Genomic DNA, 56,520 nt, shown 5'->3' with positions numbered 1-56,520 from the left:
GACAAACGCCGCTCCAGCGGCACCCATTCCGGTCCACACCGCATACGCCGTCCCGACCGGCAAGGTCTTCAAGGTCCAGCCCACCATGGCAAAGCTGACCACCGACACGCCCAGCCCGGCAAGCGCATAACCCCAGCGGGTATAGCCTTCCGACTGCTTGAACAGGATAACCCAGACAATTTCGAGCAAACCGGCGATAAACAGAACAGTCCAGGCCAAGTCGAATCCCCCTGCCGTAGCGATGAATTGATCCGCGCGCGTCAGACGAAAGACACGGTCAGTCCCGGCAAGCTAACGCCGGAAAATGCCGAAGTCCAGGTTTCGCCTGGTTTGATCGGGCACACGTCGGTCCAGGTGCCAGTGGTAATGATTTCACCCGCCGACAAGGGCGGAAACTGCGGCTGCGTCCTGAGCACCCCATGCAAGTGCCACAAGGCGTGCAGCGGACTGCCGAGCACATCGCTGCCGAATCCGGCCGAACGCAGCTCGTCACCACATGACAACGACAGGCTGGCATGGGCGAGGACATTGCCGAGGTTGCGCCGGCTGGCGGCGGACAAGACCTTCGGCTCGCCGATGATCAGGGATCCGTGCAGGCCGAATGCGGCGATCGAATCCACCATTTCAAACTTCCAGCCAGGGAAAGGACACACCACGATTTCGAAGGCATGCGCCATCCATTCGATGCATTCCGCCAGTTCCTCGATGGTTGCCTCGGCTGCCGGCGTTTTCCCGAGCCGGAAGACCAGCTCCGGTCCGATGCGCGGCTGCAAGGCGCCCTGCAAACTCTGGATGCCGCGGTTGTCTTCCGTGTAACGGACCGTCGAATCGAATACCGGGGTCCAGATCGGCGCGTTGACGCCGTATTTTGACCAGATCTTGCGATTGGTAAAACCGATCTTGCGGCCAATCATGGTTTCGCCCTGAGCGGTACGGATATCGATCAGGCTCTTGACGATGTCGTAGCTATCGCCCAGCGACAGCGTACTGGTGGTCGAGAGCGGCGGAATCAGCTGTGCCTTGGCACGCGCGTTGAGCAGTTGGTGCGCAAAGCGGTTGGCTTGGGTGGACATCAGCATGGCGGGACTCGATCGGAAATGAAGTGTGCGCAGGGGATCACTTGCTCTGCGCTTTCAGCGCTGCCCTCGACACTTTACGCGGCTACCATTCCGCAGGATTGCGTTTGGTCAAGCAAAAAAGTGCGCCCGTGCGAAAACGAACATTATAGGGGCATCTTTGCAGTTTGCTTAAGAAGTCGGATTCACTACCGTATTTCTACGGATGTCAGGCAGACAACTAGGGAAAAAGGTTCCCGCAAAATCCGCTGCACTCGCGGACAGCCTAATGCTGCTCCCACAAATCGCCGTTCTGGGCACGCGGCGCGGTTACGCCGAAGTGGGTATACGCCGTCGGTGTTGCAATTCTGCCGCGCGGAGTGCGCTGTAAATAACCTTGCTGAATCAGGTAGGGTTCCAGCACATCCTCGATGGTGTCGCGCTCTTCGCCGATTGCGGCCGCCAGATTGTCCAGCCCCACGGGACCGCCATTGAACTTGAACAACACCGCTTCCAGCAGCTTGCGGTCCATCACGTCGAAACCGACCGGATCGACATCCAGCATCTTCAGCGCTGCATCGGCCATCGCCTTGGTAATCTCGCCGTTGCCCTTCACCTCCGCGTAGTCGCGCACACGGCGCAGCAAGCGGTTGGCGATACGCGGCGTGCCGCGGCTGCGCTTGGCGATTTCCAATGCCCCCTCATCCACGATCATCGCGTTGAGCAGGGACGCGCTGCGCGTCACGATCTTCGCAAGTTCCGCCGGCGTATAGAACTCCAGCCGTGCGACGATGCCGAAGCGGTCGCGCAAGGGATTGGTCAGCATGCCGGCCCGCGTGGTCGCGCCCACCAGCGTGAAAGGCTGCAGGTCCAGGCGCACCGAGCGAGCCGCCGGCCCCTCGCCGATCATGATGTCGATCTGATAATCTTCCAGCGCCGGATACAGGATTTCCTCGACCACCGGCGACAGACGATGAATTTCGTCGATGAACAACACGTCATTCGGCTCGAGGTTGGTCAGCAAGGCAGCCAGGTCGCCGGCGCGTTCCAGTACCGGGCCGGAAGTCTGGCGCAGATTGACACCCATCTCGCGCGCGATGATGTGCGCCAGCGTGGTCTTGCCGAGCCCAGGCGGGCCGAACAGCAAGGTATGATCCAGCGCTTCGCGGCGCTGCCGCGCCGCGGTGATGAAAATCTCCAGTTGCGCGTGAATCTTTTCCTGCCCCACATACTCGTCCAGCTGTTTCGGACGCAACGCACGCTCGATCGCCTCCTCGTTGCTCGAGGCCGGCGTGGCGGAAATGATCCGCTGTTCGGTGAAATTGTCAGTCTGGATACTCATAAAGCCATTCCTTCATCATGCCTTGGACAGTGCCTTCAGCGCGAGCTTGATGCCCTCCGAAACGCCGGTTCCCGCCGGCACCTGCTTCAAGGCCAGCATTGCTTCCTTGTCCGAATAGCCAAGCGCGATCAACGCATTGAGGACGTCCGAGGCCGCGTCGTGCTGCATGACGCCGCTCACTGCCCCAAGGTCGGCGCCGAGTTTGCCCTTGAGTTCCAGCAGCAGTCGCTCGGCGGTCTTCTTGCCGATGCCCGGGATCCTGGTCAACCGCCCGGCCTCCTGCAGCGTGATTGCCTGCGACAGATCGGCCACCGACATGCCTGACAGGATCGACAAGGCTGTACGCGCGCCCACACCGGAAATCTTGATCAGTTGCTTGAACACGTTGCGTTCTTCCGCGGTGCCGAAACCGTACAACAGATGCGCATCCTCGCGCACCGCCATATGCGTCAGCAACACCACCTTTTCACCCATCGCCGGCAAGTTGTAAAAGGTACTCATCGGCACATCGATTTCATAGCCGACGCCACCGCAGTCAACCAGCAATTGGGGCGGATTTTTCTCAAGCAGAGTTCCGGAAATGCGTCCTATCATGGCAAATAGCGTAGTGAAAAATTGGCAGCTTGTTGGCAATTGCGGAGGATCCGAGACCCTCGCCGCGGCACATTGCAGACGAGAGTTTCTTCAAGACCCTGTCAGATGAATCATACAGGACATTGATCGCTGTCCCACATCACCCACGGCGTATTTCCCCTTGGACCGGGACTATTCGCGAGGCAAGGATTTTTTTCCATGGAAAAGGCTCCAACCGACATTGCAGAATCCGCGACATCGTCTTTCGTCTTCAAGCGCAGGGCGACGCTCGCGGGCGATTTGAGGCGATTCTTGAAACGACAGATGCGCTTGCGGCTACAACGCCTGCTTCACAGTCATCCGCTCAGACTTCCCCTGTTCTGGGCAGCGACGGTGCTCGGCATGATCTGGGCCGCACCGCTGACCTTGTTCGGGCTGTTGGTCGGCCTGCCGGTGGTCCTGTTTCGCGGTCATCTTCAACTGGTACGCGGCCACACCATCACGCTGCTGGCACGTGGCCCGATCGCCGACTGGATTCTCAACCGCCATCCGTTCGGCCCTATGAACGCGATGGCGCTCGGCCACGTCGTGATCGCGGAACGCCGGGGTTTGTCATCGCGCGTACTCGTCCACAAGCTCACGCATGTCCGGCAAGCCTCGCGCTGGGGGCCGTTTTTTCCGTTTGCCTATCTGGCGTCCAGCATCTGGGCATTCATGCGTGGACGCGATGCATACTGGCACAACCGGTTTGAAATCGCCGCGCGCAAAGCGGAAAAACATTTTTAGCCAACCAGACGCCCGCGCCGCACGCGCAATCCCTTCTTCGCGAGCGCCGGTGCCAGGCCGCCAAGCGTGGACAAGGCCTCGCCGCTGTGCGCGTGGCAGATGGCCACGCCCAATGCGTCCGCCGCGTCGGTGCTGGGCATGCCGGACAACATCAGCAGACGTTGCACCATATCCTGCACCTGCTGCTTCTGCGCCTTGCCATGGCCGACGACTGCCTGCTTGATTTGCAAAGCCGTATATTCCGCTACTGCCAGGTCCGCGCTCACCAGCGCACAAATCGCCGCGCCGCGCGCCTGGCCGAGCAATAGTGTCGATTGCGGATTGACGTTGACGAACACCTTTTCAATCGCCGCACAATCGGGGGCGTAGGTGCGAATGATTTCCGAAACGCCGCTGAGGATGGTCTTCAGTCGCTGCGGCAGGTCCGCATCGGGCGTCTTGATGGTGCCGGAAGCAATATAGCCGAGCTTGCTGCCCTGCTTGCTGATCACGCCGAAACCGGTGGTGCGCAGGCCGGGGTCGATGCCGAGGATTTTCATGCATTAGCCATTCCCGCTTGCGCGGGAACGGCTCTCAAAGAGTTCAATGACGGAAATGACGCGTCCCGGTGAACAGCATCACCACGCCGCGCTCGTCGGCTGCGTCGATCACTTCCTGATCGCGCATCGAACCACCCGGATGAATCACGCTGGTTGCGCCGGCATCGACCACCACGTCGAGACCGTCGCGGAACGGGAAGAAGGCGTCCGAAGCCACGGCGGAACCGCTCAAGGACAAGCCGGCATTCTGCGCCTTGATCGACGCGATGCGCGCGGAATCGACACGGCTCATCTGGCCTGCACCCACGCCCAGCGTCATGCCATTACCGCAGAATACAATGGCATTCGACTTCACGAACTTGGCAACGCGCCACGCGAACATCAGGTCCTGCATCTGCTGCGGCGTCGGCTGCTTCTTGGTCACCACTTTCAGCTCAGCGACGACAACGTTCTTGGCATCGGGCGACTGGATCAGCAAGCCGCCGCCGACGCGCTTGCAGTCGTAGGTATTGACGACGCGGTCAAGCGGAATTTCAAGCAGGCGCACGTTCTGCTTCGGCGCGAAAATCTGCCTCGCTTCCGCAGTGAACGACGGCGCGATCAGCACTTCGACAAACTGCTTGGAGACTGCCTCGGCGGCCTTGCCGTCGAGTTCGCGGTTGAAGGCGATGATGCCGCCGAAGGCCGAGGTCGGATCGGTCTGGAATGCCTTGGTATAGGCTTCCAGCGGATCGGCGCCGATCGCGACGCCGCAGGGATTGGCGTGCTTGACGATCACGCATGCCGCGCTGTTGCCGGATGCCTCGAAGGTCTTCACGCATTCCCATGCCGCATCCGCGTCGGCGATGTTGTTGTAGGACAGTTCCTTGCCCTGCAACTGCTTGTAGTTCGCGAGCGCACCGGCCACAGGTGCAATGTCGCGGTAAAACGCCGCGGACTGATGCGGGTTCTCGCCGTAACGCATTTCCTGCACTTTTTCGAAATGCAAGTTGAGCGTTTGCGGATAGGCGCTGCGCGTCGCGTGCTGCTTGTCTTCGCCCAACGCAGTCAGGTAATTGGTAATCGCGCCATCGTACTGCGCGGTGTGCGCGAACACTTTTTTCGCCAGGGCGAATTTGGTGTCGTAACCGACTTCGCCCTTGTTCGCCTTCATCTCGTCCAGCACGCGGCCGTAGTCGGCCGGATCGCAGACCACCACGACGTCCTTGTGATTCTTGGCCGACGAGCGCAGCATGGTCGGGCCGCCGATATCGATGTTTTCAATGGCATCTTCCAGCGTGCACTGGTCCTTGGCGACCGTTTGCTGGAACGGATACAGGTTCACTACCACCATGTCGATGGTCGGAATGCCATGCTTCTGCAACGCCGCCACGTGCTCCGGCAGATCGCGACGCGCCAGGATGCCGCCATGCACTTTGGGATGCAGCGTCTTCACGCGGCCATCGAGCATTTCGGGAAAGCCGGTGTAATCCGCAACCTCGGTCACCTTCACGCCGTTATCGGCCAGCAGTTTCGCCGTGCCGCCGGTGGACAGGATGTTCACGCCCATGGCAGACAATGCCTTCGCAAAGTCGAGGACGCCGGTCTTGTCGGAGACCGAAATAAGAGCTTGTTTGATCATGATGAACGCGCAGGAAGTGATTGATAACGTAAAAACGGTGCCGCCGGCCTGCGCCGACTGACTGCCTTTACGTTATGGATCACAGCAATCCGTGTTGCTGCAGTTTCTTTCGCAATGTATTGCGATTAATGCCCAGCATTTCGGCGGCCAGCGATTGATTGCCGTCAGCACGCTCCATCACCGCTTCGAGAATCGGCTTTTCCACGGTAAAGACCACCATTTCATAGACATTTGACGGCTGCTGTTCGCCCAGATCCTTGAAGTATTTCTCAAGACTTTTCTTGACGACGTCCTGGATGTTGTCTTTGCTCATGGAAGTAAAGTATTGTAATTTTTATATTTTTATGCGGCCAGCTTTTGCTCGGCAAGGCCGTATTGTAACCGGTCGCCGAAGGCCGCCTGGGATTCGAAAAATGCATCAACGGCTGCGAGTTGTTCTTCGCAGCTTTCGAGCCGGTTCATCTGCTGCCGGAACGCTTCGCCGCCAGACAAATCGCGCACATACCAACCGATATGCTTGCGCGCGGTGCGCAAGCCCATGTACTCGCCATAAAACGCGTAATGCGCCTGCAAATGCTCATTCATCAATGCGCGCACTTCCGCAACCAGTGGAGGCGGCAGGTATTGTCCGGTACGCAGGAAGTGATCGATCTCGCGGAAAATCCAAGGCCGCCCTTGCGCGGCGCGGCCGATCATCACCGCATCGGCCCCCGTCACATTCAGCACATGGCGGGCTTTCTCCGGTGAGGTGATATCGCCATTGGCCACCACCGGAATCGATACCGCGGCCTTCACCGCTGCAATCGTTTCATACTCCGCCTCGCCGCCGTAACCGTCAGCGCGTGTCCGGCCATGCAGGGTCAGCATCGCGATGCCGCTTTCCTGCGCCATGCGCGCGATGGTCAACGCATTCTTGTTCTGACGATTCCAGCCGGTGCGGAATTTCAGCGTGACAGGCACGTCGACGGCCGCCACCACCGCATCGAGAATCTCGCCGACCAGCTTCTCGTTCTGCAACAGGGCGGATCCGCACCAGCTGCTGCACACTTTCTTGACCGGGCAGCCCATGTTGATGTCGATGATTTGCGCCCCACGATCGACATTGAACCTGGCGCAGGTCGCGAGTACAACCGGATCGGCACCGGCAATCTGCACTGCTTTCGGCTCCATCTCGCCATCGTGATTCGTGCGACGCGCGGTCTTCTCGCTGTCCCACAGGCGCGGATCCGACGCCGCCATTTCCGACACCGCGTAGCCGGCGCCCAGCTGCTTGCACAGCTGACGGAAAGGCCGATCCGTCACTCCAGCCATGGGAGCGACGAAAACATTGTTTCGGAGGAAGTGAGGACCGATATTCACGGAATTGAGAGGTGGGTGCAGATGCCAGCCGCTATTTTAGCCGCTCCGCAGCATCCATCAAATTGGCAATACCAATGATTGAGCGCAACATATAGGTGAGAGCGACGCTGTCGCTCGAATTGCTTATTCCCGATCAATTTCATCCAGCGACTGTTGCGTCTCGAGATGACTTACGTCGCCCCAGCGCAAAAGTTGCAGCTTTTTCCCGTCCCAAACGAAACGATTGATACTCGCATTGAAGATATCGAAGTCGCGTGCATGCTCGAATCCCACGTCCTGGGCGGCGCGATACGCGCATTCGAGCACGCCGCCGTGGGCAACCAGAGCAATCCTGCGATACTGGCCCTGAGACGCAATGCGGATGATGGTGCCAACCGCGCGCTGCGAAAACTCGCGCAAGGTCTCCGCCTCATGCACGCCTTTCGGAAAACGCGCGTCGATGTCGCGCGACTGCCAGGCGGTATACGCTTCCGGATAGCGCGCTCCGATTTCGGCATACAACATGCCCTCGAACGCGCCATAGCACCGCTCGCGCAGACCGGGATCCAGCGCGACCGTCATGCCGCGCGGCGCAGCGATCGCTTTTGCAGTCTGCCGTGCCCGTTGCAGGTCGCTGGAGAAGATGGCATCCAGCGGTTCACTCATCAGCGCATAGCCAAGCGCCGCCGCCTGCAGTTCACCTTCCGCATTGAGCGGAATATCGAGATGGCCCTGCAGGCGTTTCCTGGCGTTCCACGCGGTTTCTCCGTGGCGTATCAACAAGATTTCTGTCACAAAAACTCCGGATTCCTCTACTGAGCCTAACCGGCCTTCGCCAGTTTCGGGTTGAGCGTATAAGTGCCCGCTATTTTAGCTTCACCAAGAATATGACCGCGCATCGCGTCGCGTACCTGCGGGCCGCTGAACTTGCCCTCGACCGGCAAGCGCTCGACGTCCAGCGCATACAAGGTGAAGACATAGTGGTGCATGATCGAATCGTTCCATGGCGGGCAAGGGCCGTCATAGCCGAAATAATCGCCTGCCATATCCTTGTCGCCGGCAAACCAGCCGGTGTAATCGTTGATGCCGTGACGACCAGGGCGCCCGCCACCGATCTCCGGCCCGGGCTTTCCGCGCGGCGTCACTTCATTGCTGTACTGCCCCGCCGCGATGGACGACACGCTCGCCGGCAGATCGATCAAGACCCAATGAAAAAAATCGACACGCGGCAGATCGGCCGGCACCGTCTTGCCTTCCTGGTTTACGTCGTCGCCACGCGACGGGACGTCATAGTCGTGGCAGATCAGCGCCAGCGATCTGGTGCCTGCCGGAAGATCGCTCCAGGCCAGGTGTGGATTCCTGTTGGCCGACAGGGTCACATGCGTTGCCGGATCAATGACGCCAAACGCGAATTCGCCGGGAATAGCGGCGCCATCCTTGAATGATTCGCTCCAGAGTTTCATCTTGACCTCCTGTGATTATTGGTTGACGGATAGTGTGTGATGCTGCTGGAACTCATTGATGAAATGAGTTTTTCCTATTGTCCCTTATGACACCGCCGGCGGTTTGATCTGCAGCCAGAATGTCACCGGACCATCGTTGGTCAAAGACACCTGCATGTGCGCGCCGAACCGACCTGTTTCGACGCAGGGATGCTTGGCACGCGCCCGTTCTGCAAAAAAATCGAACAGGCGCCGGCCTTCATCCGGTGTCGCGGCCGGCGTGAACGAGGGCCGCGTTCCCGATTGCGTATCGGCCGCCAGCGTGAATTGCGGCACCAGCAGCAATCCGCCTTGCGTGTCCACCACGCTGCGATTCATCTTGCCCGCATCGTCCGCAAATACCCGGTAAGACAGCAGCTTGGCCAGCAGGGCATCGGCCTCCCTTTCGCTGTCGTTGCGCTCGGCGCAGACCAGCACCATCAAGCCCTTGCCGATTGCGCCGACGGTCTCGCCTTGCACCGTGACTTTTGCCTCGAGAACCCGCTGCAGCAGTGCAATCATGCCGTTCTACGCCAGCGTGACGCGAGCAAACTTGCGCTTCCCGACCTGAAGCACGAAGGTTCCCGCCTCGACCTTCAACCCCTTGTCGCTGATCGTCGCGCCGTCGATGCGCACGCCGCCCTGCTCTACCATGCGCAAGGCCTCCGAGGCCGACGGACAGAGATTGGCCTGCTTCAGCAATTGCCCGATGCCAAGCGGCGCACCCGACAAGCTGACTTCGGGAATGTCATCGGGGATGCCGCCGCGCGCACGGTTGTTGAAGTCCGCCAACGCGTCTTCTGCTGCTTTCGCCGAATGAAAGCGCGCGACGATTTCCTGAGCGAACAAGACCTTGAGATCGCGAGGATTGCGGCCGCCTTCGACTTCCTTCTTGAACTGCTCGATTTCCGCTGTCGAGCGGAAAGACAACAGCTCGTAATAACGCCACATCATCGTGTCCGAAATGCTCATCAGCTTGCCGAACATCGTATTTGCCGGTTCGGTAATGCCGACATAGTTGCCTTTCGACTTCGACATTTTCTCGACGCCGTCGAGCCCTTCGAGCAAGGGCATGGTCAGAATGCACTGTGGCTCCTGCCCGTAATGCTTTTGCAGTTCGCGGCCCACCAGCAAATTGAATTTCTGATCCGTGCCGCCGAGCTCCAGATCGGACTTGAGCGCCACCGAATCGTAGCCTTGCATCAACGGGTACAGCAGTTCATGCACGGAAATCGGCGTGCCGGCTTTGAAACGCTTTGTAAAATCTTCGCGTTCGAGAATACGCGCCACGGTATATTTTGCAGCGAGCTGGATCATGCCGCGCGCGCCAAGCGGATCCGACCACTCGGAGTTGTAGCGGATCTCGGTGCGCGCCGGATCAAGCACCAGGCTCGCCTGAGCGAAGTAGGTTTTGGCGTTTTCTTCAATCTGCTCGCGGGTCAGCGGCGGACGTGTGACATTGCGGCCGGACGGGTCGCCGATCATCGACGTGAAATCGCCGATTAGAAAAATCACCGTATGGCCCAGGTTTTGCAATTGCCGCATCTTGTTGAGCACGACCGTATGTCCAAGATGCAAATCGGGCGCGGTCGGATCGAGACCGAGCTTGATGCGCAAAGGTGTTCCGGTCTTTTCGGAGCGCGCAAGCTTTTGCGCAAATTCGGTTTCGATCAACAATTCATCGACACCGCGCTTGGCGACGGCCAAGGCTTCCTGAACGGAATCCGACATTGGCAGTGCGTCAGGCGCGGCATTATTGTTTTGCAAGTTCTGGGAGACGTCCATGAGCTGAGAAAAATTAAAAATCCACCGTGAAAAATCCATACCATGGCTTGGTATAATCGCCGCTTATTTTCAACCTTGCAATGCAACAATAAAAGCAGGATGAAAATCGAGGCTTGTGAAGCGCACATGCGAAGCACTGTCTCACTCTCGGTGACGGAACGCAGGTGCAGCGAGGCGATTGCCTCAGCATGCGCGCCCTTCCGGAACTATCCGCGCCGTTGCTTCACTCACAAGCACTTCAGTAAAACAGCAAATTTTAACTTATTGCATGCTCCCTACAGACAAATTCCTGAAACTGGGCTCGAGCAGCAAGCTTTTTTTCGGTTCATCACGCAAGACGCGCATCATCTCCGCGTCCGCCTTGTTCCTCGCCGCATGCGCATTCGGTGCCGCCGGTGTCGCACCGATGGCGCCGGACGCCGCTGATCTGCCGGTCAAGTCGATTACCGAAGAGCTTGCCATTCCCAGTTTGTCCGAGCAGATCGCGAAGCTGCAATCGGACGATCAGTTGTACATTCGCGAAGAAAGAGTCCGCTCCGGCGACAACCTGGCAAGCTTGCTGAACCGCCTGGGTGTGCACGACGATGCTGCCGCCGCCTTCATCAAGGCGGACCACGTCGCGCACAGCGTGCTGAATCTCAAGGCGGGGCGACGCGTGCAGGTGCAAACCAGCAAGGATGGCCAGCTGCTGCGCCTGTTGGCGACGCTGTCCGAAGGCAGCAATCAGCCGATCCGCAATATCGTGATTTCGCGCGACGGCAATCAGTTCACAGCCTCTGAATCGGCTGCGGCGATGGAGCGGCGCATTGAAATGCACACGGCTGAAATCAAGTCGTCACTGTTCGCCGCCACCGACACAGCCCAGATCCCCGATAGCATCGCGACCCAGATCGTCGACATGTTTTCGACCAATATCGACTTCGCATCCGATCTGCGCCGAGGCGACCGTTTCAATGTCGTCTACGAAACCTTCTGGCAAAACGGCGAGTATGTACGCTCCGGCCGCGTACTGGCGGCCGAGTTCAACAACGCGGGCAACAAGTATCAGTCGGTCTGGTTCGACGAGCCGGGCAGCAAGCAAGGCGGCGGCTATTACACCTTCGACGGCAAGGCACTCAAGAAAGCATTCCTGAAGTCGCCGCTCGAGTTCAGCCGTGTTTCCTCCGGTTTCTCGATGCGCCTCCATCCGATTCTCGGCCAATGGAAGCAGCACAAGGGCGTCGACTTCGCCGCGCCATCCGGCACACCTATTCGCGCCGCCGGCGACGGCACGGTGGACTTTGTGGGCACCCAGGGCGGCTATGGCAACGTGGTCGTCCTCAAGCATTGGAATAGTTATTCAACGGCCTACGCGCACATGAGCCGTTTTGCCGGCGGCCTCAAGCGTGGCATGAAGGTCAGCCAGGGCGAGGTGATCGGCTACGTCGGATCCACCGGCTGGGCCACCGGTCCTCATCTGCACTACGAATTCCGCGTCAACAATCAGCCACGCGACCCCTTGTCAGTGGACATTCCCAATGCGCAGCCACTGGCCGGCGCCGAACTGCAGCGCTTCCGCAGCGTTGCCGGCGAGATGCGCCATCGCTTCGCATTGCTCAATCCGCAAGACGAGAACGTCAAACTGGCATCCAAGTAATTTGACATGAACAAACCGTTCAAGCGCCTGTAAAATCAGAGCACTTGAACGGTTTTTTTATGTCCGGCACACCATCTCATCTATTTATCGGCCTGATGTCCGGCACCAGTCTTGACGGTGTCGATGGCGTTCTCGCCGCATTTCCCGTCGACGACGCGACCTGTCGATTCGAGACGCTTTCCACAGCCTACCTTCCCTTTCCTGCGGCGCTGCGCTCAGAGTTGATGACTTTGCAGGCACCCTGCGAAAATGAACTGCATCGGGAAGCATTGGCGGCCAACGACTTGGCCGGAGTGTATGCGGAATGCGTTGCACAATTGCTCGCCGCTGCAGGCAAGCATGCCAGCCATGTCACGGCGATCGGGGCGCATGGCCAGACGATTCGTCATCGGCCGGAGCTCGGCTTTACCCGTCAGACCAACAACCCCGCTTTGCTGACGGAGCTGACCGGCATAGACGTCATTGCCGACTTTCGCAGCCGGGACATTGCGGCGGGCGGCCAAGGCGCGCCGCTGGTGCCGGCATTCCACCAAGCGATCTTTGGCAGCAGCGACGAGATTCGCGTAGTCGCCAATATCGGCGGGATCAGCAACATCAGCGTTCTGGAACCTGGCCAGAAAGTAATCGGCTTCGATACCGGGCCCGGGAATGTCTTGATGGATGCCTGGATTGCTCGCCATCAAGGCAGGAGCTACGACGCGGATGGCGCATGGGGGGCGACCGGACAAGTCATGCAAGACTTGCTGGATATCCTGCTCGCCGAACCCTACCTCGCATTACCACCGCCGAAGAGCACCGGTCGCGACTTGTTCCACGCTGAATGGCTCGAAAACCGGATGAAAGGGTTCGGCAACGCGAATGCGGTCGATGTGCAGGCAACTTTGACCGCATTCACGGCGTCCACCCTCGCTAATGCCATTGCCACGCATGCCCGCAAGGCGAAAGCAGTCTATGTGTGCGGAGGCGGAGCGTACAACCTGCATTTGATGCGAACTTTGCAACGCATGCTCGATGATCGTCGGCTTGCTGCACGCGTATCCTCGACCGAAGCCTTGGGAGTGTCGCCGAACCACGTGGAAGCATTGGCATTCGCCTGGCTCGCCCAACGCCATGTTGAGGGCATGGCCGGAAACTTGCCGACCGTGACCGGCGCGCAAGGATTTCGCATCCTCGGGGCGCGTTATCCGAGGTGAAACGCCTGCGACAAGCGTAAAAAAGCGCAGGACTTGCCTGCGCTTTTTTGGGAAATGCAGACCGGAATTACGAGAACGACGATCCGCAGCCGCAAGTGGTCGTTGCATTCGGATTCTTGATCACGAACTGCGCACCGTCCAAATCATCCTTGTAGTCGATCTCGGCACCGACCAGATACTGATAGCTCATCGAATCAATCAGCAGATGCACGCCGTTCTTGGTCATCGTGGTGTCGTCTTCATTGACGATTTCGTCAAAAGTGAAGCCGTACTGGAAGCCCGAGCAGCCCCCTCCCTGTACGAAAACACGCAACTTCAGGTCGGGATTGCCCTCTTCCTCGATCAATTGTGCAACTTTTGCCGCTGCACTGTCGGAAAAGATGATCGGTTCGGGCATTTCGGTAACTGCATTCATTTCAGGCTCCTGCAAATATCAATGGATTCATTATAGACGCTTGGCGACTTTCAGGTATTCGACAGCGCCAGCTTCAGGACCGGCTCGCCGACCTGGTCATGCGTGAGCTTGCCGGAGACCAGCGCGCCGCCATGCATTTCCAGCGCCTTGTAGTACACATCTCCAGTTATGCGGGCTCTTGGCTGTAATTCAAGCAGTTCCGAGGAATGTACCGGCCCGAGAATCTCGCCATTGACAACCAGATGCGCGACACGCACTTCGCCCTCGACTCGCGCGTGCTCGGAAATCACGAGCATGCTTGGATCGTCGCCGGTCGCAATGACGTTTCCCTTTACCTGTCCGTCGATGCGCAAGCCGCCCTGAAAATGGACATTACCCTCGATCTTGGTCGAAATGCCGATCAGGCTGTCAATTGTGCCCTTGTTTTTGCGGCCTAACATGATGGCTCTCCTTTACAAATTCGCGGATGCTTGCGCCCGAATCTGGCCTCGTTCGAGCACGCGTGCCTGGACCAATTTGGTCGACGCGCCTTCCGGCAGGGTGAGCACCCCTTCGACACGCTGGTAATGTTTGAAGCCGAGTTTGAATTTTTCCTGCTCGGCAGAATTCGCACCAGGAAAGATCATCATAGCATTTTTGCCGCCCTGAAGAGTGCTCACCGCGAGTTGCAGATTACCAACGAACTGTTGATCTCCCTTGCCGCCTTGCATGATTAGCAAACGATACCGGATTTGATTCGGGCCAACCTGATCTATCTTAAGGCGACGAATGCTAACGCCCTGCGGACCGGTGGCATTCGGCAATAAACTTTCAAAGAAAGCAAGATCTTCCTTCAGTCGGATGTTATCGGCCTCGAGCGTCTTGATCTGCACGGCAAGTTGTTTTTGTGCCGCGCGCTCCATGTTTAGCTGGCTTTCGGCGGCATTGGCGGTTGTCGAGAGCTTGTCGCGCTCGGCGGTCATCTGCTCAAGCCGCTCTTTATAGCTGGCGAGCTGCTCGCGAGTGTTGTCCGCATGTCCGCCAGGATTGAGGCGCCCGGTATCCCAGGACCACATCAAGATGGCCCCGAGCGCGCCGCTGAGGATAAAGAAAAGAATCCGCATCGGCCATGGCAACTGCGATCTGATGGTCATCTTCGGCGACGACACGGACATGCGCCGCCGCCAAAGCTTGAACTTCATCGAACTGAAGGGAGAACCGGGATTTGCCATGCGATGAGATTGTATGCCTACGGCAATACTGGAATGTGCATCAATCCCGCCGTTTCATCAAGGCCGAACATCAAGTTCATGCACTGCACGCCCTGCCCTGCAGCGCCCTTCACCAGATTGTCCTCTACCACGAGAATGACAAGCAGATCCCCGCCGCCCGGACGATGCACCGCGATACGGAGCTTGTTCGAAGCACGTACCGAGCGCGTTTCCGGATGGCTCCCGGCGGGCATCACATCGACGAATTTCTCGCCTTCGAAGTGGCGCTCATACAACGCCTGAAAATCAGTGTCGCGCGCTTCGGGCAGAATGTGTGCGTACAAGGTGGAGTGAATACCGCGAATCATCGGGACCAGATGCGGCACGAAGGTCAGCCCGATCTTGCGACCGGCAATCGCCTGCAGTCCTTGCACTGTCTCCGGCAAATGACGATGACCCTTTACGCCATAGGCTTTGAAGTTGTCGGACGCTTCCGCCAGCAGCGCGTGCACTTCCGCCTTTCGGCCGGCACCCGATACGCCCGACTTGCAATCGGCAATCAGCATCGACTCATTCACAAGCTGCTTGCCTTGCGCGAGCAAGGGAGCGAAGCCGAGCTGCATCGAGGTCGGATAACAACCGGGCAAGCCGATCAGGCGGGCTTTGACAATCGCTTCGCGGTTAACCTCGGGGAGTCCGTACACCGCTTCAGCCAGCAAGTCCGGGCAGGAATGGGGCATGCCGTACCATTTTTCAAATTCGGCAGTATCCTGCAGTCGGAAATCAGCGGCAAGATCAATGATCTTGACTCCGGCGGCCAACAGTTCGCGTGCCTGCGCCATCGCCACGCCATGAGGCGTTGCAAAGAACACCAGGTCGCATTCGGTCAGCTTCGCTTTTTCCGGGCTGGAGAAAGCGAGAGCCACATGTCCGCGCAGCGAGGGAAACATGTCGGCAACCGGCATCCCATCTTCCTTGCGCGACGTAATTGCAGTCAACTGCACGCCCGGATGCGCCGCCAGAAGGCGCAGCAGTTCCACGCCCGTATATCCTGTGCCGCCTACGATACCGACTTTGATCATTTCTTTTCCTTGCTGAAGACGTTGACACTCACATTCTTGAATTCTAACTTGCCGTCCGAAGCACCATCCGCTCAGCGATGTGCATTTCTTTTAGGACGACTGTAAAACGCAAAAAGCCGCCAGGCACCAACCCAGCGGCTTTTCGATGTTCTGAAAACGCAGATTAGCGCTTGGAGAACTGCTTTGCTCGGCGTGCTTTACGCAGACCGACTTTCTTACGTTCGACTTCACGTGCATCTCGCGTGACAAAGCCGGCTTTCGACAGCTCGGGCTTCAGGCCTGCGTCGTAGTCGATCAATGCACGGGTAATGCCGTGACGCACCGCGCCGGCTTGGCCGGACTCGCCGCCGCCATGAACGTTGACGAGGATGTCAAAGCGTTCGAGGTTGCCGGTCAATTCCAGCGGCTGACGGATGACCATCAGACCGGTTTCGCGCGAAAAATATTCTGCTGCCGGCTTGCCATTGACAACAATGTTGCCGCTGCCGGATTTGATGAAAACGCGAGCCACTGCACTCTTGCGGCGGCCGGTTCCGTAATTGTAGTTACCGATCATGTCCGCTCCTTAGATTTCGAGTACTTTGGGTTGCTGAGCGGAGTGCGGATGGGTGCCATCGGCATACACTTTCAGCTTCTTGATCATTGCGTAGCCAAGCGGGCCCTTGGGAAGCATGCCCTTGACCGCTTTTTCCAGCGCACGACCCGGAAAACGCTGTTGCATTTTCAGGAAGTTCGTTTCATAGATGCCGCCCGGATAGGTCGAGTGACGGTAATAGGTCTTGTCCAGCGCCTTATTGCCGGTCACGCGCAGTTTGCCTGCGTTGATGACGACGATGAAATCGCCCGTGTCGACGTGCGGGGTGAACTCGGGTTTGTGCTTGCCGCGCAGTCGGAGTGCCACTTCGCTGGCGACACGTCCGAGGACTTTGTCCGTTGCGTCAATCACGAACCACTCACGCTGAACCTCATGGGTTTTCGCGGAAAAGGTCTTCATGATGATGTCCTAAATAAATAAACGCTCAAATTGGCGGTCCCGCCCCTGAAAACCGGCGGGCTCTTCCTTGTTGTCTTTTCCTGAGCGAACGGAAAGCCTGAAAGTATAACCTTTTCAATGACTTGGCGTCAAACTTAATTGGAAGTATCGGCTTGGTAAAAACACCGCGTGCTGCTCAGCGAACCTCACCGGACCTGGCGATGCGCCAGAGTGCTTGAACAAAAAAAACCCGAAGCGGTAAGGCTTCGGGTTTAAATCCACACCAAAGGAGGAGGGTGGAGGAGACAATCGGTTGGCTGAAGCAATCAAATCCGCATTAACAACCAGCAATCAAATTCTACCGAAATTTATTGTGCAATGCAAGAAAAAAGCATGATTTCCCGCTCGTTTTCCTGAATATTCTTCTTTTTATTATTTGTATTCATGCACTTACACAAGTTACACAGCTTACCACAATGTGGTTTTCCCATCCACTTTATGGATTTTCTGAAATAATAACCTGTTTCTCGATGATTTTCCGGGTGATTTGTTACAAGAAGTGTATCCATCAGTCTTTCCGGCGCGCGTCGCCGCTGGCGCGAAAAATAACACCCTCTGCCCGGCTTTGCGGCTTGCCGATGTATCAATTCCAAACCCGCTACAATTACTTCCTCAGAACTCAAGAGAGGCAATGATGGAATGCACCGTACGCTGGACAGGATTGTCCGGAATGACTTTTTTGGCAGAAACCGGATCCGGCCATGTCGTCGCCATGGACGGCGCACCGGAAGGTGGCGGACGTAACCTGGCACCGCGTCCGATGGAATTGGTGTTGGCGGGGACCGGCGGTTGTACGGCTTACGATGTTGTCCTGATCCTGCGAAAAAGTCACCAGGATGTACGTGGTTGCGACGTGACGCTGAAGTCCGAGCGCGCGGAAAAAGAACCCAAGGTGTTTACCAAGATCCACTTCCATTTCACAGTACGCGGCCGAAATCTGAAACAGAATCTGGTTGAGCGCGCGATCAAGCTATCACACGAAAAATATTGCTCCGCCTCGATCATGCTGGAAAAAACCGCCGAGATCACCCATTCCTTCGAGATCGTGGATGACCTCGCGGAATCAGCGGAGGCGCCGGCCTGACCCCCAATGGTCCGGGCCGGCGCTCCGGCTCATCGGGCCAGTGCCATGTTAAATATAGTAAGCGGTTGCCGTCATTACCTTAGCCATCGCGCGCATCACGCCGCGAATCGGCAACGGAAGCTCGGCGGCACCCAGCGATTGCGCGCTGGCGCCATGCGCGATCTCGTCGACGCGCATCTGTTCGACGATTGCACGCGATTTTTCGTCTTGCTGCGGCAAGCGGTTCAGATGGCTGGCCAAATGCGCCTCGACCTGACGCTCCGTCTCGACGACAAAGCCCAGGCTGTTGGCATCCCCCATTCGCGCGGCCACGGTACCGATTGCGTACGCTCCCGCATACCACAACGGGTTGAGCAAACTGGTATGCGAACCGAGCTCCTGCAATCGCTGTGACGTCCAGGCGAGGTGGTCCTCCTCTTCGCGTCCGGCCTGCGCAAATTGCTGCCGCAGCGTGGCATTGCCTGCAGCTCGTCCCTGCGACTCATAGAGCGCTTGCGCGCACACCTCCCCGACGTGATTCACACGCATCAAGCCCGCGCTATGGCGGCGCTCCTTGTCATCCATTGTCGACTCCACCACTTTGGCGGCAGGGTTCGGACGCGATGCAGTGACTACGCCAGACACCGCGCGCAGCACTTTATCGAGTCCGGTAATCAGCTCATCGACGTTTCGCATTCTCAAGGGACTCCTACTGAAACATGAATGGGATAGCGGTTTGCGTTTATGACTTATGACTTCGCACATTTTCCCGCAAATGCGCTGAATCTTATTTTGGCAGGGACAAGAATGCTTCGCATTTAATTCACCTCGACACAAAGGCCACCGAAAAGATTCAAGAACAACAACAAACACCTATGCCATCGAGCTGATTTATTGCTGGAAAGTTATTTATAACAAGATTGCTGTTGTTAAGAAGCCACATAAATACCGGCCCGCCGGCCGGAAAACCAAATTCTCTTTGCCCAAACCAGCCATATTTGATGAAATCACCATTAGCTTCTTGATCACCGATCAGAAGTGTCCGGCAGGGGCGTTACCACTAGTGGCCTTGCTGGATGAAATTCAAGGCAACTCAAAAAAATTTTAGCACGCCAACCCTTGGAGATTTATTAATGAAAAAATCGCTTCTCGCACTGGCAGTTCTGGGTGCATTTGCAGGTGCTGCTCAAGCACAATCCGCTGTAACCATTTATGGTTCTTTTGACGGCGGCGTACGTCACGTGAACAATGCTGACGCTGCAGGCAACAGCAAGATCACGATGAGCTCGAACGGCACGTACAACTCCAACCGCATCGGCTTCAAAGGCGTTGAAGACCTCGGTGGCGGCCTGAATGCACACTTCGTTCTGGAAACCGGCTTCAACACCGGCACCGGCGCACAAGACGGCAACCTGTTCAAGCGTTCCGCATTTGTCGGTCTGGGCGGTGCTTGGGGCTCCCTGGACCTCGGCCAACAATACTCCGTGAACTTCAAGACGATCGGTATGTACGATCCGTTCAACTACAAGTACACCGGCATCATCCCGCTGGCAGGCCAAGGCCTGTTGACTCGTCTGGCCAATGACATCCAGTACACCGGCACTTTTGGCCCGATCACCGCACGTGCTGAATGGGCACTGGGCGAGCAAGCTGGTAGCACGTCCAATGGTTCTGCCCGCGCTGTCGGCGTTGGCTACTCCGCCGGCCCGATCGCCGCTGGCGCTGCATACACCAAGCAGACTGCTGCCGCAGCTCCTAACCTCGACACGACGAACTGGACCGTTGGTGGCGCATATAGCTTTGGCGCGTTCCGCGTTGCAGCTGGTTATGCACGTAACGAAGCCGACACCGCAGCCGGCCCGTCGAACGATCGTAGCGACGCCTGGATCGGCGGCAGCTACAACGTGACCCCGGCTGCACAATTGTCGCTGGCATACTATCGTACCAAGCTGGATGCGGTTGCCGCTGGCGCCGATGCTCGCCGCAACACCATCATTCTCGGCGGCACCTACGCGCTGTCCAAGCGTACCAACCTGTACGCAGACTACGACCGTAGCACGTTCAACAACGGCAGCCCCTCGCTGTGGGGCGTCCAACCTGCCGGCACCGGTAACGTGAGCGGTATCTCGGTTGGTATCAACCACCTGTTCTAACAAAAGCAGTAGCCGTCTGGCTACGCGAAAGAACCGGATGAAACGGGTCCACGAAAGTGGGCCCGTTTTTTTATTGAGAAATCGATCCAGCAGGCCGCGCAGTGGAGGCGCGCACACTTTTGGTGCAATGCATTGTCAATATTACAGCCGCTTCGCGCAGATTCGTTGCAAGAACACCACAACCTTGGCTGTCGATCGGCCAAAAAGCCAAAATCCCTTTGTCCTCAGACCGGATATTTGATGAAATATCACGGACTCCTCGATTTACTGATTTAGGAGTCAGTTTCTGGCAGGGGCGTTTCCACTAGTGGCCTTGTCGGAAATGAAGTACTACAAAAAATTCAGCTCGATAACCTTTTGGGGATTCATCAATGAAAAAATCGCTTCTCGCCTTTGCTCTTCTGGGCGCATTTGCAGGTGCCGCTTCCGCACAAACCAATGTCACCATCTACGGTGTTGCTGACGTCGGCCTTGAGCGCGTCAAGCTGAGCCCTGGTCAGTCCACTACCGGCCTGACCAGCGGCATTCAATCCGGCAGCCGTCTCGGCTTCAAGGGCACTGAAGATCTCGGCGGCGGCATGGCTGCAATTTTCGCCCTGGAAAACGGCTTTGACATCAGCACCGGCGCGGCAGCGCAAGGCGGCACGTTGTTCGGTCGTCAAGCCTGGGTTGGCCTGAAAGGCGGCTTCGGCACCGTCAAACTCGGTCGTCAGTACACCCCGCTGTTCATCGCCCTCGACACGATCGACCCGATGGGTACCGGCCTGAGCGGTGGCGGCAACGGTATTGCAGCAGTGTTCAATCCGGGCGTTGGTTACACCAACCCGCGCATGAACAACACGATCAACTACTCGTTCGCCGCTGCTGGCGTTACCGGTGAACTGGCTTATGGTCTGGGTGAAGTTGCTGGCTCCAACCGTACCGGCCGTGAAATCGGCGCGAATGTGGGTTATGCAAATGGTCCGATCACCGCTGTTGTTGCCTACGACGACAAGAACGACACCGCTATCGGCAGCCAAGGCAACATTCGTACGTGGATGCTGGGCGGCGCATATGACCTGCACGTAGCCAAGCTGCACGCAGCCTTCGCAGACAACCGCGGTGACAACGCTGTTGGCGCAACCGCACTCCGCAGCCGTGACTGGATGCTGGGCGTGAGCGCTCCGGTTGGTGGCACGGGCACCGTTCTGGCATCGTACGTTCGTCACGACGACCGCCTGAGCACGGGCGCTGTTGATGCTGACTACTGGCAGTTGGGCTACACCCACGGCCTGTCCAAGCGTACCAACCTGTACACATCCTACTCGAAGCTGAACAACAAGCCGGCTGGCTCTGTTGACACTTCCTGGCTGAACGTTGGTATCCGCCACAAGTTCTAATCAGCTGCAGGCGTAAGCCTATAGTGATTTGACTGCAGTATTGAAAAGGCACCTTCGGGTGCCTTTTCTTTTTTCGATGACTGGAACCGAGCGCGCGGAGAGCGGTAACCCGAGAAGCGAATCAGGTCGTTTTCGAACCCGTTTCGCGTACTCTGGCAGGTCGGAATACCGTAGCGTCCGCATAGAACGCCTCCCCTTGGTCCTCGCACCACCCGGGGATACCCAGAACCGGCAAGGGCGTAAAGTCGGCAGTCGTCAGCTTATTGGACAGTGTCCGGGATATTGCTTGATCCAGCCATGCATGCTTATCGGACAACGGCAATGCGAAATAGCTCGATTCCACAATGACCGGGTAGGCATGGGCAGTGATGGCCTTGTATGGGTGCACGAGCTTCTCCATCAAGGCATGACCGAACAAGCAGACTTCACAGTCACTGCCGAATGCATCGCGCCTGGACATGAACAGCTCTTGCCAGCGGTGAGCGCGCAGATCCTCCAACAGCAACACATCGTGCGTTACCAGTAGCGCTACATTTTCGTCAAAAATGGTCGCTGCATCGCGAAGTTTGCCACGCATCGGCCCCACGCCGTCCATGTCGGCGATTCCTGCGGCTTGCAACGCGTTGAGCCGGACTTTGATTTGCGGGAAGCTGAGCCAGACCAAGGCGTTGAAAAAATCGTGGAGATTGTCGCGAGTCGGTACGCAGCCGGTCTGGCTGATGAATGCTTCGTAGGCGGTATTCGGTGTCAAATCGGCCTGGGGCACGAACCGGACGCGCAAGCCACGGTGATTGTGCAAATCCTTTGCCTCGGCCAAGGCGTTCAACTCGGCGCGCCAATCAGTCGCACGCGCCAGCAAGTCGCCAGTCGCGGCCAGCGGCGCCAGCCATGGTTGCGTCCAATCGATCTCGCGAAGGAATTCACCACGCATCATTGACCCAAGAATCGGCGGTGGCTACACGCCGTCCCGAGGCGCGTGCAGAAACAGACTCAGGCGAGCTGCCAGCCAATCGTTTCGCCGCCGTTCAACGGCACCACTGTCGTATCACCCATCGGCAGTTCTGCCGGGAGCTGCCAGTTTTCGCGCCGCAGTGTGATTGTGCCGGTGTTGCGCGGCAGTCCATAGAATGCCGGGCCGTTAAAACTGGCAAATGCTTCGAGCTTGTCCAGCGCCCCTGCCTGATCAAATGCCTGGGCGTACAACTCCATGGCATGCAGCGCGGTGTAGCAGCCGGCGCAGCCGCAGGCATGCTCCTTCAGCCCCTTCGGGTGCGGTGCGGAGTCGGTGCCGAGGAAGAATTTGGTGCTGCCGCAAGTGGCGGCACGCACCAGCGCCAGCCGGTGTTCTTCGCGTTTCAGCACGGGCAGGCAGTAGTAATGCGGTCGAATGCCGCCCTTGAAGATTTCGTTGCGGTTGTAGAGCAAGTGGTGGGCAGTAATCGTCGCCGCAATCCTGTCGTCGGCTTCGTTGACGAATTGCGCCGCATCTTTGGTCGTGATGTGCTCGAACACGACTTTCAATGCAGGCAAGTCGCGCCGCAACGGTTGCAGCACGCGGTCGATGAAGACGGCTTCGCGGTCAAAGATATCAACCTCGGGATCGGTGACTTCGCCGTGGACCAGCAAGGGCATGCCGAGTTCCTGCATCGTTTCCAGCGTCTTGTAGCACTTTGACAAGGCCGTCACGCCCGCGTCGGAATTGGTCGTTGCGCCCGCCGGGTACAGTTTGACCGCATGCACAAAACCGCTGTCTCTGGCACGACGGATTTCGTCGGCGGGCATATTGTCGGCCAGATACAAGGTCATCAGGGGCTCGAAACTCATCCCCTGCGGCAGCGCGGCGAGAATGCGCTCGCGATAGGCAATCGCCTGCGCTGTCGTGGTGACGGGCGGCTTCAGGTTGGGCATGACGATTGCGCGGCGGAACTGCCGCGCGGTATGCGGCAATACGCTGGCAAGGGTTGCGCCGTCGCGCAGGTGCAAATGCCAGTCGTCAGGACGGGTAATGGTAATGCTGCTGGAGTTCTGGGAAGCGGCTGGGTGGGACATGGCGACTCTTTCTTTGAAGTGTCGCTATTTTACCCGTTTGGAAGTGGCGATATCGCGCGCGGCAGGCCATAAAAAAACCGCTTCAGGCGCGGCGCTGAAGCGGTTCGAATCGGAAAAAATACCGTGTCAGTGGATGATTTTCGCCAGGAAATCGCGCGCCCGATCGGAACGCGGCGAGCCGAAGAATTCTTCCTTGGTGCAATCTTCGACGATGCAGCCCTTGTCCATGAAGACGACGCGATTCGCCACTTTTTTCGCGAAACCCATTTCGTGGGTCACGACCATCATGGTCATGCCTTCCTGCGCCAGTCCGACCATGACGTCCAGCACTTCATTGATCATTTCCGGGTCGAGCGCGGAGGTCGGTTCGTCGAACAGCATGGCAATGGGATCCATCGACAAGGCGCGCGCAATGGCGACGCGCTGCTGCTGACCGCCGGATAACTGCCCCGGGAACTTGTCCTTTTGCGAAAGCAGACCCACGCGGTCGAGATACTTCAAGCCGCGCTCCATCGCTTCCTCTTCGCTGCGGCCGAGCACCTTGACCTGGCCGAGCGTCAGGTTCTGGCGAATCGACAGATGGGGGAACAATTCAAAGTTCTGGAACACCATGCCGATGTGTGCGCGCAGCTTGGACAGGTTTGTCTTGGGGTCGCCGACCGACACGCCGTTGACCAGGATCTCGCCTTTCTGGAACGGTTCCAGGCCGTTGACGGTCTTGATCAAGGTCGACTTGCCCGAACCGGACGGACCGCAGACGACCATCACGTCGCCCTTGCTGACACGGGTTGTGCAATCGGTCAGCACCTGGAAGCTGCCGTACCATTTGCTCACGTTTTTAATTTCGATCATTTCCTAATCCTCAGCGAATGATGGCAATGCGTTTCTGCAGTCGCTTGACCATGAATGACAGCGCGAAGCAGAGCGCAAAATAGACGACGGCGACAAACAGGTACATCTCGACAATGCGGCTGTCGCGCTGGGCGATCTTGCCGGCGGCGCCGACGAAGTCGGTCACATTGAGCAAGGACACCAGCGAAACGTCCTGGAACAGCACGATGGTCTGCGTCAGGAGGATGGGCAGCATGTTGCGGAATGCCTGCGGCAGGATTACCAGTTGCATCGCCTGCCTGTAGGTCAGCCCGAGTGCGTATGCCGCGCCGACCTGCCCCTTGGAGATGCTCTGGATGCCTGCTCGCATGATCTCGCAGAAGTACGCCGCCTCGAACATGATGAAGGTGATGTAGGCCGAGCGATCGGCGCCGAGCTGGATGGGCCGCTCGGAGCCGGTAATCGCCTGCAGCACCTCCGGCACCAGAAAGTAGAACCAGAAGATCACGAGCAACAGCGGGATGGAGCGCATCAGGTTGACATAACCTGCCGCGCCCATTGCCAGCGGCTTGAAATGCGACAGCCGCGCCATCGCCAGCAAGGTGCCGAAGATCGTTCCGCCGACGGCGGCAACCACGGTCAGTTGCAGCGTGTACTGCAGGCCGCCCAGCAGGTAGGGCCAGGTACGAACAACGACGTCAAAATCAATATCGCCCATTATTTGCCTCCCGCGATATAGCCTGAGACCGCAACCCGGCGTTCGATGAAGGCCATGATCCGGTTGGCGGTCATCGCGATCACGACATAGATCAAGGTCGCAGCGGCAAATGCCTCGAAATAACGGAAGGTCATTTCACCCATCTCGCGCGTGCGGAAAAAGAGCTCCACCAGGCCGATCGAATAGGCGACGGCGGTGTTCTTGATCAGGTTCATCACTTCCGAGGTCAGCGGCGGAATGATGATGCGGTACGCCATCGGCAGCAGCACGAAGCGGTAGGTCTGGATCTGCGTGAGGCCGAGCGCGTAGCCGGCATTGCGCTGGCCGCGCGGCAAGGACTGGATGCCCGAACGTACCTGCTCGGCGATGCGCGAGGAGGTAAAAAAGCCGAGGCAGACCACCGCCGTCACGAACTGATGCTCGGTCGGATCGAGAGTTGTCACCCATGCCTTGACCGAAGGAATCAAGCCCGGCACGACAAAGTACCAGACGAAAAACTGCACAATCAGCGGTATGTTGCGGAACAGCTCCACGTAGGCGTTACCCAACCTGACCATCCAATGCTTTTCGGTGGTGCGCGCCACACCGATGATCGAACCCAGCACGAACGCCATGATCCAGGCGAGCGTCGCCGTTCCGAGCGTCCATCCGAGGCCGGAAAGGAGCATGTCAGCCCATGTTCCGTCGCCGTCGGGGACCTGCTCGAAAAAAATTCCCAAATTCATTTTTGTCTCCCAGCTTGCTCAGGCATGTGACAGAGCCGGCCCGCACAGGCAGGACCCGTCACCAAAAATATCCGTTTGCCTGAAAAAAAGCCGGATGGCGCGGACGCCTTCCGGCTCTTCATTTCATGCAACGCGCTTAAACGCCCTTGTCGTTCGGGTTCTTGAACGCTTCGCGGATAGCCGGGGTCATCGGGAAGTTGATGTTGATGCCCTTCGGCGGGATCGGGCTCTGGAACCACTTGAAGTAGATCTTCTCGATTTCGCCCGACTTCATGACGCCGCTGATAGTCTTGTCGACCAGCGCCTTGAATTGCGGGTCATCCTTGCGCAGCATCATGCTGTACGGCTCCTGACGCAGCGACTCGGGAATGATCTTGAAGTCTTTCGGGTTGCGCGAATTGGCGATCTGGCCGGCCAGCAGGATGTCGTCCATGACGAAGGCAGCCGCACGGTCATCTGCCATCAGCAGAAAGGATTCGGCGTGGTCCTTGCCGTAGATTTCCTTGACTTCCGCGTGCTTGGTCTTTTCGTAGGACTTGAGCAGCGGCACCGAGGTCGTGCCGGAAGTGGTGGAAACGGTCTTGCCGGCGAGGTCGGCGAGGGAGTTGATGTTGGAAGTCTTCTTGACCGCAGCCGTCACGTTGATGACGAAATAGGTCGGGCCGAACGAAACTTGCTGCTGGCGGGCCACGGAGTTGGTAGTCGAACCGCATTCCAGGTCGATGGTGCCGTTTTGCAGCAAGGGAATGCGATTGCTGGAGGTCACCGGCTGCAGATTGACTTTCAGGTTGGGCATCTTGAGCTCGGTCTTCGCCGCATCCACGATCTTCATGCACAGGTCCATCGCATAACCGATGGGCTGCTGCTTGTCGTCGAGATAGGAAAACGGTACGGAAGACTCGCGATAGCCAACGGTAATGGCGCCCGTGTCCTTGATCTTCTTCAGCGTACCGGTCAGGTCTTGCGCTTGTGCCGTGCCGACGATTGCGCCGGTGGCGATAAGGATGGAGATGAGCTTCGATGATTTCATATTGCCTCCTGTAAAAATTGTGTGCCCTAGTGTATCAAAAGGGTTGGTTCAAAAGCTGACTTTATCGCGTGTTTCAAGCTAGCTTTTGAACCCGGCCCTCCCTGCAAAGAAACGTGCCGAAGTTTTGGCCCGTTGACTCTGTATTCCTTGTGGTTCCGGCGGCTAATCTCCGACTTTATCAGTCGGGAAACGCAGTGTGTCGCGCAGCAAATGGCCGATCGGCATGTTCATGTTGATCCCCTTCGGCGGGATCGGGCTCTTGAACCATTTGTCGTACAGCTTGTAGATCTCCCCATCCTGGATGATACGACCCATTTCACGATCGACCAAGGCCTTGAACGGGGCATCGTCCTTGCGCAGCATGATGGCATACGGCTCGGCGGAGAGTGCGTCTCCCACCACGATGAAGCGGCTGGGATCCGGCGAACTGGCGCGCAAGCCGAACAATAATACGTCATCCATCGGAAAAGCCTCGGCCTCGCCTTTCTCAACCATGTTGAACGACTCCGCATGGTCGCGGCCTTCGACCAGCTTCAGGCCCAGCGAGCGCACCTTGTCGCGCTCTGTCAGGAGTTTCACACTGGTCGTGCCCTTGGTGGTCACAACCCGTTTGTCGCGCAGATCGGCCCAGTTCCTGATCCCGGAGTCGGCGCGGACTACCATGCGCGCCGCCGCGACGAAGTGCGGAATGGTAAATGCGACTTGTTTGCGCCGCTCTGCGTTATTGGTCGTCGATCCGCATTCGAGGTCGGCCCTGCCCTCGACGATGGCGGGAATACGCGTGGACGGCGTGACCGGCAGGTAGGCGATGTCGAGACGGCTTAGCTTGAGTTCGCGTCGTACCGCATCGGCAATCTTGAGACACAAGTCGACGGCGTAGCCGATCGGCTTCTTGTGCGCATCGAGATAGGAAAACGGCAGCGACGCTTCGCGATAAGCGATCGTGATGGATTGGGTTTCGCGGATTTTCGAGAAGGTGTCGGTGGCGTGGGCCGCGGCGGCAAAAAAGCAAAGAAGCGCGGCTGCACCTGCCTGTGCAATGGCATTATTGTTGACTTGCATCATGTCTCCATATCATGCCGGTTCATTCTGACGGACCGGTCTCGTACAGCAACAACCGCCCGGCGTGCTTTTTCATTCGCATACAGCCGCCGGGCTGGTCAACGCCGAATGCGGCCGGCACATTGTCAGCCGCATTCGGACTGTTCAGCTAGATCGTGGGTGAATCAGGGGTAGAGGCCACGCATTTCACGGGCCTGCAAGACGCGCGTACAGGCCACGATAAATGCCGCCGTGCGCAATGAGACTTGCTTCTCCTGTGCCAATTGCCAGACTGCCGCAAAGGCTTCGCGCATGATGCGGGTGAGACGTTGATTGATTTCGTCCTCGGTCCAGAAGAAGCTGGAGAAATCCTGCACCCATTCAAAGTAGCTGACGGTCACGCCGCCGGCATTGGCGATCACGTCCGGCACCACCAGCACGCCCTTGTCCATCAAGATGTCGTCGGCGGCGGGTGTTGTGGGGCCATTCGCGCCTTCCAGGATGATCTTGGCGCGGATCTTGTTTGCATTGGCCTCAGTGATCTGCTGCTCAAGCGCCGCGGGAATCAGGATGTCGCAATCGACCTCCCAGAACTGGCTACGGTCACGCACCACTTCCGCGCCGGCGAAACCGGCCACGCTGCCGTGTTCGGTGACGTGCTTTTGCAGCGCCACCACGTCGATGCCGCTGTCGCGCATCACGGTCGCCACATGATCCTGAACCGCGACCACCTTGGCGCCGGCTTCGGAGAACAGGCGCGCAGCGACGCCGCCGACATTGCCGAAACCCTGCACTGCGACACGCGCACCCTTGATGTCCATGCCGCGCTTGGCCGCTGCTTCGCAGCCGACCACGTAGACGCCGCGGCCGGTCGCTTCCTGCCGCCCGAGGCTGCCGCCGAGCGAGATCGGCTTGCCTGTGACAACGCCGGATGCGGTGCTGCCCTGGTTCATGGAATAGGTGTCCATCATCCACGCCATGATCTTCTCGTTGGTGTTGACGTCGGGCGCGGGGATGTCCTTGTTGGGGCCGATGATGATATTGATTTCGCTGGTGTAGCGGCGCGTCATGCGTTGCAATTCGCCCTGCGACAGCGTCTTCGGATCGACCCGGATGCCGCCCTTGGCGCCGCCGTACGGCACGTTGACAGCGGCGTTCTTGACCGTCATCCAGGCCGAGAGCGCCATCACTTCCGACAAGGTGACATCCTGGTGGAAGCGCACGCCGCCCTTGCCCGGTCCACGCGAGGTATTGTGCTGCACACGATAGCCTTCGAAGTGGGAAATGGTGCCGTCGTCACGCTCGATCGGCACGTCGACGATCAGGATGCGCTTCGGGCGCTTCAGTGTTTCAACCCAGCGGGCCAGCGAACCGAGATAGGGAGTGACGCGATCGATCTGTTCCAGGTAGACGCCCCAAGGGCCGATTTCGTGCGGGGTAAGGTAAGAGGGAATTTCGTGCTGGTTCGACATATTGCTGCTCCTTGTGGGTTCAGGTTCGCCGCCGTCTTGTGGGCGGCGGATCACATGAATGAATCGTAGAGCAACGCAGTGCAGCAAAGCCAATGCTTTGTTCGCATGCAAGTATGCAAAAAATGCATAACTGTTTATACAGCCGGATCAGCCGGTTTTCTTGCCGACCTTCATCTGCTTGCGCGCCTGCGCCTTGGCCTGCGTTTCGCCGCGCCGGACCAGATAATCCCACAAGCGCGACACGATCGGCTTGCCCGGCCGCTGCACGGACGGACGCTCGCGGTACAAGCGGATCTCCATGTTGACCTCCCACTCGGCATTCCCGCCATCGGCGCGCGCCAGCTGCTTCTGCTTCACTTCGCGGGTCACCGCAGATTCGGGCAGGAACGCAAGGCCGTGCCCTTCCAGCGCCATCATCTTCAAGCCTTCGGCCATGTCGGTTTCGTAGCGCTTTTCCAGGTACAGAGGACGCTTGGCGTCGGACAGGATCAGATCGACCATGCGCCCCAGGTAAGCGTTGCTGGTGTAGGACAGAAACGGTAGAGGTGCCTTGGCGCTGCCGGGCAGCGGGAATTCGGGCGTTCCGGACTTGTCGCAGCGCGAATAGGCGCGCAGTGCTTCACTGCCGAGCGTGAGCATGTCGTAATGGCTGGCATCAAGCTGCACCGGCTGGCGCGGATGGTGATAGCACAGCAGCAGATCGCAGCCGCCATCGACCATGCTCATCACGGCGTCATGCACGTTCAGGGCGATGAGCCGCGTGTGCAGCGTGCCGAAGCCGGCATCCAGCTCGGTGATCAGTTCCGGCATGTAGGTCAGCGACAGCGTATGCGGCACGGCGAAGTCGACGGTCGTATGCGCGGTCGGCCGCTTGCCGCGCATCAGGGCGCGCGCGTTGTTGATCTGGCCCAACATTTCCAGCGCCTGCTCGTAGAACACTTCGCCGGCCGGCGTCAGCCGGGTCGGGTAAGAAGTCCGGTCGATCAGGTCGGCGCCGAGCCAGGCTTCGAGCGATTGAATGCGGCGCGAGAATGCCGGTTGCGTCACATGGCGCAACTCGGCGGAGCGACTGAAGCTATGCGTCTCGGCCAGGGAGATGAAGTCTTCCAACCATTTGGTTTCCATGGCGCTATGGTAGTGCCGTTCGCCGGACAGCGCAAAGCATTGCCGTGCAAGGCCTTACGCAGCTTCCGATTCCGGCCCGATTTCTTCGGACGAGGGCACCGTGGCTTCGCTTTCCTGCCGCGCCTGCTGACGTGCCCACATTTGCGCATAGGCACCATCCTTCGCCAACAGCTGCGCGTGGGTGCCGCGCTCGAGGATGCGGCCGTGGTCGAGCACCAGGATCTGCGCGGCATCCGCAATGGTGGACAAGCGATGTGCGATGACCAGCGTGGTGCGGTGCTTCGCGATTTCCTTCAATTGCGACTGAATGGCCTGTTCCGCTTTCGAATCGAGCGCCGAGGTCGCTTCGTCGAAGATCAGGATCGCCGGATTTTTCAGGAGCGTGCGCGCGATCGCGACGCGCTGCTTTTCGCCGCCTGACAGTTTCAATCCGCGTTCGCCGACCATGGTGGCGTAGCCATCCGGCAGGCTCTCGATGAAGTCGTGGATGTAGGCCGCCCTGGCTGCAGCGATGATCTCGTCCTTGCTCGCGTCCGGCCGGCCATAGGCGATGTTGTATTCAATCGTATCGTTGAACAGAACCGTATCCTGCGGCACGATGCCGATCGCCTTGCGCAACGAAATCTGCGTCACATCGCGCAGGTCCTGGCCATCGATCGTAATGTTGCCGGAATTGACGTCGTAAAAGCGGAACAACAGGCGCGACAGGGTCGATTTGCCCGAGCCGCTGTGACCGACCACGGCGGTGGTGCTGCCGGCAGGGATCGTGAAATCGACATCGAACAGAATCTGCCGCTTGCTTTCGTAGCTGAAATTGACATGCGAGAACCTGACTTCGGCGCCGTCGATCGCAAGCGGCTTGGCATGCGGCGCATCGGCGACTTCGCGATGCTGATCGAGCAGCGTGAACAGGCGCTCCATGTCGGCCAGGCTCTGCTTGATTTCGCGATAGATCACGCCCAGGAAATTGAGTGGAATGTAGAGCTGGATCATGAATGCGTTCACCAGCACCAGATCGCCCAGCGTCATCTTGCCGTCGATCACGCCCTGCGTCGCGCGCCAGAGTATGAGTGTGACCGCAACTGCAATGATCAAGGACTGGCCGGTGTTGAGGATAGACAGCGAGGTTTGCGACTTGATCGCGGCTGTTTCCCACTTGTGCATGCTCTTGTCGTAGCGGCGCGCTTCATAATCCTCGTTGCCGAAATACTTCACCGTTTCATAGTTGATCAGCGAATCGATGGCGCGCGTGTTGGCTTTCGAATCCAGCTCGTTCATGGTGCGCCGGAAGTTGGTGCGCCATTCGGTAACGGCAACGGTATAGCCGATATAGATGGTGAGCGCGGTCAGGGCGATCACCGCGAACCAGACGTCGTAGTGCAGGACCAGGTAGCCGATCACCAGGACAATTTCGACCAGCGTCGGCAAGATGCTGTAGAGGGTATACGAGACCAATGAGGAAATACCGCGCGTGCCGCGTTCGATATCGCGCGTCATGCCGCCTGTTTGCCGATTCAAATGGAATCGCAGGGACAGCGCATGCAGATGGCGAAATACCTTCAATGCAATGGTGCGGACCGCGCTTTGCGTGACCTTGGCGAACACGAATTCGCGCAACTCGGTAAACATGGTCGTGCATAGACGCAAGGCGCCGTACGCAACCAATATGCCGACCGGCAAAACAAGCAGGGCCTGCGGCTTGCCGGGCGTGATCGTCATGTGGTCGATCAAGGCTTTCAGAACGAGCGGCACACCGACGTTGGCAAGCTTGGCGGCGACCAGGAAGGTAAATGCCAGCAGTACGCGCCATTTGTAGGCCCACAAGTAGGGGAGCAAGGTCCTGAGCGTTGCCCAGTCATTGCGGGTGCCTTGATTGGCAGGGGGCTCGGGATAGGAAACGGAATGGCGGCGCATGAAAATTGCAGTCAGAATAGTTTATGCTTCGTGTCAGAACGATTGTAACGTAGGACCCGGAATTCATCAGACATGCAAAACGAGGGAGAAGGACAATGCATAACAGCCACCATACCAAGCTGCCCGAAGGAAAAATTCCGCAGCTGCGCGTCATGCCCATGCCGGCCGACGCGAATGTGCATGGCGACGTGTTTGGCGGCTGGATCATGGCGCAGGTCGATATTGCCGGCGCCTTGCCGGCCGTGCGACGCGCCAACGGTCGTGTTGCGACGGTGGCAGTGAATTCCTTTCTCTTCAAGCACCCGGTATTTGTGGGCGACTTGCTGTCGTTCTATGCCGATATCGTCAAGGTGGGCAACACGTCGATTACGGTCAATGTCGAAGTCTACGCGGAACGCAACCGTTTGCAGGTGGAGACGGTCAAGGTAACCGAGGCAACACTGACTTATGTCGCGACCGGCGACGACCGCAAGCCACGCCAGGTGCCGCCGCTGGCAGAATAAGCAGATTTCTGCCGGCCGCATTGTTTCCCGCAAGTTGTTAAAGCATCGGCGCTCCGCGGCGCGCTTCGATGCGGATCATTGTCTTATGTCACTCCACCGCAGATCCTTCCTTCTCCAGTCGGCTCGACTGTTATCGCTGACGGCTCTGTCCGCCGCTTTTCCCGGCATCGCCAGCGCGCGCACAAACGCTTATCCGTTCAGTTTGGGCATTGCGTCCGGCTCGCCGCGCGCCGACAGCGTCGTGCTCTGGACACGCATCCTGCCCGATCCCTTGAATGCGCTGTCTGCGGGAACGCAGGCGCTCCGCGTGCAATGGGAGATGGCGGAGGACGAAGCATTTCGGCGCATTGTCGCCAAAGGCAGTACGACCGCATTGCCGGAACTGGCGCACAGCGTGCATATCGATGTCACCGGCCTGCGTCCCGACCGGTGGTACTGGTATCGCTTCATGCTCGGCGATGCGGTCAGCCCTGTCGGCCGCACGCGTACCGCGCCGGCGGCGGAAAGCATGCCGGGGTCCTTGCGCTTCGCCTTTGCCTCGTGTCAGCACTGGGAGTTCGGCGAGTATGCCGCGCATCGCCACATCGCGGCGGAAGCACCGGATCTGGTCGCGTTCCTGGGCGACTATATCTACGAATGGGGGCCATACGACCTGGCGCATCCCACTGCCCCGCGTCGCAGGATCAACGAATGCTTGAGTCTGGCGGACTATCGTGCCCGTTATGCGCAATACAAATCCGATCCGCATCTGCAGGCGTCGCATCGGGTGGCGCCATGGATTGTCACGTGGGACGACCATGAGGTCGCCAACGACTATGGTGGCGACCGGGATGAACGGGTGGATCCGAATTTCCTCGCGCGCCGCGCCGGAGCGTACCAGGCGTTTTACGAACACATGCCGGTACGCCTGCCTGCGCTGCCGAGCGACCCGACGCGTTTTGCCCAGATGCGGATTTTCGATCGTTATGACTGGGGTCGACTGGCGCAGTTTCATGTGCTCGACGATCGGCAATACCGTACTTACCATGCCTGCCCTCATCCCGGGCGCGGGGGATCTGCGTCGGTGACCGCGAGTTGCGCGGAGCGGATGGATCCTGCGCGCACCCTGCTCGGCCTGGAACAGGAAACCTGGCTGACCGAGGGCTTTGCGAAGTCGCGCGCCAAATGGAATTTCATCGCACAACAAACGCTGATGGCGCAAGCCTCGCAGGTCCCGATTGCGAAGGAAGGCGATGGGCGCTTCTGGACGGATGGCTGGGACGGCTATCCCGCCGCGCGCCAGCGTCTGTTTGACAGCGTCCTCAAACATCGTCCTGCCAATCCGGTCGTGCTGTCGGGGGATGTGCACGCATTTTACGCATCCGACCTGAAGCGGGATTTCAATCGTCCCGATTCTGCCGACAACCCGGTGATCGCAACAGAGTTCTGCGGCACATCGGTGACATCGAGTTCTCGGCCGCAATCGCGCACCGATCAGTATGTTGCGCAGAATCCGCACATGAAATACGGCCGCAGCGATCGCCGCGGGTTTGTGATGATGGAGGTCACGCCCGCCCGCACGCAGGTGCGCTTTCAGGGCTTGGATGACGTGCGAAATGCCGATTCCGGGATCAGTACGCTTGCACGCTTTGTGGTGGAGGATGGGCGCCCGGGCGTGATCACGGCCGGCTGAATCATCGGTACGTTTGCGATTCCGGTTGCCCACATAAAAAAACCGCCTGCATCGCAGGCGGTTTTCCCTTATCGTCCCAGGCTTGCCGCAATCCGCGTGCGGACTATGCAGCCTTTTTCTTTTCGTCACGCAGTTCGCGACGCAAAATCTTGCCAACGTTCGTCTTCGGCAGATCGTCGCGGAATTCGATGTACTTCGGCTTCTTGTAGCCGGTGAGCTGCTCCTTGCAGTAGTTCATCAGCTCATCGACAGTCAACGACGGATCCTTGCGCACCACGAACAGCTTCACCGCTTCGCCGGAATTCGAATCCGGCACGCCGATGCAGGCGCATTCCAGCACACCCGGATGCGCGGCGACGACGCCTTCGACTTCGTTCGGATAGACGTTGAAACCGGACACCAGGATCATGTCCTTCTTGCGATCGACGATCGTGACGAAGCCGCGCGGGTCCATCACGCCGATGTCTCCGGACTTGAAGAAGCCATCCGGGGTCATGACCTTGGCGGTCTCGTCCGAACGATTCCAATAGCCAGTCATCACCTGCGGGCCGCGAATGGCGATCTCGCCCGGCTGCCCTTGCGGCACCGGCTTGCCGTCGTCATCCAGGATCGCGATATCAGTGGAAGGAATCGGCAGGCCAATGGCGCCGGAGAACTCGGTCGAATCGGCCGGATTGATGGTGGCCGACGGCGAAGTCTCGGACAAACCGTAACCTTCGATGATCGGGCAGCCGGTGATCTTCAGCCATTTGTCGTTGACCGCCTTCTGCACGGCCATGCCGCCGCCGTTGCAGATCTTGAGGCCGGAGAAATCCAGCTTGGCGAAATCGGGATTGTTGAGCAAGCCGTTGTACAGCGTGTTCACGGCCGGCAGCAGGTTGAACTTGTACTTCGACAGCTCCTTCACGAAGCCGGGAATATCGCGCGGATTCGGAATCAGGATGTTCATCGCGCCCCAGCGGGTCCCCATCAGACAGCAGGCCGTGAGTGCAAAGATGTGATACAGCGGTAATGCGCAGACGATCGTCAGCGGATCGATCCTGGGCTCCTGCTGCAGCGCCGGCTGCGCCCATGCGTCGTTCTGCAGCACGTTGGCGATGACGTTGCGATGCACCAGCGTCGCCCCCTTCGACACGCCGGTGGTGCCGCCGGTGTACTGCAGGAAGGCGACATCGTCGTGCGTGAGTTCGACCGGCTTGAGCGTCAGGCGCGCGCCCTGGGCCAGCGCCTGCTTGAAGCGGGTAGCGTTCGGCAAGGAGAATGCCGGCACCATTTTCTTCACATTGCGAACCACGAAGTTGACGATCGCGCCCTTGAGGCCGCCCAGCATTTCACCCATGCTGCCGACCACCACATGCTTGACCTTGGTCTTGCCGATGATCTGTTCCAGCGTGGTGGCGAAGTTTTCCAGAATGATGATAGCTTCGGCGCCGGAGTCGTTGAGCTGATGCTCCAGTTCGCGCGGCGTGTACAGCGGATTGACGTTGACGACCGTATAACCCGCGCGCAGGATGCCGGCAATGGCGATCGGATACTGCAGCACGTTGGGCATCATGATGGCGACGCGCGCACCCTTCTGCAGTCCGCGGCTTTGCAGCCATGCCCCGAGCTGCTTGGACATCTGGTCGACTTCCGCATAAGTGAGGAACTTGTCCATGCAAACGTACGCCTTGCGCGACGCGAACTTGCGGAAGGACTCCTCGAGGAGGTGCACCAATGATCGGTACTGGGAGCAATCGATGTCCGTCGGAACGCCCTTGGGATACGACTTCAGCCAAATTTTTTCCATGTCTGCCTCTGATCTTATTTTGGGGTGGAAGATACGGTTTTGCGAAATAATCGAACGACCGGTTCTTTTTTTATAGCATAGATGCTATCGGCGGGAAGCTTGCTGCGCAAGTCTTTTCAAGGGTTTGAAGAAGGATAAGAAGGTTTCTTCTAGTCCGGGCAAGTTGTTGCGTCGCAACAATTCTATACGCACGCCCCGGATGCGACAAAGCGACCACACGGGTCGCTTTGTTCGGTTGGCGGGTAGCGCCGTGTGGCGCTACCTGATGATGCTTAATGATCAACAGCAGCTTGCAGGTTGCCGGCCGTGAGCGAGGGGCTGTTGCCGAGGCTGGCGAGCTGGCGATGCCGCTCTTCCTCGCCCAGCGTCGACAGTGCGCGCACGGCGGCATAGAACTTCGGCATGCTCTTGGTCTGCGCCATCAGGGCGCGGAATCCCGGCACCAAATCGTGATAGGTCGCGATGGCGGACAAGTGGGCGTTCGACAGCGGCTCGGCGAACCAGCGGTCGTAGCCGGCATAGCCGCCCCAGCTGGCTTTCAGCACCTGGTATTCATCCTTCAGAGCCTGGAAGATTGCCGCCTTCTCTTTCCTCTTTTCGCCGTCGCTGACGTCGCGATCGTAGTTTGCCTTCAGCGTCTTGCGGTACTTGAGCAGCATGGCCAGGAAATCCTGCTTGCGCGCTTCATACGCCGCATAGTCCTTGCGCATCTTGTCGTTGCCGTACTTTTCGAGCCAGCGCTCGACGCCGGCCTCTTCCACCGATACGGCGAAGGACTCGTTGAAGCGCGAATCGCCCGGCACGTAGACGACCTGGTGCGCCAGCTCATGAAAAACCATGCGCGCCACTTCGCCGTCGGGATAGCGGATGAAGGTCGACAGCACCGGGTCCTTGAACCAGCCGAGTGTGGAATAAGCCGGCACGCCCGACACCTCGACGTCGTACTTCTCGGCGCGCAGCTCGGCGGCATACGCCTGCGCATCTTCCTTGCTGTAGTAGCCGCGATAGTTCACGCAGCCGGCCACCGGGAAGCACCACTCCAGGGGCTTCAGCGACAATTCCGGCGTCGCCACGACATTCCACATGACGAAGGGGCGCTTGAGATCGGCATAGGTGGTGAAGGTGTCATTGTCCGGCAGGCCGAGATCGGTGGCGGCGAATGACCGGATTTCCTTGACGCGCGTGAGCTTGACCTTGAGCGTGTCGCCGATGCCCGGCGTGGACAGCCAGTCATCGATCGGCCGCGCTTCGGACAGCAGGGAAAACTGTCCCTGCGCCGCCTGCACGAAATAACCGATCTGCGCGCAGCCGCCGACCAGCGCCGCCACGCCGCAAAAAATCAAAGTCCGCCACTTCATTTTCATATCCCGCCTACACCTTTTCCACCTGCACCAGCACATCGTAGAACGTCGGTCCATTGCCCATGTCGGTCGTGCGCTGGCTGGTGACTTCGTTGGCATTCTTGCCATCGGCGGTCAACTTCTTCCACCAGATCGACAAGCCGACCACCAGTCCCTGCCGCGCCTTCTCGGTCACGCGCGCTTTCGCGACGAATGAGCCGCGCGCATTGAAGATACGCACCGGGTTGCCGTCTTCGATGCCGCGATGGGCGGCGTCGAGCGGGTGGATATCCAGATGCGGTTCGCCTTCCGTATTGCGCAGGCTCTCCACATTGACGAAGGTGCTGTTAAGAAAGTTCCTGGCCGGCGGAGAAATCATCGCGAGCGGATAGTCTTTTCCCAACTCGGGGCTGCTTGCGAGCGATTCATGGGGCGGCACATACGCTGGCAAAGGATCAAGCCCGGCGGCTTTCATGCGCTCGCAATAGAACTCGCATTTGCCCGAGGGCGTGGGGAAGCCTCCGTCTGCGAACGGTGCCTCCGGCATGTTGACTTTCTGCCAACCCTTTTGCTTGAGCGAATCCCAATCGAAATGGATGGCGCGCACATCGTCCTTGTTGAAGGCTTGGGCGGCGATGTCGTCGTCGCTCTCCTTGAAGCAAGGATCATCGAAACCCATGCGTGCGGCGAGCAGCCGGAAAACTTCGGTATTCGGCTTGGCCTCGCCAAGCGGAGCGATCGCCGCATTATTGGCCATCATGTACATGTGACCATAGGTCGTATGGATATCGACATGTTCGAGCTGCGTGGTGGCCGGCAGCAGGATGTCCGCATGGTCGGCGGTATCGGTTTGAAAATGTTCGAGTACAACCGTGAACAAGTCCTCGCGCGCAAATCCTTGCGCCACCTTCGGCGACTCCGGCGCGACGGCAACCGGGTTGGAATTGTAGACAACGAGCGCTTCGATTTTCGGGCCGAATTCCGGTGAGGCTTCGTGCAGCAAGGCATTGCCGATCTCGATCATGTTGATCGTGCGCGACGGCCCCTGCAGTAGATCGGGGCGCTGCAGAGCTTGATTGTTTTTCGGGAAGGCGTCCGATGTGGACAACTGCACGCCGCCCGCTGCGTGACGCCATGCGCCGACCAGCGCCGGCAGGCAGGCGATATTGCGCACCGCCATGCCGCCGCCGTGGGTGCGTTGCACGCCATAGTTGACGCGGATCGCAACCGGTTCGCCGCGCCTGGCGCTCGCTCCGTATTCGCGTGCGAGTTGTTCGACTTCTTCCACCGTGATGCCGCAGGTCTGCGCGGTGCGCTGCGGCGTCCATTCCCGAACGCGCTCCCGGAGCTGGTCGAAGCCGAGGGTATGCCGTGCGATGTAGTCTTCATCGAGCAGGTTTTCGGCGATCAAGACATGCATCATGCCGAGCGCGAGCGCCGCATCGGTGCCGGGCAGCGGCGCGATGTGCTGATGACATTTCTCCGCTGTCAATGAGCGGTAGGGATCGATCGCAATCAGTTTCGCGCCGCGGCGCTTGGCTTCCTGCGCGCGCATCCAGAAATGCAGGTTGGAGGCGATCGGATTGCCGCCCCAGATCAGGATCAGCTTCGCGTTCTGGAATTGCTCGACATCGGTGCCGATGCGCGCGCCGATGCTGTACTTGTATCCGACGCCGCCGGCAGCGGAGCAAATGGTCCGGTCCAGCAGAGACGCGCCGAGCTTGTGGAAGAATCGCGCGGCCATTGACTCGCCCTGCACCAGCCCCATCGTTCCGCAATAGCTGTACGGCAGGATGGCTTGCGGATTGCGCGCCGCAATCTCCTTCAGGCGGGCCGCAATCGTGTCGAGCGCCTCGTCCCAGCTGATGCGTTCGAATTTTCCTTCCCCCTTCCTGCCGATGCGTTTCATCGGATACAAGAGGCGGTCCTTGTGATAGGTGCGTTCGGTGTAGCGCGACACCTTGGTGCACAGCACGCCCGCGGTGGTGGGATGGTCGGGATCGCCGCGCACTTCGGTGGCAACGCCGTCCTTCACGGTGACGAGCAGTGCGCAGGTGTCCGGACAATCATGCGGGCAAGTTGCGCGAACAATGGAGGTGGTCATAAAACATTCCGAGATAAGCCAGCGCTCCCTGAAGGGACATCCGCCGGGCGTTGGGAGTAGCTAAAATATGCTATACCGGTCTGGGCGTAATATACCGATATTGCGCAAGGCGCGCATGCTTCCGAGCAACAAGACGCGCCTGGCAGTGAAATGGAGACAACAATGAAGTTGCTTGACCCGATTACCGAATTTCGTTCCCAATTGCAGCAAATCCGCCGCGAGATCCACGCCTATCCGGAGCTGTGCTTTGAAGAGCAGCGCACCTCCGATGTCATAGCGCAGAAACTGACTGAATGGGGCATCCCCATCCTGCGCGGCATGGGCGTAACCGGCGTGGTGGGCGTGATCAAGAATGGCTCCGGCAAGCGTGCCATCGGCCTGCGCGCCGACATGGACGCACTCCCGGTGCAGGAAATCAATACCTTCCCGCATGCGTCGAAAAATGCGGGAAAGATGCATGCCTGCGGTCATGACGGGCATGTTGCGATGCTGCTCGGCGCAGCGCATTATCTTTCACAACATCGCAATTTCGACGGCACTGTTTATCTGATTTTCCAGCCCGCGGAAGAAGGCGGCGGCGGCGCGAAAAAAATGATGGACGATGGCTTGTTCTCGCAGTGTCCGATGGACGCTGTATTCGGCATGCATAATTGGCCCGGCCTTGCCGCCGGCAGCTTCAGCACCACGGTGGGGCCGATGATGGCCTCGTCCAACGAATTTGAAGTGGTCGTCAGGGGCAAAGGCTCGCATGCCGCGCAGCCGCACAAGGGCGTGGACCCGATCATGGTGGCCATCCAGATTGCGCAGAGCTGGCAAACCATCGTGACGCGCAACAAGAGCCCGATCGATGCCGCAGTCTTGTCGATCACGCAAATCCATGCCGGCACGGCGACCAATATCATTCCCGACGAGGCTACCCTGATCGGCACGGTACGTACCTTCACGACCGAGGTGCTGGACCTGGTTGAACAGCGCATGCAGACCATTGCCGAGCATACCGCGACCGCATTCGATGCCGAGGTCGATTTCCGCTTTAAGCGCAATTACCCGCCCCTGATCAACCACGCGAAGGAAACCGCATTCGCGATCGAGGTGATGAAATCGGTGGCCGGCGCGGACATGGTGAACGCGGCAGCCGAACCGACCATGGGCGCGGAAGATTTCGCATTCATGCTGCAGGAAAAGCCGGGCTGCTATGTTTTCATCGGCAACGGAGAAGGCGACCACCGCGATGGCGGGCATGGACTCGGTCCCTGCAACCTGCACAATCCCAGCTACGATTTCAATGATCGCTTGCTGCCGATCGGCGCGACCTTCTGGGTCCGGCTGGCGGAATCCTATCTGCGCAACACTTGAGGCGCGCCTGCGCCATCGCATCGTGGCGCTACTGCACTTGTGGCAGGGTCAGGGAGGTATTCACCGGCAGCGCGGATTCGCGCAGTAACCGGATATCGCCGTACCACGCCTCGGTGGATTCGCCGGTATTGTCGGTATCGGTCAGCACGCCGATGCCGATCAGCCGGCCCGGCTTTTCGCCGAAGGCCTTCTCGTAGTCCTCGACGATATTGCGGGTGAACGCGCGCCACTCGCCGATGCCCGCCGAGCCGCTCTCGGCCACCATCATCTTGATGCGATTGCTGTAGGTGCTGCGGATGATGGTGCCGACCGGCGCATTGTTTTCCCAGATGTACATCAGGGTGGCGTAGGGGAAATCATGGCCGGTCACGACCTTGGCGGTTTCGAACAGGACTTGATCCGTGAACGGAAGCTTCTCCTTGTCGCCGTCGAATCCGAGAACGATGCGTACCGGTGAATCCTCGGTGGCGCGCTGCGTATTATCCGCGCCCTTGAGCAAAGCCGGAATCTTCCATTGCCACTGGAGCCACGGATGACCTGCCGTATCGACGTTCAGCGTATGCATCAATGCCGATGAGGCACTGTTGGCGCGCGCATGCAGAACGGTCCTGCCTTCCTTGCGCACGAGTTGATATTCGGTCTGCTTCTTGTTGCGCAGGATGATCAGCGGCTTCCAGCCCTCCGGGATTCCGCCGGGAGGATTGGCGGAAAAGAGCGTGAGCCTGCCGTCCGTGTTCGCCGGCTTGGCGGATTGCTCGACCGGATTGCCGCCGGGGTCGAGCGCGCATCCGGTGATCACAAGCGGCAACAAGAACGAAACGGCAAAATGTTTCATGACGGAACGGATCAAAGGCACACGCTCCGTATCGACGTCTGCGTTCTGCACTCAGACTAGAAATCGGTGAACAGCGGCGTTTGCGGCCTGACAATTTGGGATGAATGGATTGTATAGCGTAGCGAAGTCACTTCCGCCGCGATTTGATTTTCGTCGGTCTTTTCGTGAGCAAAATGCCAACGAAGCTGATGATATTTTGCAACAACATCGCGATGCGCGATACTGATCATCCCGGCGTCTGGCAACTCTTGCAACACCAGTTCGTACAAATGCGCTTCGGTCTCGGGATCGAGCGCGCTCGTCGCCTCGTCCAGGAACAGCATCTGCGGTCGCGTCAGCAATGCCCGCACAAAGGCCAGCCGCTGCTGCTCGCCCGGCGAGAGACGCTGGCTCCAGTTATCCATTTCATCGAGCTTTTCCGCCAGGTGAGGCAGCTTGCACAGTTCGAGGAAATGCCGGATCGCGCGGTCCTTGTACGCTTCTTCGGCAGCCGGGTAGGCAATCGCTGCACGCAGCGTCCCGATCGGGAGATAGCTTTTTTGCGGCACGAAGAGCAGCTTCGCTTCGTTCGGTACTTCGACGCTGCCCGAGCCATACGGCCAGATGCCCGCGATGGCGCGGAACAAGGTCGACTTGCCGCAGCCGGACGGTCCGGTAATCAGGATGCGTTGACCGACATGAATGCTCGTCGACAGCGGCCTAGTCAGCGTGTGCCCGCCAGGCAATCGCAGCTCCACATCATCCAGCAGGATCGCGCCGACGTTGTTGCGCTCGACATTGATGCCGGCCTCTTGCGTACGGGCCGCGGTCACCGCCGCATGGAAACCCGCAAGCCGGTTGACGCTCGCCTTCCAGCTCGCGAGGGAACTGAAGGCATTGATAAACCATGACAAGGACTCTTGCACCTGACCGAAGGCCGAGCTGATCTGCATCAGTCCGCCGAACGTGATGGCGCCGCTGAAATAACGCGGCGCGCCAACCAGGAATGGAAAGATGATGGCGAACTGCGCGTAAAAATTCGACGCGACATTCAATCGCTTGGTGGTGCGCATGATGGTCCACCAGTTCTGCCGGATCCATTCGAAGCGGCCCGCCAGTTGCGCGCGTTCCTGCGACTCGCCGCGATATAGCGCAACCGGCTCCGCGTGCTCGCGGATGCGCACCAGGCCGAAACGGAAATCCGCCTCGTAACGTTGCTGCAGGAAATTCTGCAGCACCAGCGGCTTGCCGATCCACCACACCAGCGCGGAACCGATGACGGCATAGGCCATCGCAAACCACACCATGTAGCCCGGGATCGTGACGGATTGCGCGCCGAGCATGAACGACAGCGGGCCGCTGACCGACCACAGGATGCCGATGAAGGAAAACAGCTTCACCACGCTCGACAACAAGCCGATCGACAGCGAGAGAGAGCCGCTGGTCAGGAAGCTCAGATCCTCGGCTATACGCTGATCGGGGTTGTCGGCGGAACGGGTCTGTTCGATCCGGTAATAGGCCTGATTGCTCAGCCATTCATCCAGGTATTGCCGCGTCATCCAGGCGCGCCAGCGCATCTCCAGCGACTGGGTGAGGTAGACCTGATAGATGGCCACCGTGATATAGATGAACGCGAGATAGGAGAATCGCCAGAGCTGTTCCTTGAAGGCGGTGAAGGCCTTGTTCTCCAATGCGTTGTAGAAGTCGCGATTCCATGCATTGAACTGCACATCGAGATAGACCATGCCAAGCGCCAGCGCAATCACCGCCGCCAGCAAGCCGCACGCCTTCCAGCGCTCCTCGGAAATCCAGTAGGGCTTGACCAGATTCCATACCAGGCGCCAATCGATGCGTTCCTGAAGCTTGACCGTCATAGAAAATTACAAGGAGTCGAAAATGAATGAGGCACGGCAATCGCATTGCCAGGGACTGCCGCCGGCGCTTGCGTGTGCAAAGGTGTGTTCAAGGCAGTTTGTCGGCATCCTTGCCGAGGCGCTTGCCGGGATTGAGGCGTTCCAGGGCAAGCAAGGCCGCAGACTGATCGGCATTCGGCACGGCGTCGGCGATGCTGCGATAAATGTCGGTGACGAGCTCGGCCACCGGCAGATGCACCCCGGCCGCAGATGCGGCAATCAGGACGTTTTCCAGGTCCTTGGTCTGGCTTTTCACCTGACCGCCGGGCAGGAAGTTACGTTCCAGCATGCGCTGGCCGTGCACGTCGAGGATGCGGCTCTCGGCGAATCCGCCGCGGATGGCGGCACGTACGGCAGCAGGATCCGCCCCGCCGGCCTGCGCCAGCAGCAAGGCTTCGGCCACGATGCTCAGCGTGCCGCCGACGATCAGCTGATTGCAGAGTTTTGCCACCTGGCCGCATCCCGCGGGCCCGACAAGAATTGCACGGCCCATCACGCGCAGGATTGGCTCGGCCCTTACGAAGTCCGCCGGGCTCCCGCCCGCCATGATGGCGAGCGTTCCGGCCTCCGCCCCCATGACGCCGCCGGATACGGGCGCATCGACGAATGCGACTCTGCGCGCGGCCAGCCTGGCATGCATTTCCTGCGCCTCGGACTGGCGCGTCGAACTCATGTCGATCACCAGGGTTCCGGGACGCAGAGCGGATAGTGCAGCATCGATCACCTGCGCCACCGCCGGCCCGGCTTCCAGCATCGTGATGACGAGGTCGGCCTGCGCTACCGCTTCGCTCGGAGTATCCGCAACCGACGCGCCAAAGGGTGCGAGCGCCTCCGCCTTGGCCCGTGTGCGATTCCACGCAGTCAATCGGTACCCCGCGTGGAGCAGTCGAGTCGCCATCGGCTTACCCATCAGCCCAATGCCGAGAAATGCGATGGCTGGTAGCGGTACGGAAATACTCAAGCTGCTCTCCTCGTAAAAATCGGATTCATTGCATAATGATGCATCATCATCTCAAAATAATAACTTCCATGTCGACGAGCAAGATAGAGGTTCTGTTCGATACCCCAATGTTGCTGGGCGAATGCCCCGTGTGGCACCCCGAAGAATCGGCTCTGTACTGGATCGACATCGTGGGTACGGCCGTGCATCGATTCGTCCCCGGGACTGGCAAGCACGATTCCTGGGCCTTGCCCTCCGAACCCGGCTGCATCGCGCGTTGCGCGAGCGGCGGACTGATCGTCGCCATGCGTTCCGGCCTGTCCATGCTGGACACGCGAAATGGCGGCCTGCACCATGTTGCCGACGCGCCTTACGACAGCACGCGCATCCGTTTCAACGACGGTCGTTGCGACGCCGCGGGTCGGCTGTGGACAGGCACATTGTACGACCCGCGCGACCAGCCCGGCGGATCGCTTTACTGCATTGAACGCGGCACGATTCGCGATGCAGGCAAACCGGTGACCGTGTCCAACGGGGTGGCCTTCAGCATCGACAACCGCACGCTGTATCACACCGACACCACGGCGCACAGGATCATGGCCTATGATTTCGATCTCGCCACCGGCAGCGTGGGAAACGGGCGCGTGTTCAAGCAGTTCTCGACGGACAAATCGCACAATTACGGCGGCCGCCCCGACGGCGCCGCCGTCGACAGCGAAGACGCCTACTGGTGCGCGATGTACGAGGGCGGCCGCCTGCTGCGGCTGGCGCCTTCGGGCGAGGTGCTGCAGGAAATCACCCTGCCTGTACGCTGCCCCACCATGATCGCTTTCGGCGGCGATGACCTGCGCACGCTTTACATCACGACGGTGAGCAACAAGCGCCCCGCGGACGAACTGGCGGCGCACCCCTTGTCCGGCTATGTGCTGAGCCTGCGGGTCGATGTGCCCGGCCGTATTGAGACACCCTACGTCGCGTGAAACTTCGCGGCCTCTCCGGGCCCGCTTTCATCCTTGGCTTGTATTTGTTTCCAGACGTTCTTACTCGAGGTTATCCATGCCCAAACAGATTCCAACGCTAACAAGAGCGCTTGCCGTTTGCTGTGCCCTTGCCGTATTTCCGCTGTCGAGTCATGCGATTGATTCGGCCTCTCTTGAATACGGCGACGGCAACAAGACAAAGCTGGTGCGCCTCGGTGTCCAATGGAAATGGAACAAGCGGTGGTGGCATTCGAACGGAACCCATATCGGCGGATACTGGGATCTCAGCCTGGCACGATGGCATGCCACGAATTTCAGGAACATCCCCGGCAACACACAGAACATCGCGGTGCTCGGCTTCACCCCCGTGTTTCGCCTTCAGAGCGACAGCCTGACGGGTTTTTATCTGGAGGGCGGCATTGGCGCCAACCTGCTGTCCGAGGTTTACAACAGCAATCACCGCCAACTCTCCACGAGTTTCCAGTTCGGCGATCAAATCGGCGTCGGCTACGTGTTTCCGAACAAGCTCGATATCGCGCTGAAAGCCGAGCACTTCTCGAATGGCGGCATCAAGGAACCCAATAGCGGCATCAATTTCGTGATGTTGCGGGCGAGCTACCCGTTCTAGTTTCAAATGTCATGGCGCGCGGCGCAGGCGTCCGTCAGATGCCGCCCACGCACAGGTACTTGATCACGAGATAGTCATCCATCCCGTATTTCGATCCTTCGCGGCCGAGGCCGGATTGCTTGACGCCGCCGAAGGGCGCCACCTCGTTGGAAATCAGTCCGGTGTTGATGCCGACCATGCCGCTTTCCAGTGCTTCCGCGACACGCCAGACGCGGCCGATATCGCGTGCAAAGAAATAGCTGGCGAGACCGAACTCGGTATCGTTGGCCATCGCGATCGCGTCCGCGTCGTTCTTGAAGCGGAACAGCGGCGCCAGCGGGCCGAAGGTCTCTTCCTTCGCCACGCGCATGTCGGAGGTGACGTCGGCAATGACGGTCGGTTCGAAGAAGGTGTGGCCGAGCGCATGCCGCTTGCCGCCCGTCAGCACGCGTCCGCCCTTGGCCAGCGCATCGGTGACATGCTGCTCGACTTTCGCGACCGCATCGCTATCGATCAGCGGCCCCTGCGTCACGCCCGGTTCAAGGCCATTGCCGACTTTCAGCTTCCTCACTGCGGCCACCAGCTTGTCGGCGAAGGCGTCATACACCCCGTCCTGTACATACAGCCGGTTGGCGCACACGCAAGTCTGGCCGGCGTTGCGGTACTTGGAAACGATCGCGCCTTCGACCGCCGCATCAAGATCGGCATCGTCGAACACGATGAAGGGCGCGTTGCCGCCGAGTTCGAGCGAAAGCTTCTTGATGGTCGCGGCCGACTGCTGCATCAGCAAACGGCCCACTTCGGTGGAGCCGGTAAAGCTGAGCTTGCGCACCGTCGGGTTGGACGTCATCTCGCCGCCGATGGCGCGCGCATCGCCGGTAATGACGGAAAACACGCCGGCCGGCACGCCAGCGCGCTCCGCCAGCACCGCCATCGCAAGTGCCGAGAAGGGCGTGCCTTCCGCAGGCTTCACGATCATCGGACAACCGGCAGCCAGCGCCGGCCCGACCTTGCGCGTGATCATCGCCGACGGAAAATTCCAGGGCGTGATCGCGGCGCAGACGCCGATCGGTTCCTTCGTCACCACCAGCCTGCGATCGGCCCAGGGCGATTGCAGGGTATCGCCCGCCACGCGCTTGGCTTCCTCGGCAAACCATTCGATGAAGGAAGCAGCATAGGCAATTTCACCGCGCGCCTCGGCCAGCGGCTTACCCTGCTCGACCGTCATGATCAGCGCCAGGTCATCCACATTGGCCAGCATGAGGTCGTTCCATTTGCGAAGAATCGCGCTGCGCTCTTTCGCCGTCTTCGCACGCCAGCCGCACCAGGCCGCATTGGCCGCTTCAATCGCGCGGCGCGTCTCGGCAGCGCCCATGTTCGGCACGGTACCAATGGTTTCACCGGTGGCGGGGTTGGTCACCGGGAATCGTTCGCCATTGTCGGCGTCGCACCATTGACCGTTGAGATAGGCTTGCTGACGCAGCAGCGACGAATCTTTCAGTTGCAGCATGGGATGGCTCCGAAAAATTTAATATTTGGCCGCGGCCTTGTTGCGCCCGCGCAGCCATTCCAGCACCAGCAGCAGGCAGGTCGAGAACACGATCAGGATGGTCGCCAGCGCGGCGATGGCCGGGCTGATGTTCTCGCGAATGCCTGAGAACATCTGGCGCGGCAGCGTCGACTGGTCGGGACCAGCGACGAACAGCGTGATGACAACTTCATCGAAGGATGTCGCGAACGCAAACAGCGCACCGGAGATCAGCCCCGGCGCAATCACCGGCAAGGTGATTTTGAAGAAGGTGCGCAAGGGGCTCGCGCCGAGGCTCAGGCTGGCGCGCACCAGGTTCTGGTTGAATCCTTGCAAGGTGGCCGACACGGTAGTGACGACAAAGGGCGCGCCCAATGCGGCATGCGCAAGAATCAATCCGACATAGGTTTCGGACAAGCCGATCGCCGCAAAGAAAATGTAGATGCCGACGCCCACCACCACCACCGGGACTATCATCGGCGAAATCAGCACCGCCATGACCAGCGCCTTGCCGCGGAAGTCCGCCTTGTTCAAGCCGACGGACGCAAGCGTGCCGAGCACTGTGGCGAGCACCGTGGCGGCGGGCGCGACAATGAAGCTGTTCTGCGCCGCGCGTATCCATTCATCCGAGTCAAACAGGCTCTGGTACCAGCGCAGCGAGAATCCCGGAATCGGATAGGACAGGAAAGTGCTGTCGGCAAACGATAGTGGAATGATCACCAGGATCGGCAGCATCAGGAACAGCAGCGTCAGCCCGTTCAATCCGCGCAGGATGAAAAACCAGGCGCGTTCGGCGAACGACTGGTAAGGAGCGAAGGTCGGCAAGAAGGTTTTCATGGCGTATCCGGTTTCAATGTGATTGCAGCGGCATGCGAGCGAGGGATGGCATCCTCATCCCATGCCCACCTCCATCCTGGCAAAGCGGCGGTACACGCCATACAGCAGCAAGGTCGCCGCCAGCAGCAGTGCACCCAGCGCGCATGCCATGCCCCAGTTGATCGTCACATTGATGAAGTAAGCGACGTAATAACTGACCATCTGTTCGTTGGTGCCGCCCAGCAGCGCCGGCGTGATGTAATAGCCGAGCGCCAGGATAAAGACCAGCAGCGCGCCGGCGCCGACACCCGGATAAGTCTGCGGCACATAGACACGCCAGAACGCGGCGAACGGATGGCTGCCAAGCGAAATCGCCGCGCGCATATAGGTAGGCGGAATCGATTTCATCACGCTGTACAGGGGCAGGATCATGAACGGCAGCAGAATGTGCGTCATGGAGATGTAGGTTCCGGTGCGATTGAAGATCAATTCGAGCGGGCCGTTGGTGACGTGCAGCGCCATCAGCGTCTTGTTGACCAGTCCTTCCGATTGCAGCAACACCATCCACGCCGCCACGCGCACCAGGATCGAGGTCCAGAACGGAATGAGGACCAGGATCATGAATAAATTCGCACGCCGTTCCGACATGGTGGAAAGCCAGTAGGCCAGCGGATAGCCGAGCAGCAGGCAGAACAGCGTGACACCGAGGCTGATGACGAAAGTGCGGACGAAGATTTGCCTGTAGGCCGACTCGTCTTCGGGAATGCGCACGATCTTGCCGGTGCCATCCTGGCGCAAATCGAGCGCCGCCAGCAGATAGTAGGGCGAGTAGCGGGAACCATTCTTGGCGATCACCTGCCAGTACGCCGGCTTGCCCCATTGTTCATCGATGTCGATCAGCGCCTGCTTGAATTGCGTCGCTGTCATCTTGCCGCCATCCGCCGCCTGCAAGGGCATGGCATGCGTGGTCTTCATGATCACGGAACGCGCACCCGGAAGTTCCGTGTTGATGCGACGAGCGACGCTGCCGGCTGCGTTCTGCTGTTGCGCCGCAGCCAGATCGGCGGCGAGCGCGGCATAGGCGGCATCCGGCGGAACACTGACACGGTCCCATCCTTTCAACACCGTTACCGTCTGCGGCAAGCCGTCGGCGATTTCCGGATTTTCGATGGCGCGCTTGAGGAGAATGGCGATCGGCGCAACAAACACGATCAGCAGGAAAATGACCAGCGGCGCGATGAGCGCGATCGCGGCCAGGCGCTTGCGCAGCTGCGCCCGATGCAGCTCGCGCTTCAACTGCACTGTCGAAGGTTCCACGTAGGGCATATCGATGGCCGGAGCGATTGCGGAAGTAGTCATATCGCAATTTCAGTGAAGATGAAAAATGATGCCGCGCCACGCATGTCGCCCGAGCAGCATGAGCAGCACGGCATCAGGCCCGCCGCCACGGACTGGAGAAGTCCGTAACGGCGGGGGAGACAGGCTTATCGCGCCGCCCAGGCGGTGAAGCGTTGTTCCAGCTCCTCGCCGTGATCGGTCCAGAACTTCATGTTCTGCTGCACCGAATCCTTGACGTTGGTCGTGGAGGTCGGCAACTGGGACAACATCTTGTAGTCCATGCGCTTGAAGGCATTGTTGTTGACCGGGCCGTAGGCAATCTTGCCGGCGTATTGATGCTGCGCTTCCGGCGTGCTGGAGAAGGCGATGAATTTTTCCGCGATTTCCTTGTTCTTCGCGCCCTTCGGAATCACCCAGTAATCCAGGTCGTAAATGCCGCCGGCCCAGGTAATCGCCAGGTTCTTGCCTTCGCGTTGCGCGGCATCGATGCGGCCGTTATAGACGGTCGACATCACGACATCGCCGGCAACCAGGAATTGCGGCGGTTGCGCACCGGCTTCCCACCACTGGATGTTGTTCTTCAGTTCATCCAGCTTCTTGAATGCGCGATCGACACCCGCCTTGGTAGCCAGCACGTTGTACACTTCCTTGGTCGGCACGCCATCAGCCATCAGTGCAAACTCCAGGTTATAGCGCGCGCCCTTGCGCATGCCGCGCTTGCCCGGGAATTTCTTGATGTCCCAGAAATCGGCCCAGCCTTTGGGCGCGGTCTTGAGCTTGTCGGCGTTATATCCGAGCACGGTCGACCAGACAAATGCCCCGAAACCGCATTCATGGAAAGCGGCGGGGATGAAGTCCTCTTTCTTGCCAATCTTGGCGGCGTCGATTTTTTCCAGCAAACCTTCTTCACAGGCGCGACCGATTTCACCGGACTCGACTTCGACCAGGTCCCAGCTCACTTTTTTGGTTTCGACCATCGCCTTGAGCTTGGCCATTTCGCCGTTGTACTCGACGACCGTCACCTTGTTGCCGGTCGCTTTCTGGAACGGCTCAACATAGGCAGCTTTTTGCGCGAGGCTGTTGGCGCCGCCGAAATTGACCACGGTCAGCTCGCCTGCATGGGCAAACCCGGCGGACAGGGCTGCGCTCAGCAGGATGGGTTTAAGGGTGCGTTTCATCTGTGCTCCTTCTCTCGTATTGTTGGATGTGATGGGTAATCATGTCCCGCTAACCGGTCGGGATACATCTGGATTCACCCCTTCTTGTGCGAGGGCGTCATCCGGAATGGGTGGCTAATGAAAGATGCGCAGGCGCTCTGGCTCGATGCCCAGTCGTACCGGCGCGCCGGTCGAAAGATCGAGCGAGGCAGCGTCATGCAAGGCAATCTTGACGAAGCAATCGTCCTGCTTCGGCAAGGCGCAGCGCACGCGCACGTGGTCGCCGAAATAGATCAGGTCCGACACGCTCGCGCGCAGTGCATTCGGGATCTCGGCATGCGCAGCATGAAGGCGGATACGTTCCGGCCGTACGCACGCCGTCACGTTCTGGCCGGGTTGTGCGGAATTGACGTTCAGACCGTTCAGGATGCTGCCATCCGGCAGGCGCACGTCGCACTGCCCGCCCGACACGGACGACACAGTGCCGTTGATGCGATTGTTATCGCCGATAAAACCGGCGACGAACTGGTTCTGCGGGAATTCGTACAGCTCGTCGACCACCGCGAGCTGCTGGATCACGCCCTGATCGAATACCGCGACGCGATCGGACATGGTGAGCGCTTCGCTCTGATCGTGCGTGACATACACGAAGGTCACGCCGAGACGCTGATGCAGCGCCTTCAACTCCAATTGCATGTGTTCACGCAATTGCTTGTCGAGCGCTCCCAATGGTTCATCCATCAACACCAGCTTGGGTTCGAACACGAGGGCGCGCGCCAATGCAATGCGCTGCTGCTGCCCGCCGGACAGCTGGGCCGAATAACGGTCCGCGAATTTCCCCATCTGCACCATGTCGAGCGCCTGCTTCACCTTGGCCGCGCGCGTGCTGCTGTCCACGCCGCGCACGGTCAATGGATAAGCAACGTTTTGCGCAACCGTCATGTGCGGAAACAGTGCGTAATTCTGGAACACCATGCCGATGTTGCGCTTGTGCGGCGGCACCTTGTTCAACAACTGGCCATCGAGCCGAATCTCGCCGCCCGTCGGAAACTCGAAACCGGCCAGCATCATCAGGCATGTCGTCTTGCCCGATCCGGAGGGACCGAGCAGCGTCAGGAATTCGCCTCGCTCGATGTTGAGGTCGAGATGTTTGACGACGAGGTGTTCGCCGTCGTAGGTCTTCTTGACGCCCCGGAATTCAACCAGGGTGTCGCGCGTCGCATTGTCTTTGTGTATCACGGAATGTCCCCTTGTTATGGTGACCGGCGGCGGTGCATTGCCGCGCCGGCTTTACAAGCTGTCAGGCTTCCAGCATCGCGGCTTCCAGTACGGTCAATGCCTCGTCCATCAAATCATCACTGATTGTGAGCGGAAACAGGAAGCGAATGACATTGCTGTAGACGCCGCAGATCAATAGCAGTAAACCTCTTTCGAGCGCGCGTGTCTGCACCTTTTTTGCAAAATCCGCATCGGCTTCCGCGCTGCCGGGCTTGTTGAATTCCACCGCGACCATGGCACCCAGTCCGCGCACGTCGGCAATATGCGGAACGCGCTTGCGCAAGGAGTGAAGTTTTTCCTTGAGTTGCTGTCCGAGTTGCTCCGCACGCGCCGTCAGATTCTCTTCCTTGATCACGTCGAGAACGGCAAGTGCGGAAGCGACTGCCAGCGGGTTGCCCGCATAGGTGCCGCCCAGCCCGCCCGGTGCCGGCGCGTCCATGATTTCCGCGCGGCCGCAAACCGCGGACAGCGGCATGCCGCCGGCCAGGCTCTTGGCCATCGTCATCAAGTCAGGAATGACGTCGTAATGCTCCATCGCGAACAGCTTGCCGGTGCGCGCGAATCCCGTCTGCACCTCGTCGGCAATGAGCAGGATGCCGTGCTGATCGCACAGCTTGCGCAGTGCCTGCATGAATTCGACCGGAGCCGCATAGAATCCGCCCTCACCCTGCACCGGCTCAAGAATGATCGCCGCAACACGTTTCGGATCGACGTCGGATTTGAACAAGGTCTGCAAGGCAGCCAGCGAATCTTCCGTGCGCACGTCATGCGCAGGGATGGGAAACGGCGCGCGATACACCTCGCCGGGGAATGGTCCGAAACCGACTTTGTACGGCACGACCTTCCCGGTCAGCGCCATGCCCATCATGGTGCGGCCGTGGAAGCCTCCGCTGAACGCGATGATGGCCGAGCGTCCGGTAGCGGCGCGTGCGATCTTGATTGCGTTCTCGACGGCTTCGGCACCGGTGGAAAAGAGTGCCGTCTTCTTTGCATGATCGCCCGGCGTGATCGCATTGATGCGTTCCGCCAGCTCGACATAACTTTCATAAGGAACAACCTGATACGCCGTATGGGTGAACTTCCCGAGCTGCTGCTCGATCGCATGCATGAGCCGGGGATGACGGTGACCGGTGTTGAGCACGGCGATGCCGGCCGCGAAATCGATGTAGCGGCGATTCTCCACATCCCAGATTTCGGCGTTCGATGCACGGTCGGCATAGAACTGGCACATGACGCCAACGCCACGGGGTGTGGCGATATCCTTGCGCCTCTGCAGATCAGCGTTCTTCATGTCTACTCCATCTGTTTATCTCTATCGTGGGAGAGATACTAAGGCCGCTTTGGCGCTACAATGTAGATCCACTTTGAATTATTCGATGGTGCCACTTTGCGGGTTGCTGCTCTTTCCGACTTTCTGCTCCAGAGAATCGACCGCAACTGCGGCAAGCCGGTCAACCGCCAGCTTTACCAAGTCGTCCGCGAAGCCATCCTGTCGCGCGTCATGCCTGCAGGTCTGCAGCTCCCCTCCTCGCGCGACCTCGCACGCGAACTGAAAATATCCCGCAACACCGTCACCTACGCCTATGAACAATTGATGGCCGAGGGCTATCTGGAAACGCGCACCGGTGCCGGCACCTTCGTCACCGACACCGTGCCGGACCAGATTCCGGAGGTCGATGATATCGACATCAAGCGCCCCAGGCAGGGAAGCGACCTCGGCTTGTCGGAGCGCGGTGCGCAACTGGTGAAGCACGCCGGCGCATACAAATTTCAATGGGGCGCATTCATGCCCGGCGTCCCGGACGTCACCGCGTTCCCGAACAAGGTATGGAGCCGGCTGCAGAACAAATACTGGCGCCGCTCACGTTCGGACATGCTGACCTACGCCCATGGCGGCGGCTATCTTCCCTTGCGCGAAGCGATCGCCGAATATCTGCGGGTCGCACGATCGGTCAACTGCAGCGCCGAGCAAATCATTGTCACATCCGGCATTCACCAATCCATTGACCTTGCCTCCAAGTTGCTGGCCGATGTCAACGACCGCGCCTGGGTTGAGGATCCCTGCTATTGGGGTACGCGCAATGTGCTGACGTCGCTGAACCTGAAACCAACACCGATCGCAGTCGATGACGAAGGCATCAGCCCGGTCGCCGCAGACCTGCGCCACCCTCCGCGATTCATCTTCGTCACACCTTCGCATCAGTACCCGCTCGGGCAGGTAATGAGCCTGTCGCGCCGACGCATGCTGCTCGAATATGCAGCGGTCCACAGCATCTGGATTATCGAGGATGATTACGACAGCGAATTCCGCTACGCCAGCCGGCCGCTGGCTTCATTGCAAGGAATGGACACACACGACCGCGTGCTATATATCGGCTCATTCAGCAAGACGCTGTTTCCCGGTTTGCGTACCGGCTTCATCGTCGTTCCACCTGCGCTCGCGGAGGCATTCGCAACCGGATTATCGGACCTCTACCGCGGCGGACAACTGTTTACCCAGGCAGTGCTCGCCGACTTCATGACGGAGGGGCATTTTGCTTCGCACATACGCCGTATGCGCGTGTTGTACGCCGAGCGCCTCAATCTGCTGCGCGAATCCATTACACGCAATTTTGGTGATGCGTTGCCGATTTCCGGCGACGACGCCGGCCTGCATCTCGCGCTACTGCTGCCCGACGACTGTGACGACGTAGCGCTCGGCCGTGCCGCGCAAGCGCAGGGAATCATCGCAAGGTCGCTCTCAGGCTATTACATGAAGCCGTCGCGCGCAAAGAAGGGACTGATTCTAGGATATGCATGTGTTCCCGACGAGCTCATCGGGCCCACTTTCGACCGCCTCGCGGCTCTCATACGCAAGCATGCCAACTGCCCGTCCTGACTCATGGGTTGCCAAGTGTTCACCACTGCAGGGTTTTGTATTACCGCAATCCGAATAACGAGGCAAAGAATCCGCGGTGCTTTTCCGCGGATTCGGAACGCTGCCGCGGGCGAAGTTGAGACTTGATCGCCACAGCCTTATCGGCCAGCGTGACATATGGCGCCTCTTGTGCCTTTTCGGGCACCAAATGCTCCGCATACCATTTGCCGAAGCGGAGATCGTGAGTCATGATGTGCCCCACCAACCATTTGTTCAGGAAGCGGCGTAGTTCCTGCACGCGCTCCTCAGTCCAGCTGTCGCCACTGCCAAGAAAGTCGGCCACATGCCCGGCAAAGTCCTCGTGCAGCTTGAGGTGCTGCTCGAAAGCCGGATAGCCGCTTCGCTCCATCAGCGCCTGCTCGTTGGAAAAATGCACTACGACATAGTCCAGCAGCTCTTCGACCGTCTGCTGTACCGAGGCGAGGGTCAAGGCTTTGACGAGAGTGAAGAGGTGCTGGTGCTCTGCGTCCACCTGACTTCCTGAGTCATGATTGTTCTCCTGGTAGATGCCTCGTTAGCGAATTGAAAGCCGCCCGCGCGAGCTGCTACCGGGGTTGTGCGTACGATGCCAACCCCTGGATGAGCGCGGAGAACTGATGAGGGGTTTCATATGCTTGCTGATAGCAGCGCAAAACGTTTACCGTTTGAAACAGTGTATGTTTGCCTCGGGTCAGAAAACATTGATTTAGGTCAATTAAACCACATAGATAGAATGGATATTTTTGCCGTGATTACCGGTATAGCAAGTAGTGCGGCCCGGCTGGCGTGAAGGTATGCGGTGCGGCTTGGGGGAGGGATCGGAAAGCAAAAAGCCCCAGCTTTTGGGCTGGGGCTTTCTGGGTATAACAAGCCTGACGATTACCTACTTTCACACTGGTTGCAGCACTATCATCGGCGCG

At 59.1% G+C, this 56,520-nt stretch carries 54 protein-coding genes (1 of these 54 only partly in view); 12 read left to right on the top strand and 42 right to left on the bottom strand.

The features are described from left to right. The 4 genes from VJ651_RS09925 to ruvA form a co-directional block, all read right to left on the bottom strand. A protein-coding gene (locus VJ651_RS09925) for a multidrug efflux SMR transporter (protein WP_324107300.1) crosses the window boundary here: on the bottom strand, positions 1-219 show its 5' portion. The gene continues 96 nt to the left of window position 1, outside the view; 219 of the gene's 315 nt are visible here — the first part of the coding sequence; it begins with the start codon at positions 217-219; the stop codon falls past the left edge of the window. 41 nt (positions 220-260) lie between these two features. Then, positions 261-1,079 carry a 2-keto-4-pentenoate hydratase gene (locus VJ651_RS09920; RefSeq protein WP_324107299.1) on the bottom strand — a complete coding sequence of 273 codons (819 nt, stop codon included), beginning with the start codon at positions 1,077-1,079 and terminating at the stop codon, positions 261-263. 262 nt (positions 1,080-1,341) lie between these two features. Beyond that, positions 1,342-2,397 (bottom strand): Holliday junction branch migration DNA helicase RuvB, encoded by a 1,056-nt coding sequence (ruvB, locus tag VJ651_RS09915; protein WP_324107298.1) that lies wholly within the window; start codon positions 2,395-2,397, stop codon positions 1,342-1,344. A 15-nt stretch (positions 2,398-2,412) separates the two neighbouring features. Further along, positions 2,413-2,991: a Holliday junction branch migration protein RuvA gene (ruvA, locus tag VJ651_RS09910; RefSeq protein ID WP_324107297.1), complete on the bottom strand. Its 579-nt coding sequence runs from the start codon at positions 2,989-2,991 to the stop codon at positions 2,413-2,415. Between the two features lie 198 nt (positions 2,992-3,189). Here ruvA and VJ651_RS09905 point away from each other — a divergent pair, with 198 nt between their 5' ends. Continuing rightward, entirely contained in the window at positions 3,190-3,756 is a 567-nt protein-coding gene (locus tag VJ651_RS09905; RefSeq protein ID WP_324107296.1) for a hypothetical protein, read from the top strand. Here VJ651_RS09905 and ruvC read toward each other — a convergent pair. The 8 genes from ruvC to tyrS all read right to left on the bottom strand — a co-directional run bounded on the left by ruvC (position 3,753) and on the right by tyrS (position 10,466). After that, entirely contained in the window at positions 3,753-4,295 is a 543-nt protein-coding gene (gene ruvC, locus VJ651_RS09900) for a crossover junction endodeoxyribonuclease RuvC (RefSeq protein WP_324107295.1), read from the bottom strand. The two genes, VJ651_RS09905 and ruvC, sit on opposite strands and share 4 nt — an antisense overlap. 43 nt (positions 4,296-4,338) lie before the next feature. After that, a complete protein-coding gene (purH, locus tag VJ651_RS09895) occupies positions 4,339-5,916 on the bottom strand; it encodes a bifunctional phosphoribosylaminoimidazolecarboxamide formyltransferase/IMP cyclohydrolase (RefSeq protein WP_324107294.1) in 1,578 nt (525 codons plus the stop codon). Between the two features lie 79 nt (positions 5,917-5,995). Beyond that, positions 5,996-6,229 carry a Fis family transcriptional regulator gene (locus VJ651_RS09890; RefSeq protein WP_119740369.1) on the bottom strand — a complete coding sequence of 78 codons (234 nt, stop codon included), beginning with the start codon at positions 6,227-6,229 and terminating at the stop codon, positions 5,996-5,998. A 29-nt stretch (positions 6,230-6,258) separates the two neighbouring features. Beyond that, positions 6,259-7,275 (bottom strand): tRNA dihydrouridine synthase DusB, encoded by a 1,017-nt coding sequence (gene dusB, locus VJ651_RS09885; protein ID WP_324107293.1) that lies wholly within the window; start codon positions 7,273-7,275, stop codon positions 6,259-6,261. A gap of 123 nt (positions 7,276-7,398) precedes the next feature. Then, positions 7,399-8,049: a histidine phosphatase family protein gene (locus VJ651_RS09880; RefSeq protein WP_324107292.1), complete on the bottom strand. Its 651-nt coding sequence runs from the start codon at positions 8,047-8,049 to the stop codon at positions 7,399-7,401. A gap of 26 nt (positions 8,050-8,075) precedes the next feature. Further along, on the bottom strand, positions 8,076-8,717 hold the full coding sequence (locus VJ651_RS09875) for a YbhB/YbcL family Raf kinase inhibitor-like protein (protein WP_324107291.1): 642 nt from the start codon (positions 8,715-8,717) through the stop codon (positions 8,076-8,078). An 84-nt stretch (positions 8,718-8,801) separates the two neighbouring features. Next, the gene (gene dtd / locus VJ651_RS09870; protein WP_324107290.1) at positions 8,802-9,257 is read right to left on the bottom strand and encodes a D-aminoacyl-tRNA deacylase; all 456 of its coding nucleotides are present in this window, start codon (positions 9,255-9,257) and stop codon (positions 8,802-8,804) included. A 6-nt stretch (positions 9,258-9,263) separates the two neighbouring features. Continuing rightward, on the bottom strand, positions 9,264-10,466 hold the full coding sequence (gene tyrS, locus VJ651_RS09865; protein WP_414691331.1) for a tyrosine--tRNA ligase: 1,203 nt from the start codon (positions 10,464-10,466) through the stop codon (positions 9,264-9,266). 322 nt (positions 10,467-10,788) lie between these two features. Between tyrS and VJ651_RS09860 the strand changes: the two genes are divergently transcribed. Beyond that, positions 10,789-12,156, top strand: a complete 1,368-nt coding sequence (locus tag VJ651_RS09860; RefSeq protein ID WP_324107288.1) for a M23 family metallopeptidase — start codon at positions 10,789-10,791, stop codon at positions 12,154-12,156. Positions 12,157-12,215: 59 nt separating this feature from the next. Beyond that, positions 12,216-13,349, top strand: a complete 1,134-nt coding sequence (locus tag VJ651_RS09855) for an anhydro-N-acetylmuramic acid kinase (protein WP_324107308.1) — start codon at positions 12,216-12,218, stop codon at positions 13,347-13,349. Between the two features lie 67 nt (positions 13,350-13,416). Here the strand turns inward: VJ651_RS09855 and erpA are convergent, their stop codons facing one another. The 6 genes from erpA to rplM all read right to left on the bottom strand — a co-directional run bounded on the left by erpA (position 13,417) and on the right by rplM (position 17,030). Then, complete coding sequence (erpA, locus tag VJ651_RS09850; protein WP_136418797.1) at positions 13,417-13,764, bottom strand: iron-sulfur cluster insertion protein ErpA; 348 nt, start codon at positions 13,762-13,764, stop codon at positions 13,417-13,419. 50 nt (positions 13,765-13,814) lie between these two features. Then, a complete protein-coding gene (locus VJ651_RS09845) occupies positions 13,815-14,204 on the bottom strand; it encodes a bactofilin family protein (RefSeq protein ID WP_136418796.1) in 390 nt (129 codons plus the stop codon). 12 nt (positions 14,205-14,216) lie between these two features. Continuing rightward, positions 14,217-14,975, bottom strand: a complete 759-nt coding sequence (locus VJ651_RS09840; protein ID WP_324107287.1) for a DUF6776 family protein — start codon at positions 14,973-14,975, stop codon at positions 14,217-14,219. Between the two features lie 17 nt (positions 14,976-14,992). Beyond that, the gene (gene argC / locus VJ651_RS09835; RefSeq protein ID WP_324107286.1) at positions 14,993-16,036 is read right to left on the bottom strand and encodes an N-acetyl-gamma-glutamyl-phosphate reductase; all 1,044 of its coding nucleotides are present in this window, start codon (positions 16,034-16,036) and stop codon (positions 14,993-14,995) included. A 163-nt stretch (positions 16,037-16,199) separates the two neighbouring features. Continuing rightward, complete coding sequence (gene rpsI / locus VJ651_RS09830; protein WP_136418794.1) at positions 16,200-16,592, bottom strand: 30S ribosomal protein S9; 393 nt, start codon at positions 16,590-16,592, stop codon at positions 16,200-16,202. Positions 16,593-16,601: 9 nt separating this feature from the next. Continuing rightward, on the bottom strand, positions 16,602-17,030 hold the full coding sequence (rplM, locus tag VJ651_RS09825; RefSeq protein WP_136418793.1) for a 50S ribosomal protein L13: 429 nt from the start codon (positions 17,028-17,030) through the stop codon (positions 16,602-16,604). A gap of 673 nt (positions 17,031-17,703) precedes the next feature. On the opposite strand from rplM, the gene VJ651_RS09820 reads away from it, so the two are divergent. Further along, complete coding sequence (locus tag VJ651_RS09820) at positions 17,704-18,153, top strand: OsmC family protein (RefSeq protein ID WP_324107307.1); 450 nt, start codon at positions 17,704-17,706, stop codon at positions 18,151-18,153. Between the two features lie 48 nt (positions 18,154-18,201). Here the strand turns inward: VJ651_RS09820 and coq7 are convergent, their stop codons facing one another. After that, entirely contained in the window at positions 18,202-18,828 is a 627-nt protein-coding gene (coq7, locus tag VJ651_RS09815) for a 2-polyprenyl-3-methyl-6-methoxy-1,4-benzoquinone monooxygenase (protein ID WP_324107285.1), read from the bottom strand. Between the two features lie 380 nt (positions 18,829-19,208). Between coq7 and VJ651_RS09810 the strand changes: the two genes are divergently transcribed. Continuing rightward, the gene (locus VJ651_RS09810) at positions 19,209-20,285 is read left to right on the top strand and encodes a porin (RefSeq protein WP_324107284.1); all 1,077 of its coding nucleotides are present in this window, start codon (positions 19,209-19,211) and stop codon (positions 20,283-20,285) included. Between the two features lie 371 nt (positions 20,286-20,656). After that, a complete protein-coding gene (locus VJ651_RS09805; RefSeq protein WP_324107283.1) occupies positions 20,657-21,664 on the top strand; it encodes a porin in 1,008 nt (335 codons plus the stop codon). 121 nt (positions 21,665-21,785) lie between these two features. On the opposite strand, the gene VJ651_RS09800 is transcribed toward VJ651_RS09805, so the two are convergent. The 10 genes from VJ651_RS09800 to VJ651_RS09755 all read right to left on the bottom strand — a co-directional run bounded on the left by VJ651_RS09800 (position 21,786) and on the right by VJ651_RS09755 (position 32,569). Continuing rightward, positions 21,786-22,595: a DUF3025 domain-containing protein gene (locus VJ651_RS09800; protein WP_414691333.1), complete on the bottom strand. Its 810-nt coding sequence runs from the start codon at positions 22,593-22,595 to the stop codon at positions 21,786-21,788. A gap of 59 nt (positions 22,596-22,654) precedes the next feature. Next, the gene (gene pyrC / locus VJ651_RS09795; protein ID WP_324107281.1) at positions 22,655-23,713 is read right to left on the bottom strand and encodes a dihydroorotase; all 1,059 of its coding nucleotides are present in this window, start codon (positions 23,711-23,713) and stop codon (positions 22,655-22,657) included. Positions 23,714-23,839: 126 nt separating this feature from the next. After that, a complete protein-coding gene (locus VJ651_RS09790) occupies positions 23,840-24,565 on the bottom strand; it encodes an amino acid ABC transporter ATP-binding protein (RefSeq protein ID WP_324107280.1) in 726 nt (241 codons plus the stop codon). A gap of 10 nt (positions 24,566-24,575) precedes the next feature. Continuing rightward, on the bottom strand, positions 24,576-25,262 hold the full coding sequence (locus VJ651_RS09785; RefSeq protein WP_324107279.1) for an ABC transporter permease subunit: 687 nt from the start codon (positions 25,260-25,262) through the stop codon (positions 24,576-24,578). After that, positions 25,262-25,987 carry an amino acid ABC transporter permease gene (locus VJ651_RS09780; RefSeq protein ID WP_324107278.1) on the bottom strand — a complete coding sequence of 242 codons (726 nt, stop codon included), beginning with the start codon at positions 25,985-25,987 and terminating at the stop codon, positions 25,262-25,264. The genes VJ651_RS09785 and VJ651_RS09780 overlap by 1 nt, the downstream gene beginning before the upstream one ends. A 136-nt stretch (positions 25,988-26,123) precedes the next feature. Beyond that, positions 26,124-27,017 carry a transporter substrate-binding domain-containing protein gene (locus tag VJ651_RS09775; RefSeq protein ID WP_324107277.1) on the bottom strand — a complete coding sequence of 298 codons (894 nt, stop codon included), beginning with the start codon at positions 27,015-27,017 and terminating at the stop codon, positions 26,124-26,126. Between the two features lie 162 nt (positions 27,018-27,179). Continuing rightward, a complete protein-coding gene (locus tag VJ651_RS09770; protein ID WP_324107276.1) occupies positions 27,180-28,079 on the bottom strand; it encodes an amino acid ABC transporter substrate-binding protein in 900 nt (299 codons plus the stop codon). Positions 28,080-28,243: 164 nt separating this feature from the next. Further along, the gene (locus VJ651_RS09765; protein WP_324107275.1) at positions 28,244-29,530 is read right to left on the bottom strand and encodes a Glu/Leu/Phe/Val dehydrogenase; all 1,287 of its coding nucleotides are present in this window, start codon (positions 29,528-29,530) and stop codon (positions 28,244-28,246) included. 147 nt (positions 29,531-29,677) lie between these two features. Further along, positions 29,678-30,655: a LysR family transcriptional regulator gene (locus tag VJ651_RS09760; RefSeq protein WP_324107274.1), complete on the bottom strand. Its 978-nt coding sequence runs from the start codon at positions 30,653-30,655 to the stop codon at positions 29,678-29,680. A gap of 54 nt (positions 30,656-30,709) precedes the next feature. After that, complete coding sequence (locus VJ651_RS09755; protein WP_324107273.1) at positions 30,710-32,569, bottom strand: ABC transporter ATP-binding protein/permease; 1,860 nt, start codon at positions 32,567-32,569, stop codon at positions 30,710-30,712. A 95-nt stretch (positions 32,570-32,664) separates the two neighbouring features. On the opposite strand from VJ651_RS09755, the gene VJ651_RS09750 reads away from it, so the two are divergent. Then, the gene (locus VJ651_RS09750; RefSeq protein ID WP_324107272.1) at positions 32,665-33,072 is read left to right on the top strand and encodes an acyl-CoA thioesterase; all 408 of its coding nucleotides are present in this window, start codon (positions 32,665-32,667) and stop codon (positions 33,070-33,072) included. Between the two features lie 85 nt (positions 33,073-33,157). Continuing rightward, positions 33,158-34,744 carry an alkaline phosphatase D family protein gene (locus VJ651_RS09745; RefSeq protein WP_324107271.1) on the top strand — a complete coding sequence of 529 codons (1,587 nt, stop codon included), beginning with the start codon at positions 33,158-33,160 and terminating at the stop codon, positions 34,742-34,744. Positions 34,745-34,847: 103 nt separating this feature from the next. Here the strand turns inward: VJ651_RS09745 and VJ651_RS09740 are convergent, their stop codons facing one another. The 3 genes from VJ651_RS09740 to VJ651_RS09730 all read right to left on the bottom strand — a co-directional run bounded on the left by VJ651_RS09740 (position 34,848) and on the right by VJ651_RS09730 (position 39,977). Beyond that, positions 34,848-36,533: a long-chain fatty acid--CoA ligase gene (locus VJ651_RS09740; RefSeq protein WP_324107270.1), complete on the bottom strand. Its 1,686-nt coding sequence runs from the start codon at positions 36,531-36,533 to the stop codon at positions 34,848-34,850. A gap of 272 nt (positions 36,534-36,805) precedes the next feature. Then, positions 36,806-37,897 (bottom strand): aminopeptidase, encoded by a 1,092-nt coding sequence (locus VJ651_RS09735; protein ID WP_324107269.1) that lies wholly within the window; start codon positions 37,895-37,897, stop codon positions 36,806-36,808. 7 nt (positions 37,898-37,904) lie between these two features. Next, positions 37,905-39,977 carry a molybdopterin oxidoreductase family protein gene (locus tag VJ651_RS09730; protein WP_324107268.1) on the bottom strand — a complete coding sequence of 691 codons (2,073 nt, stop codon included), beginning with the start codon at positions 39,975-39,977 and terminating at the stop codon, positions 37,905-37,907. Between the two features lie 162 nt (positions 39,978-40,139). On the opposite strand from VJ651_RS09730, the gene VJ651_RS09725 reads away from it, so the two are divergent. Beyond that, on the top strand, positions 40,140-41,333 hold the full coding sequence (locus tag VJ651_RS09725) for a M20 aminoacylase family protein (protein WP_324107267.1): 1,194 nt from the start codon (positions 40,140-40,142) through the stop codon (positions 41,331-41,333). 28 nt (positions 41,334-41,361) lie between these two features. Here VJ651_RS09725 and VJ651_RS09720 read toward each other — a convergent pair whose 3' ends face one another. The 3 genes from VJ651_RS09720 to VJ651_RS09710 form a co-directional block, all read right to left on the bottom strand. Beyond that, positions 41,362-42,168 (bottom strand): DUF3047 domain-containing protein, encoded by an 807-nt coding sequence (locus VJ651_RS09720; RefSeq protein ID WP_324107266.1) that lies wholly within the window; start codon positions 42,166-42,168, stop codon positions 41,362-41,364. Positions 42,169-42,224: 56 nt separating this feature from the next. Further along, on the bottom strand, positions 42,225-44,021 hold the full coding sequence (locus tag VJ651_RS09715; RefSeq protein ID WP_324107265.1) for an ABC transporter ATP-binding protein/permease: 1,797 nt from the start codon (positions 44,019-44,021) through the stop codon (positions 42,225-42,227). An 88-nt stretch (positions 44,022-44,109) separates the two neighbouring features. Next, positions 44,110-45,015, bottom strand: a complete 906-nt coding sequence (locus tag VJ651_RS09710; protein ID WP_324107306.1) for an NAD(P)-dependent oxidoreductase — start codon at positions 45,013-45,015, stop codon at positions 44,110-44,112. Between the two features lie 41 nt (positions 45,016-45,056). Between VJ651_RS09710 and VJ651_RS09705 the strand changes: the two genes are divergently transcribed. Both VJ651_RS09705 and VJ651_RS09700 read left to right on the top strand, forming a co-directional pair. After that, positions 45,057-45,980, top strand: a complete 924-nt coding sequence (locus VJ651_RS09705; RefSeq protein WP_414691330.1) for an SMP-30/gluconolactonase/LRE family protein — start codon at positions 45,057-45,059, stop codon at positions 45,978-45,980. A gap of 76 nt (positions 45,981-46,056) precedes the next feature. Continuing rightward, on the top strand, positions 46,057-46,608 hold the full coding sequence (locus VJ651_RS09700; RefSeq protein ID WP_324107263.1) for an acyloxyacyl hydrolase: 552 nt from the start codon (positions 46,057-46,059) through the stop codon (positions 46,606-46,608). Positions 46,609-46,642: 34 nt separating this feature from the next. Here VJ651_RS09700 and gabD read toward each other — a convergent pair whose 3' ends face one another. The 6 genes from gabD to VJ651_RS09670 all read right to left on the bottom strand — a co-directional run bounded on the left by gabD (position 46,643) and on the right by VJ651_RS09670 (position 53,995). Next, on the bottom strand, positions 46,643-48,097 hold the full coding sequence (gene gabD, locus VJ651_RS09695) for an NADP-dependent succinate-semialdehyde dehydrogenase (protein WP_324107262.1): 1,455 nt from the start codon (positions 48,095-48,097) through the stop codon (positions 46,643-46,645). An 18-nt stretch (positions 48,098-48,115) separates the two neighbouring features. Then, entirely contained in the window at positions 48,116-48,952 is an 837-nt protein-coding gene (locus VJ651_RS09690; protein WP_324107261.1) for an ABC transporter permease, read from the bottom strand. 54 nt (positions 48,953-49,006) lie between these two features. Continuing rightward, complete coding sequence (locus VJ651_RS09685) at positions 49,007-50,290, bottom strand: ABC transporter permease (RefSeq protein ID WP_324107260.1); 1,284 nt, start codon at positions 50,288-50,290, stop codon at positions 49,007-49,009. Between the two features lie 125 nt (positions 50,291-50,415). Next, positions 50,416-51,447, bottom strand: a complete 1,032-nt coding sequence (locus tag VJ651_RS09680) for an ABC transporter substrate-binding protein (protein ID WP_324107259.1) — start codon at positions 51,445-51,447, stop codon at positions 50,416-50,418. A 114-nt stretch (positions 51,448-51,561) separates the two neighbouring features. Beyond that, positions 51,562-52,665 carry an ABC transporter ATP-binding protein gene (locus tag VJ651_RS09675; RefSeq protein ID WP_324107258.1) on the bottom strand — a complete coding sequence of 368 codons (1,104 nt, stop codon included), beginning with the start codon at positions 52,663-52,665 and terminating at the stop codon, positions 51,562-51,564. Positions 52,666-52,726: 61 nt separating this feature from the next. Further along, the gene (locus VJ651_RS09670) at positions 52,727-53,995 is read right to left on the bottom strand and encodes a 4-aminobutyrate--2-oxoglutarate transaminase (protein ID WP_324107257.1); all 1,269 of its coding nucleotides are present in this window, start codon (positions 53,993-53,995) and stop codon (positions 52,727-52,729) included. Positions 53,996-54,091: 96 nt separating this feature from the next. On the opposite strand from VJ651_RS09670, the gene VJ651_RS09665 reads away from it, so the two are divergent. Then, entirely contained in the window at positions 54,092-55,582 is a 1,491-nt protein-coding gene (locus VJ651_RS09665; RefSeq protein WP_324107256.1) for a PLP-dependent aminotransferase family protein, read from the top strand. Between the two features lie 40 nt (positions 55,583-55,622). Here VJ651_RS09665 and VJ651_RS09660 read toward each other — a convergent pair whose 3' ends face one another. Then, positions 55,623-56,093 carry a hemerythrin family protein gene (locus tag VJ651_RS09660; RefSeq protein ID WP_324107255.1) on the bottom strand — a complete coding sequence of 157 codons (471 nt, stop codon included), beginning with the start codon at positions 56,091-56,093 and terminating at the stop codon, positions 55,623-55,625. Positions 56,094-56,520 lie beyond the last annotated feature (427 nt).

The sequence above is a fragment of the Noviherbaspirillum sp. genome, assembly GCF_035254865.1.
Taxonomy (GTDB): domain Bacteria; phylum Pseudomonadota; class Gammaproteobacteria; order Burkholderiales; family Burkholderiaceae_D; genus Noviherbaspirillum.
This window is presented reverse-complemented; position numbering and strand designations above follow the sequence as displayed.

What these genes read in the sequence shown, in the direction of transcription:
- VJ651_RS09790 (WP_324107280.1), bottom strand. Translation starts at nt 24,565, where the DNA reads ATGATCGAAATTAAAAACGTGAGCAAATGGTACGGCAGCTTCCAGGTG.
- VJ651_RS09765 (WP_324107275.1), bottom strand. Translation starts at nt 29,530, where the DNA reads ATGTCGAACCAGCACGAAATTCCCTCTTACCTTACCCCGCACGAAATC.
- purH (WP_324107294.1), bottom strand. Translation starts at nt 5,916, where the DNA reads ATGATCAAACAAGCTCTTATTTCGGTCTCCGACAAGACCGGCGTCCTC.
- VJ651_RS09820 (WP_324107307.1), top strand. Translation starts at nt 17,704, where the DNA reads ATGGAATGCACCGTACGCTGGACAGGATTGTCCGGAATGACTTTTTTG.
- VJ651_RS09670 (WP_324107257.1), bottom strand. Translation starts at nt 53,995, where the DNA reads ATGAAGAACGCTGATCTGCAGAGGCGCAAGGATATCGCCACACCCCGT.
- pyrC (WP_324107281.1), bottom strand. Translation starts at nt 23,713, where the DNA reads ATGTCCCACCCAGCCGCTTCCCAGAACTCCAGCAGCATTACCATTACC.
- VJ651_RS09720 (WP_324107266.1), bottom strand. Translation starts at nt 42,168, where the DNA reads ATGAAACATTTTGCCGTTTCGTTCTTGTTGCCGCTTGTGATCACCGGA.
- ruvB (WP_324107298.1), bottom strand. Translation starts at nt 2,397, where the DNA reads ATGAGTATCCAGACTGACAATTTCACCGAACAGCGGATCATTTCCGCC.
- VJ651_RS09855 (WP_324107308.1), top strand. Translation starts at nt 12,216, where the DNA reads ATGTCCGGCACACCATCTCATCTATTTATCGGCCTGATGTCCGGCACC.
- rplM (WP_136418793.1), bottom strand. Translation starts at nt 17,030, where the DNA reads ATGAAGACCTTTTCCGCGAAAACCCATGAGGTTCAGCGTGAGTGGTTC.
- rpsI (WP_136418794.1), bottom strand. Translation starts at nt 16,592, where the DNA reads ATGATCGGTAACTACAATTACGGAACCGGCCGCCGCAAGAGTGCAGTG.
- VJ651_RS09700 (WP_324107263.1), top strand. Translation starts at nt 46,057, where the DNA reads ATGCCCAAACAGATTCCAACGCTAACAAGAGCGCTTGCCGTTTGCTGT.
- VJ651_RS09775 (WP_324107277.1), bottom strand. Translation starts at nt 27,017, where the DNA reads ATGAAATCATCGAAGCTCATCTCCATCCTTATCGCCACCGGCGCAATC.
- VJ651_RS09685 (WP_324107260.1), bottom strand. Translation starts at nt 50,290, where the DNA reads ATGACTACTTCCGCAATCGCTCCGGCCATCGATATGCCCTACGTGGAA.
- coq7 (WP_324107285.1), bottom strand. Translation starts at nt 18,828, where the DNA reads ATGCGAAACGTCGATGAGCTGATTACCGGACTCGATAAAGTGCTGCGC.
- VJ651_RS09705 (WP_414691330.1), top strand. Translation starts at nt 45,057, where the DNA reads ATGATGCATCATCATCTCAAAATAATAACTTCCATGTCGACGAGCAAG.
- tyrS (WP_414691331.1), bottom strand. Translation starts at nt 10,466, where the DNA reads ATGTCGGATTCCGTTCAGGAAGCCTTGGCCGTCGCCAAGCGCGGTGTC.
- VJ651_RS09875 (WP_324107291.1), bottom strand. Translation starts at nt 8,717, where the DNA reads ATGAAACTCTGGAGCGAATCATTCAAGGATGGCGCCGCTATTCCCGGC.
- VJ651_RS09690 (WP_324107261.1), bottom strand. Translation starts at nt 48,952, where the DNA reads ATGAAAACCTTCTTGCCGACCTTCGCTCCTTACCAGTCGTTCGCCGAA.
- VJ651_RS09745 (WP_324107271.1), top strand. Translation starts at nt 33,158, where the DNA reads ATGTCACTCCACCGCAGATCCTTCCTTCTCCAGTCGGCTCGACTGTTA.
- VJ651_RS09770 (WP_324107276.1), bottom strand. Translation starts at nt 28,079, where the DNA reads ATGCAAGTCAACAATAATGCCATTGCACAGGCAGGTGCAGCCGCGCTT.
- VJ651_RS09680 (WP_324107259.1), bottom strand. Translation starts at nt 51,447, where the DNA reads ATGAAACGCACCCTTAAACCCATCCTGCTGAGCGCAGCCCTGTCCGCC.
- VJ651_RS09860 (WP_324107288.1), top strand. Translation starts at nt 10,789, where the DNA reads ATGCTCCCTACAGACAAATTCCTGAAACTGGGCTCGAGCAGCAAGCTT.
- VJ651_RS09805 (WP_324107283.1), top strand. Translation starts at nt 20,657, where the DNA reads ATGAAAAAATCGCTTCTCGCCTTTGCTCTTCTGGGCGCATTTGCAGGT.
- VJ651_RS09890 (WP_119740369.1), bottom strand. Translation starts at nt 6,229, where the DNA reads ATGAGCAAAGACAACATCCAGGACGTCGTCAAGAAAAGTCTTGAGAAA.
- ruvA (WP_324107297.1), bottom strand. Translation starts at nt 2,991, where the DNA reads ATGATAGGACGCATTTCCGGAACTCTGCTTGAGAAAAATCCGCCCCAA.
- argC (WP_324107286.1), bottom strand. Translation starts at nt 16,036, where the DNA reads ATGATCAAAGTCGGTATCGTAGGCGGCACAGGATATACGGGCGTGGAA.
- VJ651_RS09920 (WP_324107299.1), bottom strand. Translation starts at nt 1,079, where the DNA reads ATGCTGATGTCCACCCAAGCCAACCGCTTTGCGCACCAACTGCTCAAC.
- VJ651_RS09800 (WP_414691333.1), bottom strand. Translation starts at nt 22,595, where the DNA reads ATGCGTGGTGAATTCCTTCGCGAGATCGATTGGACGCAACCATGGCTG.
- VJ651_RS09730 (WP_324107268.1), bottom strand. Translation starts at nt 39,977, where the DNA reads ATGACCACCTCCATTGTTCGCGCAACTTGCCCGCATGATTGTCCGGAC.
- VJ651_RS09905 (WP_324107296.1), top strand. Translation starts at nt 3,190, where the DNA reads ATGGAAAAGGCTCCAACCGACATTGCAGAATCCGCGACATCGTCTTTC.
- gabD (WP_324107262.1), bottom strand. Translation starts at nt 48,097, where the DNA reads ATGCTGCAACTGAAAGATTCGTCGCTGCTGCGTCAGCAAGCCTATCTC.
- VJ651_RS09750 (WP_324107272.1), top strand. Translation starts at nt 32,665, where the DNA reads ATGCATAACAGCCACCATACCAAGCTGCCCGAAGGAAAAATTCCGCAG.
- VJ651_RS09735 (WP_324107269.1), bottom strand. Translation starts at nt 37,897, where the DNA reads ATGAAAATGAAGTGGCGGACTTTGATTTTTTGCGGCGTGGCGGCGCTG.
- VJ651_RS09755 (WP_324107273.1), bottom strand. Translation starts at nt 32,569, where the DNA reads ATGCGCCGCCATTCCGTTTCCTATCCCGAGCCCCCTGCCAATCAAGGC.
- VJ651_RS09740 (WP_324107270.1), bottom strand. Translation starts at nt 36,533, where the DNA reads ATGGAAAAAATTTGGCTGAAGTCGTATCCCAAGGGCGTTCCGACGGAC.
- VJ651_RS09785 (WP_324107279.1), bottom strand. Translation starts at nt 25,262, where the DNA reads ATGGGCGATATTGATTTTGACGTCGTTGTTCGTACCTGGCCCTACCTG.
- erpA (WP_136418797.1), bottom strand. Translation starts at nt 13,764, where the DNA reads ATGAATGCAGTTACCGAAATGCCCGAACCGATCATCTTTTCCGACAGT.
- VJ651_RS09725 (WP_324107267.1), top strand. Translation starts at nt 40,140, where the DNA reads ATGAAGTTGCTTGACCCGATTACCGAATTTCGTTCCCAATTGCAGCAA.
- VJ651_RS09810 (WP_324107284.1), top strand. Translation starts at nt 19,209, where the DNA reads ATGAAATTCAAGGCAACTCAAAAAAATTTTAGCACGCCAACCCTTGGA.
- ruvC (WP_324107295.1), bottom strand. Translation starts at nt 4,295, where the DNA reads ATGAAAATCCTCGGCATCGACCCCGGCCTGCGCACCACCGGTTTCGGC.
- VJ651_RS09780 (WP_324107278.1), bottom strand. Translation starts at nt 25,987, where the DNA reads ATGAATTTGGGAATTTTTTTCGAGCAGGTCCCCGACGGCGACGGAACA.
- VJ651_RS09715 (WP_324107265.1), bottom strand. Translation starts at nt 44,021, where the DNA reads ATGACGGTCAAGCTTCAGGAACGCATCGATTGGCGCCTGGTATGGAAT.
- VJ651_RS09840 (WP_324107287.1), bottom strand. Translation starts at nt 14,975, where the DNA reads ATGGCAAATCCCGGTTCTCCCTTCAGTTCGATGAAGTTCAAGCTTTGG.
- VJ651_RS09760 (WP_324107274.1), bottom strand. Translation starts at nt 30,655, where the DNA reads ATGGAAACCAAATGGTTGGAAGACTTCATCTCCCTGGCCGAGACGCAT.
- dtd (WP_324107290.1), bottom strand. Translation starts at nt 9,257, where the DNA reads ATGATTGCACTGCTGCAGCGGGTTCTCGAGGCAAAAGTCACGGTGCAA.
- VJ651_RS09845 (WP_136418796.1), bottom strand. Translation starts at nt 14,204, where the DNA reads ATGTTAGGCCGCAAAAACAAGGGCACAATTGACAGCCTGATCGGCATT.